Consider the following 57,671-nt stretch of genomic DNA (forward strand, 5'->3'; position numbering starts at 1 on the left):
GCGGTTTTCGCCGAAATATAACCCGGAACCCGCCGGCGAAATCCATTCATCCGGGAGCATCAAACCTAAACTGACACTATTACAGCGCGATGCCAATTCGACTAAGTTGCGCTACACTCTAAACCAAACAAAGCCTCAAGGCTCTCCGGCACCTATAGACCATGAAATTCGGCATACAGCGTCTCCCCGTCACTCTACTGGTATTGTTACTGCTCCCTCACGGCAGCCGCTCCAGCGAATTGAACCTACCTGACATACTAAACCGGGTCAAACCCGGAATTGTGGCAATCGGAACATATATGCCAAGCCGCAATCCGCGCGGCGTCCTACTTGGAACTGGATTTGCCGTGGCAGACGGCAAAAAGGTAATCACAAATGCTCACGTTACCGCCAAGAAACTTGACGCAGGTCATTTGGAGCGGTTTGCCGTGTTTTACCGCGAAGAACAAAAAGAACAGATGCAAATAGCCGATCTCCGTGCGACCGACGAAGACCACGACCTAGCGCTATTGACGGTTGAAGGCCGCGCACTGCCGGCACTGGAAATTGGCGATTCGCAACGCGTCCGCGAGGGCGAGCAATACGCCTTCACCGGTTATCCGATTGGCATGGTTTTGGGTCTGTATCCGGTGACGCACCGTAGCATTATTGCGGCTATATCGCCCAATGCCATTCCGGCTGTTGCCAGCAATCAACTGAACGTCAACATGCTGAAACGCCTGCAGACCCCCTTCGACATTTTCCAACTGGATGCAACTGCCTATCCGGGCAATAGCGGCAGCCCGCTCTACGATCTAAAGTCCGGTAAAGTCGTCGGCATAATCAATAAAGTGTTTGTCCAGGGCAGTAAGGAAAATGCGATTTCAAACCCCAGCGGCATCACGTATGCGATTCCGTCCGAACACATTAAAACATTGTTAGAACAGGGCCCTGCCCGATAACTGTCCGGAACCGGCGAATGCTCAAACCATGATCAGAATATTTCGGCATTACATATCGACGGCTTACCTGTGGCTCCTGCTGGCCGAAGCCATAGTGTTCTACTCGGCCATGTATATCGGAGCTGCAGTCCGGTTTCTTTACACAGCGTCTTGGTACTCACAACCGGAATTGGCGTCATCTGCGGCAGTATTTTCAATCATCATGACGACCAGTTGTTCCGCATTGGGGCTGTACCGTAAAACGCTGGATAAAGAGGAATACAACATCCTGCAACGGATCAGCGTCAGTTTCGCCGTCGCGGTATTTATTCTGGCCTTCACCTACTACATCATCCCCGAGCTCATGCTGGCGCGCAGCGTGTTGATTTCGGCGATCTTATTCTCTTTTTCCGGCCTGCTGCTTACCCGTTACCTGTTCTACCGCTTCGTAAACTTGGAAAATTTAAAACGCCGAGTGCTGGTAGTCGGCTGCGGAGACAGAGCCGGAGAACTGAGCGTGGTGAATTCCAGCTACGTATACAAAGGCTTCGAAATCGTAGGCTACATCACGTTAGAGGACGAGCCGGTCGCGGTGCCCCATGCCATTGCATTGAACGACAAAATCAGGCTGACCGATATTGTTGACGCGGCAAATGTCGACGAAATCGTCATCGCCGTGGATGACAGGCGTAAAAAATTACCTGTCGAGGAATTACTGGACATCAAAATGTCCGGCGTACAGGTCATGGACTTGCAGACTTTCTACGAACGGGAACAACGTCTGGTGTTTCTCGCCGCCCTCAGCCCAAGTTGGCTAATGTTCTCCGACGGCTTCGTCAACAGCGGCATGAGGCCGATCGTCAAACGCAGTTTCGACATTATCGCCAGCTTGTTGCTGCTGGCCGTGAGTTGGTGGTTGATGCTGTTGACGACAGTAGCCATCTATATGGAAAGCGGTTTTGGTGCCCCGGTATTTTATCGGCAAAAACGCGTCGGCTACCGAGACGTTCCGTTCGACGTCATCAAGTTTCGCAGCATGCGGGTGGACGCCGAAAAAAACGGGGCACAATGGGCCAGCCAGAGCGACGACCGTGTAACCAAAGTCGGCAAGTTCATCCGAAAATACCGGATAGACGAATTACCGCAATTGTTGAACGTCCTCAAAGGGGATATGAGCTTTGTCGGCCCCCGACCGGAACGACCGGAATTTGTCAGGGGCTTCGAAGAAACCATTCCGTATTACAAGGAACGACACCGAGTTAAGCCTGGCATCACCGGCTGGGCTCAACTTTGTTACCCCTACGGCGCCAGCGAATACGACACCCGGCAAAAACTGCAATATGATTTGTACTACGTCAAGAACTACAGTCTGTTTTTGGACTTAACGATCATGTTGAGTACGGTTGAAGTGATTTTGTGGGGTAAGGGAGCAAGATAACACTAACAAGCTGCTGAAAGTCACCCCCGATACTTTGGGTTTCGGCGCCATTTTTCGATGCCCCGGGCGGCGGGAACTGGGTCGCCCCGGTTTTCTCGGAAGCTCCAGCCTTTGAGAGAATGGAGCCACTAAAGATAGAGCCGGCCCTAAAAAATTGAACATTCGGTTAAGTGAAAAGCTCTGCTACTTTTGAACGTCGGCAAAGAGAAAGAAACGGAGCAGAAGATGTCCAAAAAACCGAGAAGAAAACAAGTTTAAGGCCACGACCAACAGCAAGCATAACTTGCCGGTGTTCGATAACTTGCTGCAACAGAATTTTTCGGCCACAGCGCCCAATCAAAAGTGGGCGGGCGATATAACCTATTTATGGACCGAGGACGGCTGGTTATATCTGGCGGTCATCATTGACTTGTTTTCCCGCCAGGTCGCTGGTTGGGCAATGGCCGAACGGATGACCGCCAATCTGGTCTGTGATGCGTTGAACATGGCGATTTTCAGACGTAAACGGCCTAAGGGTGTCATCGTCCACACGGATCGAGGGAGTCAATATTGCTCAAACGCCTACCGGCAATTGCTGGAACAGCACCAATTGCTCGGCAGCATGAGCGCCAAAGGCAACTGCTACGATAATGCCTGTGCCGAGAGCTTCTTTCATTCACTCAAGGTCGAAGCCATTCACGGCGAGCGATTTGATAGTCATGAAGCGATGCGCCAAACGGTATATATCGAAACCGATTACAATCCGGTCAGGCTACATTCAACCAATGGCTTTTTAAGCCCAATGGAATTTGAAACCCAGTTTTATCAATCCCTCGCCTCTTGAACTGTCCATTTTTGATGGTGGGGATCAGTTCCCGGGTTAATCATTTCAATATGAAAGCTTTAACTTAACAGCATTAGGCTATCCTTACGGTGGTCACCCGATGTAAAGTCGGAATTTCGCTTTAAATTCCGGATTTTATGATCAAATAGACGGTGGCACTTCGGTTACTAAATAGAGCGTAAAAACGAGTTAATATTTATGAAAGATTCAGTTCTTAATGATCAGGTTGTCAACCCTTTAGATATTGAGTGGGATTATATTATTGTGGGCACCGGCGTTGGAGGAGCAACACTAGGCTATCGACTCGCTCAAGAAGGGAAAAAAATTCTGTTTTGTGAAAAAGGGCTGTCGTTATTTACTGCCTCTGGAGTTTTTTCAGGAGATTTTGCGGAACAGTTCTTTTTAAATCGGAAGTCTCCTTCCGGGGCAGATTATGATGTGTTAAAGAAATCAGGAAGGTGGGCATCCGAAGTTCGAGATGTTTCTTCAAAAAAGACGAAGAGTTTTGTTCCCTTTATGGGGTCAGGGAGCGGCGGATCTAGCTCACTATACGGCGCTGCAATGGAACGTTTCAGGCCAGAGGATTTTGAAGCTGGCCGTTGGCATGCAGGCGCTGAAGAATCTTCGATTCCTGAAAAATGGCCTATTACTTACGACGAACTCTATCCATACTACGCATTGGCTGAAGATTTATATAGAGTTAGGGGTGATAATATGCATTTTGAGCCCCCCCGGCTTTCTAATGCTAACAAGGAGTTGTATGATTTTCTACAGAAAAAAGGGATGCATCCATATAGATTGCCAGTTGCTTGCGAATTTACCTCCAGAAATTGTAGTACGTGCCAAGGATATCTCTGTTCCGAATCATGTAAAAATGACAGTTCAAGAATTTGTTTGGAACCAGCGCTCACTAGGTACGGAGCAAAATTACTAGATAAGTGTGAAATAAAAAAAATTTTTTCGTCTAAAACCAAAATAACGGAAGTTCTTGCAGAGTGGAATGGTAGACAAATTAGGATTAAAGCGAAGCATTTTGTTTTGGCAGCGGGCGCATTGGCAACCCCTATTATTTTACTCCGTTCAGCCACAGAAAAATATCCAAACGGTTTAGGAAATCGTTCGGGAATGGTAGGAAAAAATTTGATGCGCCACTTTGTTGATATGTATGTTTTTTATTCGGCAACTAAGCCTAAAAAATACGAAAATATAAAGGAAATTGCATTTAATGATTTTTATTGTTCGCAAAAAATTAAACTTGGGACTGTTCAATCATTTGGCTGGATGCCACCTGCCAGTATGCTAGTCGAGACAATTGAACAAGATATACGAAATAGTGGATTTACTTTTGCTGCCTATCTGTATAAAGGGATAAAGCCTATTTTGGTTCCGATTATAGAAGGAATGTTGTGTAACCGTTTAATTCTTGCCTCAACACTTGAAGATTTGCCGTATACAGATAACAGAGTGATACCGGATGAGAATTCGAGTGTCAAGTTTACCTACAAAATCAAAGATTACGACAAAAGACGTATAGAAAAATTCCGAATGGAGTTGAAGCGAGTTTTTAAACCTTTACGCCCTATGCTTATTAAGCAAGCGGAGAATAATGAAAGACTTGCGCATGTATGTGGTACTTGTCGAATGGGAGATGATCCATTAACAAGTGTGGTTGATAAGTTCAATCGCGTTCACGATTTTGATAATTTAACGATTATAGATAGCTCGTTTTTTCCTTCCAGTGGGGGAACAAATCCATCCCTCACTATCGCTGCGAACGCTTTGCGTGTCGCTGATCGTTTGTTGGGTCTGTGATTTTTTTTCATGTATGAGGTTTAAGCATATTAGGAGTTTTTCAAAATGAAAATGAATTTTCTTGAAAAAATGGCGATGAACAATCCAATTCGATTTTATATTCAGCGCTATGTAGAAGCGCCCTTGCTGAAGAAACTTGGAGCAAATGTCGAAGGGCTGGATGTACTGGAAGTGGGCTGCGCCCATGGTGTTGGAACGGAAATACTCTTAAATCAATGGAAAGCAAAGAAAGTGTTTGCCTTTGATTTGGATGAAAGCATGTTAAGTAAAGCAAGAACTAGGTTGGATGAGTTCGGTAGTGATAGATTAGAATTGTTTATTGGCGATGTTACAAACCTGAAACTTTGCGATGATAGTGTGGGCGGAGTGGTTAATTTTGCTGCTATTCATCACGTTCCAGATTGGCGGATTGCTTTGAGCGAGATTCATAGGGTCTTGAAGCCTAGCGGTCAGTTTATTTTTCAAGAAGTTACTGAGCAATGGATAACGCGACTACCCTACAGCGTATTGTTTAAGCATCCAAGGGAAAATCGGTTCTCGGGTAAAATGTTTATTACGGAACTAGAAAGACTAGGGTTTGAAATTGGAGGACGATGGGTTGAGAGGGCGGGAGGAGACTTTATTTTTGGTGTGGCGAAAAAACTTGAAAGTAAATGATAAATGAAGAAGAGTCGATTTGATTGCAACATGAGTCACCTTGTGTGTTCAGTATGTGGTTTTTCAACTGATGACCCTAGGCCACAGGATTTAGGGTCTGTAGGAGGAAATACCCAGCGGTACCTCCATACGCATTTTCCGTTATGGAAGTGCCCTAATTGTTTGAGCATCATAAGCATTCAGCCGGTAGATTTTGAAGATATATACCGAGATTATCCGCTAAACAAGCGGCAGTTGGATGTGTTTGCTAAAGGAACGCTAAAAAACCTTACTTCGCGTTTGTTGAGAGCGGGTGTAAATAAAGTAGACAGTATTCTTGACTTTGGATGCGGAAACGGGATTTACGTCGACTACCTAAAGCAACAGGGTTTTCAGCGGGTTGTGGGGTATGATCCTTATGTTAAAGCATTTGCAAAATTACCGACAGATCAAGCTCCGTTTGATGTCATTGTTAATAACGATACGTTGGAGCACTGTGATGATATATATAAATTGATCGAGTTGAATCTTGATCTTTTGAGATCCAAAGGACTTTTGTATATTGGCACTGCTGATTCTGAGCCTGTGGACATGGAGGATCTGGAGTCTCATGTTATGCGACTTCACCAGCCGTATCATCGTATTATTATTACCGAATCAGTACTGCATGAGATTGTCAATCATTACGATGTTACTTTAGTTGCTCATTACCGTCGTTCGTATCACGATACACTCAGGCCCTTTTCTAACTACCGTTTCCTTGATGAGCTCAATAAAGTCCTTGACCATAACCTCGATCGAGCGATGAGTGAGAGAGAGACTACCCGTGCGTTTTTACGGAACCCAAATTTGTGGTTTTTTGCGTTATTTGGTTATTGGTTTCCTTCCGCCGCCGAACCCGCGATTATTGTCAGAAAAAATTAGTCTTGGTGGTTGAATGAAAATAGAAGGTAACACTGTGCTGATAACTGGTGGAGCATCCGGTCTGGGTTTGGCTTTAGCTAAAGCTCTATTTAAATTGAATAATACGGTAATTATTGCCGGCCGTGATGAAAAAAAATTACGCCAAATGAAAGATACGCTTCCAGGAGTTCACTGCATACAGTGCGACATTTGCCAAGATAGTGAGCGAAAAAAACTTATAAATGAAATGAGGAGTCAGTTTCCTGAGTTGAACATTATTATAAACAACGCGGGAGTTGCGTTTTTTAGTGATTTAATGGATGAAAACTCCTATCAAAACGTAGTAAAAGAGATGGAGACGAATTTCCTTGCTCCACTCAGGTTAACGCAGTTATTCTCAGAACATTTAAAAAAACGGCCTTATTCAGCGATCGTAAATATTGGATCTGCGGCAGCTTTCTTGCCTTTGGCTGTAATGCCGGGATATAGCGCCTCGAAAGCTGCATTACATTCGTTTTCGCTATCGCTTAGCCATCAGCTAAGACATACGAAAATTCAAGTGATTGAGGTGTTGTTACCGCCGATAGATACGCACATGGTTATGGATTTTAAGATGAAAAAACTATCTCCGGATAAAGCGGCATCCGATATTATTAACGGCTTGAAGAGAGGGCGTTTGTTTATGTCGGTGGGGCAAGTAAATCTACTATTTTGGGCGTTTCGCTTTTTTCATGAGAAAATAGCAGTAGTTGTGAACCGAATGGCTGAAAACGCATTAAATAGGTAGAGAAGGTGGACAAGCTGAGAACGTGCTAAGCGCTTGGCAAAAGTTAACGTGAATCGCGCCGTTTTTTCGGAGGCTCCGGCCTTTGAGGTAATTCATTGGTCTAATAAAACTGGACACCGGAATAGAGAGCCGGCCCCAAAAAATTGAACATTCGGTTAAGGAACCTCTGATTAATTACCTGCGAGCGATATAATTCAACAAGAGCTTTGTTTTCGAGATGACGCCCATGGAACAGTATCAACAGCTCAGTTTTGCCGATGTCGAATACACCAATAAAGGCAAACTCACCCGGCGGGAAAAGTTTCTGAACCAACTCGAAGAATTGTTGCCCTGGTCAGTCATGCGAGCGGTGATTGAACCGCATTACGCATCCGGCCAAGGACGTGGTCGCAAGCCGTTTGCCTTGAATGCCATGCTGCATGTGCACGTGGCCCAGATTGTCTACAACTATTCGGATCCGGGCATGGAAGACGCGTTGTACGAAATTGAATCGCTACGGCGCTTTTGCGGTATTCGCCTGGAAGCGGTGCCCGATGAAAGTACCATTTTGCAGTTCCGCCATCTGTTGGAAGCCCACGGATTAACCGAACAGATTTTCGCAGCCATCAACCAAACGCTGGGGGAACGCGGCCTGTTTTTAAGAGCCGGCACCATCGTCGACGCCAGCCTGATTGCCGCGCCGACCTCGACCAAAAACCAAGACAAAGCGCGTGACCCGGAGATGCATTCGAGCAAGAAAGGCAACCAATGGTTTTTCGGCAGCAAATTTCACATTGGCGTCGATAGCGAAACCGGCTTGGTGCATACCCTCACAGTTACCTCTGGCAATGTCAGTGACGTGGCCGAAGCCGCCAAGCTGCTGCACGGCGAAGAACAATTCGTGCAGGGCGACGCCGGCTATCAAGGCTTGGACAAGCGCCCCGAGATGCCGACCGAAAATCCACCCGCGAGTGTCATTGCGATGCGCCCTGGCAAGCTGGCCAAGTTAACTCAGGACGATAGCGAAGAAGTCCGGCAATTGCGCGAGGCAGCCCGCGAACTGGCCAGCCGCCGGGCCAAAGTCGAGCACGTGTTTCGGGACATTAAAGTCCGATTTGGTTACGCCAAGAATCGCTATCGCGGTTTAGCCAAAAACGCCGCCCGATTAACCTTTTTGACCGCGATTGCGAATGTGTTGCGCGGTGATGCGTATGAACGTCGCTGCCTCATTGCGTCTGTAATTTGAACATGGGCCCAGAAAAGGGCTTGTTTTAGAGAGCAACCGGCTGTTTTGGCGAAAATACGCTCGATTATTGAAATTTTTGCCTCATCTTAGAAATTTCTGTTGCTCAAAACGGCTGTTTTTCAGAGGTTCCTTAAGTGAAAAGCCCTGCTACTTTTGAACATCCGCAAGGAGAAAGAAACGGAGCAGAAGATGTCCAAAAAACCGAGAAGAAAACATTCATCGGCCTTCAAGGCCAAAGTCGCTTCGGCGGCCCTGGCGGGCGATAAAACCCTGGCGCAGTTGACCCAGGAATTTGTGTAATGGTCAACAAAAACCGGACACCTGTTTAGGCAGCGTCTCTCGAAAATTCCCGCTCGAATTCGATCGGGGATTGATAGCCCAATGTTGAATGCGATCGACGGCCGTTGTAAAAAGCCAAATAGTCGATCACGCTCAGTTTTGCCGCCTCTTGGGGTAATCCCCCTAAAAAAAGCAGCACTTAAAAGTAGAATTTTCTCGTAACAGACGGAGGAAGTTTTACATGAAGACCTCACGATTTAGTGGCAGTCAGATTCTGGCGATTTTGAAGCAAGCGGAAGCGGGCACGCCAGTACCGGAGATCTGCCGCGAACACGGCATCAGTTCCGCGACGTTTTACAAATGGCGTTCCAAATAGGGCGGCATGGATGCGTCCTTGATGGCGCGCCTGAAAGAACTGGAAGACGAAAACCGGCGGCTGAAGAAAATGTACGCCGAGGAACGCTTGAAGGCCGAAATCATCAAGGAAGCCCTGGAAAAAAAGGTCTAACGCCATCTTGCCGCCGCGAGATGGCGCAACTCATGATTCAGGCCAAGCGGGCCAGTCTTCGGTTAGTGTGTTCGGCTTTAGGCATCAGCTCCAGCGGTTATCGCTATCAGTCAAAGCTCTCGACTGAAAACACCGAGATTGCCGGCTGGCTGCTACGCCTGACCGATACCCATCTCACCTGGGGATTTGGATTATGCTACTTGTATTTGCGCAACGTGAAAGACTTTCGCTGGAATCACAAACGGGTCTATCGGATTTATCGAGAGTTGGAACTCAACCTGCGCATCAAGCCCAAGAAGCGTTTAGTGCGGGAAACACCGCAGCCCTTGACCGTCCCGCAGCGGATCAACGCCGTTTGGTCGATGGATTTCATGCATGATCAACTGGCTGATGGGCGCGCGTTCCGCTTGCTCAATGTCATTGATGACTTTAATCGGGAAGGCTTAGGCATTGAAGTGGATTTCTCGTTACCGGCTTTGCGGGTCACCCGCACCTTGGATCGCATCATTGAATGGCGGGGCAAACCCGAGTCGATCCGCTGTGACAATGGACCGGAATATATCAGCGAAACGTTAAAAACGTGGGCTGAGCAACAGCGTATTCGGATTGACTATATCCAACCGGGCAACCCGCAACAGAATGCCTACGTTGAACGCTACAACCGAACGGTGCGCTACGAATGGCTGGCCCAGTACCTATTTGAATCGATCGGGCAGGTTCAGGATTTTGCCGAACGCTGGTTATGGACCTACAATCATGAACGGCCCAATATGGCCATCGGCGGAATGACGCCCAAACAAAAACTAGCGTTGGCCGCTTAACCTCTACTTTTAGACTCTGCTCAAAATGGGGGGATTACCTTTGCACGCTGCCTTTGAAGGCGCAGAGCACGAATGAAACCGACACAGTAAAGGTAAGCACGCGTTGCCGGGTAAAGGCTTGGTCGTGAGTCCGATGCGCGGTGATGAAATCGGGCGAGTGGAGAAGCTTTGAAAGATGGGCAAGAATGCTGGCATGGATACTGCTAAGTCGGCTTCATTGGTTTATCCTTGTTTTTCAAGATTTTACATACAAGATTATAACACGAGTTGCTTAACTTAACGGCATTGCACCTCGCCCTAGGTAGGCGTAGCCCACGCCGGTTTCGGCGTGAATACCAGTAAATTCAGCAGCCGTGTCAGGTTGTACGCGGCAAAGCAAAATAAGGCTTGGCCTGCCACTTTGGCTAAACCCATGTGGCGGGTTTTACGCAGGCCTCCGACCGTCTTGATCCAGCCGAAGGCCTCTTCGACGATTTTGCGGCGCTTGAGGCTTTGGGCATAGCCTTTGCCGCGAGCGGTGCGGCCATCGATGGCACTGCCGGTCTTTTTGCGGGCCACATGGGCTTTGATGTCTCGTGCTTTGAGCCCGCTGACGAACGCCGCTTGGTCGTAGCCTTTGTCGGCACCGACGCTGCCGCCTTTGGGCACGCGGCGTTTGATCATTTTTTGGGCGGCTTCGATTTCGGGGGTGCCGGTGGCTTGGGTGGTTTCGACATCGACAATCAGGCCGTTACGGTTCTCGGACAGGGCATGGGTGATGTAGCGCAGTTTGGCCTCGGTGTATTCGCCTTTCTTGTAGAGCCGCGCTTCCGGGTCTGTCGTGCTTTGGTGGGTGGCGTTGCTGCGCTTTTCGCCGCTGAAGTCGACCTCAGGATTGCGGCCGGCGGGCTTGTCCGGACCGCTACCGTCTTTATTAACGAAGCTTTTGTGCGAGGCCCAGGCTTCGATTAGGCTGCCGTCGACACTGAAGTGTTCGTCGGACACCAGGTTTTGCCATTCCGCTATGGCCAGCACTCGGGTGAAAAATTCGCGGCTGAGGGATTCGGACAATAGGCGCTCGCGGTTGGCGCTGAATACCGTGCGTTCCCAGACAGTATCGTCAATACCCAGACCCACAAACCAGCGAAACAGCAGGTTGTAGTCCAGTTGTTCCATCAACTGTCGCTCACTGCGAACGGTATAGAGCACTTGCAACAGCAAGGCCCGCAACAGTTTTTCAGGGGCAATCGACGGGCGACCGGTGTGGGAGTAACGCTCGGCGAACACGGCATCCATTTAGGCCAAGATGCCATCGACCAATAGCCGTAAGCGGCGTAGCGGATGCTGTTTGGGTATGCGTTCTTCCAGGCTGACATAGCTGAACCAGCTGTGTTGGATGGCATCGTGTCCGCGCATTGGGGCATCTCCAAATTTAGGTAGCCTATTTTAACCGGTACCAGCCGTTATCGGTCTCGGATTGCTTGGCTTTGGGAGTTTTTCACCAGCCTGCTAACCGTTGAAACTCGAATTCATGACTGATTTCAACGCGAAAAAATCACGAGAACCGTGGGCAAGGAAAAAATATGCGCGAGTTTTTCACCAGCCTGTTAAGGACGGCAATGAAGTAGAAACCATCGATCAGATCGCCGCTTGATCAATGCCTGAACACCAGATTTCACAATAGCTCCCTGAAAATTTGCTAAAAATCGGGCAGCGTCTCAAATTTTTAGTTGAACCGCTGCTATAAGGGAGCTGATCGATATTGCAAGCCAAACTCAGGGAGTCCATTTGGGATCAATTAGAAAAATCCGATTGACAGTATAGCAAACTACTTAGTACAACCTCAGACCGCAATCAGGAGTAAATTAATGACGGAATTCAATTTCGAACAGGCTTTTTCCCGTAATATTGGCTGGATCACAAAAGATGAACAGGCAATACTTCGCAGCAAGAAAATTGCAATAGCTGGCTTGGGTGGAGTTGGAGGCAGCCATTTGCTCACGCTGACTAGGCTGGGCATAGGCAAGTTCCATATCGCCGATTTCGACAAATTTGAACTTGCCAACTTCAACCGCCAAGTGGGGGCTACCATCTCACACTTAAATCATCCTAAGACGGACATAATGGCTGCCATGGCGCTTGATATCAACCCTGAGTTGACTATCCAGAAATTTCCAGATGGAGTTACTTATAATAATCTTGCCAATTTCTTTAGTGGTGTAGATTTATACGTTGATTCTCTCGATTTTTTTGCTTTTGAGGCAAGAGAAATGGTATTTGCCTACTGTGCCGAACACAAAATTCCAGCCATTACCGCAGCGCCACTCGGCATGGGCGTCGCACTACTAAACTTTATGCCCAATAAAATGACATTTGAGCAATACTTCAAACTTAACGGGAAGTCCTCAATCGATAAAATACTTCATTTCTTGTTGGGGCTTTCTCCAGCTATGTTGCAGCGCAGATACCTGATAGACCAAAACTCGGTTGACTTATTAAATCATCGAGGCCCCTCTACGCCTATGGCATGTGAGTTATGCGCAGGTGTTGTGGCAACTCAAGCCTTGAAAATATTATTGGGTCGAGGAAAGGTTTTGGCCGCCCCGAAAGGGCTTCATTTCGACGCTTACAGCAATAGGTTGGTTACTACTTGGCGTCCAGGGGGTAATGGCAATCCATTTCAAAAACTAGGCATCTCAATAGCTAAGAAACAATTTATTAAAATGCGTCGGGAATAATATTTTCTCCGCCGCTTATTGGCAGATAACGATAATGGAAAAGAAAAAAATAGCGAAGATCTTGGAAGCCGCTATATTGGCTCCATCTGGGGATAATACTCAACCTTGGCAATTCAGTATAGCAGAAGATTATTCAGGTCTAGTTCTATACAATCTTCCGGAAAAAGATTATTCGTATTATAATTACCAACAAGTTGCATCCTATATTTCGCATGGTGCCGTGATAGAAAACATTGCTATTGCGGCTCGACATTTGGGCTTATCGGCGGACATTGGATTATTCCCAAACCCAAGCAACGCTAATCAGATTGCCAATATTAATTTATCCGGCCAAGCACAAGTCCCTGATCCCCTATACGAAGCCATATTTAACCGCTCAACGAACAGATTTAAATATCGATCAGCCAGATCTACGATTTTTGACTTAAATTTATTAAAGGAATCGATAGTAGCCATACCAGAGGCTTCTGGCCATTTTGCGACATCTTCAAATACTATCAAAAAACTGGCAAAAGTGCTCATGATAAACGATGCTTTGGCATTCGAATGCCAGGAAATTCACGAGTTTTTATTCAAACAAATACGCTGGAACCAAAAACAGATTAACGAAAACTGTGACGGTATGCCTTTGGATGCATTAGGTTTAAATTTGATCGAGAAGCTCATATTTCCTTTGATGCGCTTTTGGAAATTCGTTGTATTCGGCAATCGTTTAGGATTATCGAAAATGATTGGCCTAAAGTGCTGGTACAATTTGCACGATGTCGACCTAATAGGTATGGTTTGTGTCAAAAATGCTGACAGAGCAGGTTTTATTCATGCTGGCAGAGCCATGCAGAGGATTTGGTTAGAGGCTACCAGACAAAGCTTGAGCTTTCAGCCGATTGTTGGCTTACCTTTGCTTTTTTATCGCAGCAAACGAGAGGGGCTCAACATTTTTCCAGAGAGGCGCCAGAAGCAAATAGTGCACGCCGAAACCGAATTAAGAAACTTATTCGAAATTGATTCTTCTGAAGAATTAATTATTGGCTTTAGAATTGGGAGAGCCCTGAAAAGAGGAAGCAGGACGCCAAGGATTGAGCCGGCCCAAAAAATTGAACATTCGGTTAAGTGAAAAACCCTGCTACTTTTGAACGTCCGCAAGGAGAAAGAAACGGAGCAGAAGATGTCCAAAAAACCGAGAAGAAAACATTCAGCGGCCAAAGTCGCTTTGGCCGCTTTGGCGGGCGATAAAACTCTGGCCCAGTTGACCCAGGAATACGAGGTACATCAAAATCAAATTGTCGATTGGAAAAAACAACTGACAGAGCGGGCGGCCGAGGTTTTTGGGAAATCCGCTGAAATGGTCCAATAACCCCGGACACTTCTAAAGGCAGAATTTATACTGCTAGTGTCTAATTACATAAATAGATTTAGTTATTAGGTTAAACTAGGAGGCATGCCCAGAAAAGCCCCGGAAATCAAACTAAGCGATGCGGAAAAAGCGCATCTGGAAAAATTATCGCGCAGTCATAGCGCCGAAAGACGCATGGTCGAGCGCGCCACGATTTTGTTAGCCTGCGCAGAAGGTAAGCAAAACCAACAGATTGCCAGCGAGCTGGGTATGTCCACGGTTCGTGTTGGCAAATGGCGCAGTCGTTTTGCCCTACAAGGCTTATCGGGCTTGCATGATGAGCAGCGTCCCGGTAAGCCAGTGATACACGATGCGGCATTTAGAAACAAACTGTTGTCGCAACTGGATAAAACACCGCCCGAAGGTCTGGCACGCTGGGACTGCCCGACCTTGGCGGAACTATTGAATGTCAGTCAAGCGGCCGTATGGCGGGTCCTCAGAAAAGAAGGCATCCACCTGCATCGTGCGCGGAGTTGGTGTATTAGTACCGATCCTGAATTTACCGAGAAAGCGGCGGACATTGTCGGCCTCCACCTCAATCCACCGCTGAACGCCTTGGTATTGAGCGTCGATGAAAAACCCAGCATTCAGGCGCTTGAACGCAAGAGCGGTTATGTGCAAACGCGCGATAAGGCTTGGGTTAAGGCCTATAAGAGCACCTATAAGCGGCACGGGACTCTGAATTTATTTGCCGCCCTGAACGTGGCGACCGGCGAAATCAAAGGCCAAACCACACAGACTAAAACACGCGACGACTTTCGGCAGTTCATGGCGGCCATTATCGAAGACGAACCGCCGCATCGCGAGATTCATGTGATCTTGGATAACTACTGCACCCATAAGCGTAATGAGGATTGGCTGGCTAGCTGCGGTCGTCCTGTGTCTTTTCATTACACGCCCACTTCGGCAAGCTGGCTCAATCAAATCGAAATCTGGTTTGGCATCTTGTCACGCAAAGCGCTCAAGCAGGCTAGCTTTACAAGCACCGATGATCTCAAAAATACGATTGAGGCATTTATCAAGCGGCACAATGAGCGCGCTCAACCGTTCAAATGGCGAAAACGTGAAGTCAAAGGAGCACAGATTAAAAATACAATAACTAACTTACGAAATTAAACACTAGCAGAGGTGACCATGCATAACGACAAAAAACACAATCGACCCAAATATAGCCTTGAGTTCAAGCAAGATGCTACGAAGCTGGTTTTGGAAAAAGGCTACAGTCAGCAGCAAGCGGCCGATCATCTGGGCATATCGCAAAGCGCCCTAGGACGCTGGGTACGAGCGGAACGCAAGCCTTCGGCGAACGAATCTACGCTAAAAAAATCTTGCCTGAATCTGGGGGATCATGACGAATTGATCCGATTGCGCCAGGAAAACGAACAACTGCGGATGGAGCGCGAGATATTAAAAAAGGCCGCCGTCTTCTTTGCGAAAGAAGCCGAATACCCACAGGGCACAAGTAAAGTACGGATTTATTCAGGCGCAACAGAAGACGTATCCCGTGACCGTGCTGTGTCGAGTGATGCAGGTGAGCACCAGTGCTTATTATGCTTGGTGTAACAGTCCGACAGACGAAGACAAAAAACATCAAGATCAACAGCTTGCCGATAGCGTGCGGCAGCTTTTTACCGACAACAAGCAGTGCTTTGGTTCGCGTCGTGTAGCGGATCGATTGCAGAAACAAGGTTTTGCCGTCGGCCGCTTCAAAACGCGGCGGATCATGCGCGATTTAAAATTACAGGTCCGCTATCCCAAACGATTTAAAGTGACCACGGACAGTAAACACAATGAGGCCATATCCCCGAATCGGCTGGATCGGCAATTCAAGGTCGCTCAGCCAAATCAAGTGTGGACCACGGATATTACCTATGTCTGGACGTTACAGGGCTGGCTTTATGTCGCGGTCGTTATCGATCTGTTCTCCCGGCAAGTGGTGGGCTGGGCGATTGACGACCACATACCCACAGGGCACAAGTGCGGACCTCGCTCTGTGTCAACGCATTACAAATGGCCTCCTGGCGCCGCAAACCGCCGCCGGGTCTGCTGCATCATTCGGATCGTGGCAGCCAGTATGCCAGTCGGGAATATCGCCAGCATTTAGCAGTGATGAAGATGGAACAGAGCATGAGCCGAAAAGGCAATTGCTGGGATAATTCGCCGACAGAACGCTTTTTCCGTAGCTTGAAACATGAACAGCTCAACTACGAAAAATTCAAAACCCAGGAAGCGGCGAAACTGAGCGTGATCGACTATTTGGCTTTTTACAACGGTCGTCGATCGCACTCAACATTGGGCTATCAATCCCCGATCGAATTCGAGCGGGACTTTTCGAAAAACGCTGCCTAAACAGGTGTCCGGTTTTTGTTGACCATTACATACTTGTATTTGCGCAACGTGAAAGACTTTCGCTGGAATCACAAACGGGTCTATCGGATTTATCGAGAGTTGGAACTCAGCCTGCGCATCAAGCCCAAGAAGCGTTTAGTGCGGGAAACACCGCAGCCCTTGACCGTCCCGCAGCGGATCAACGCCGTTTGGTCGATGGATTTCATGCATGATCAACTGGCTGATGGGCGCGCGTTCCGCTTGCTCAATGTCATTGATGACTTTAATCGGGAAGGCTTAGGTATTGAAGTGGATTTCTCGTTACCGGCTTTGCGGGTCACCCGCACCTTGGATCGCATCATTGAATGGCGGGGCAAACCCGAGTCGATCCGCTGTGACAATGGGCCGGAATATATTAGCGAAACGTTAAAAACCTGGGCTGAGCAACACGGTGTGCGGATCGACTATATCCAGCCGGGCAACCCACAACAGAATGCCTACGTTGAACGCTACAACCGAACGGTGCGCTACGAATGGCTGGCCCAGTACCTATTTGAATCGATCGGGCAGGTTCAAGATTTTGCTGAACGCTGGTTGTGGACCTACAATCATGAACCGCCCAACATGGCCATCGGGGGCATTACGCCAAAACAAAAATTGGCGCTTGCCGCTTAACCTCTACTTTTAGACTCTGCTCAAAATGGGGGGATTACCCCGCCACCTGGTCTGCTGCATCACTCGGATCGTGGTAGTCAGTATGCGAGTCGAGAATATCGCCAACATCTGGCCAAGATGCGCATGGAGCAAAGCATGAGCCGAAAAGGCAATTGCTGGGACAATTCGCCGACGGAACGCTTTTTCCGTAGCTTGAAGCATGAACAGCTCAACTACGAAAAATTCAAAACCCAAGAGGCGGCAAAACTGAGCGTGATCGACTATTTGGCTTTTTACAACGGCCGTCGATCGCATTCAACATTGGGCTATCAATCCCCGATCGAATTCGAGCGGGAATTTTCGAGAGACGCTGCCTAAACAGGTGTCCGGTTTTTGTTGACCATTACATGCCTACGTGGAGCGCTACAACACGAACCGTGCGTTACGAATGGCTGGCTCAGTACCTATTTGAATCGATCGGGCAGGTTTAGGATTTTGCCGAGCGCTGGTTGTGGACCCGCAATCATGAACGGCCCAACATGGCCATCGGCGGAATGACGCCCAAACAAAAACTAGCGTTGGCCGCATAACCTCTGCTTTTAGGCTCTGCTTATAATAGGGGGATTGCCCATCAGCTTAACAGGCGGGGTTCCGAATAGGCTATATGGGTATTCGGATTTCGAGGCTGATTTGCGGCACGTTCAGTTTTAGAGGGCATAACCACGGATACATCAAAAAGAAAAGCGCTCTGATGAGCGCTTTTCAAAATCTAGCCGACCCTTAAGAAAGGACTAAATTGTTTTTCTGCGGGAAAAGCTGGCACCAACTAAGCCTAAGCCTAAAAGCGCCACCGTGCTTGGCTCTGGTACTGTTTTGATTGCTCCAATCGTCAAGTCAACATCTGTTGTTCCGCCGTCTACGTTGAAGATGGCTTCAATAGCGCTTAAATGCGTTAAATCAACATCGCCGTTACATGTTACGCTATTAACATAACCAGAAGGTGTGTTAAAATTACCGGTGCCGCATAAGCCGTTGCTTTGTGCATTATCAAATAACGAGAAGGCTATTTGTGTTGAATGTGCGCCAGCGTTAGAGGCAAGGTTATATATAGTAAATCTGCCGCTTGTGTCGTACAAACCAATGCTAAAGTTGAATCCCAAATCAGCAGCCAATACGTCAAAGACAAACGCATTGCCCAGATTGTATATGTTTCCTAGGTCGGTAGTTGTGCTGAGGCTGCTGCTGTTATCCTGACCGTCCCACTGAACAATACCGGTTCCTTTTACGCCGGAACCGTTGTTAAATGATAGAAAGCCATTGCCTACGGACATGGAGGTGGTGTTGTCCAGCAGTGAATTTGACAACATGTCTGCTTTCAGGTCTCTGTAGCTGCCTAAAATCGATGCGAAAGGCCCACTCTCGACAAAGTTAGTTGCGTTGTCGGCGGTAGCGCCTACGGTGGTGTCTGAAACAGTGGTGACTCCTGCAGGCTCTGAAAACAGATCGATATAACCACTAGCAGCGTGAGCTACAGAACTTGCAGAAAGCGCGATTGTTGCACTCAATATTTTTGTATGTAATTTCATAAAATAAACTCCAGTAAAGATAAGGCTCGGGTTCAACAAGAGATCTGCTGATTGCGAAGAAATAAAAGCAATATGCGGGCCATGATTTATAACATATTGATTATTAACATGTAACGTAAAATGCTCGAGTGGTTTTCATCTTGCTTGTGTAAAAAATGCTGACATCTCGTTGCATGACAAGGCGTTATTGTATAAAACTGAATCGCCCCGGTTTTCTCGGAGGCTCCAACCATTGAGAGAATGGAGCCATGCAAGATAGAGCCGGCCCCAAAAAATTTGATCCCCACCATCAAAAATGGACAGTTCAAGAAGCAAGGGATTGATAAAACTGGGTTTCAAATTCCATTGGGCTTAAAAAGCCATTGGTTGAATGTAGCCTAACCGGATTGTAATCGGTTTCGATATATTCAAATACCGTTTGGCGCATCGCTTCATGGCTATCAAATCGCTCGCCGTGAATGGCTTCGACCTTGAGTGAATGAAAGAAGCTCTCGGCACAGGCATTCTCGTAGCAGTTGCCTTTGGCGCTCATGCTGCCGAGCAATTGGTGCTGCTCCAGCAATTGCCGGTAGGCGTTTGAGCAATATAGACTCCCTCGATCCGTGTGAACGATGACACCCTTAGGCCGTTTGCGTCTGAAAATCGCCATGTTCAACGCATCACAGACCAGATTGGCGGCCATCCGTTCGGCCATTGCCCAACCAGCGACCTGGCGGGAAAACAAGTCTATGATGACCGCCAGATATGGTAATCCCCCCATTTTGAGCAGAGTCTAAAAGTAGAGGTTAAGCGGCTATCGCTAGTTTTTGTTTTGGCGTAATGCCCCCGATGGCCATGTTGGGCGATTCATGATTGTAGGTCCACAACCAGCGTTCAGCAAAATCTTGAACCTGTCCGATCGATTCAAATAGGTATTGGGCGAGCCATTCGTAACGCACCGTTCGGTTGTAGCGTTCAACGTAGGCATTCTGTTGCGGGTTGCCTGGTTGGATATAGTCAATCCGAATACGCTGTTGTTCAGCCCACGTTTTTAACGTTTCGCTGATATATTCCGGTCCATTGTCACAGCGGATCGACTCGGGTTTGCCCCGCCATTCAATGATGCGATCCAAGGTGCAGGTGACCCGCAAAGCCGGTAACGAGAAATCCACTTCAATGCCTAAGCCTTCCCGATTAAAGTCATCAATGACATTGAGCAAGCGGAACGCGCGCCCATCAGCCAGTTGATCATGCATGAAATCCATCGACCAAACGGCGTTGATCCGCTGCGGGACGGTCAAGGGCTGCGGTGTTTCCCGCACTAAACGCTTCTTGGGCTTGATGCGCAGGTTGAGTTCCAACTCTCGATAAATCCGATAGACCCGTTTGTGATTCCAGCGAAAGCCTTTTACGTTGCGCAAATACAAGTAGCATAATCCAAATCCCCAGGTGCGGTGGGTGTCGGTCAGACGTAGCAGCCAGTCGGCAATTTCGGCGTTTTCTGTCGAAAGCTTAGACTGATAGCGATAACCGCTCTGGCTGATACCTAAAGCCGAACACACCAAGCGAAGACTGGCGCGTTTGATCTGACTCATGGCGTACGCCATCTCGCGTCGGCAAGATGGCGTTAGGCCTTTTTTTCTAATGCTTCCTTGATGATTTCGGCCTTTAGGCGTTCTTCGGCGTACATTTTCTTCAGCCGACGGTTTTCGTCTTCCAACTCTTTTAGGCGAGCCATCAGGGACGCATCCATACCGCCGTACTTGGAGCGCCATTTGTAAAACGTGGCAGAGCTAACGCCGTGTTCACGGCAGATCTCCGGCACCGGCGTACCGGCTTCGGCTTGCTTCAAAATCGCCAGAATCTGGCTGTCACTGAATCTTGAGGTCTTCATGTAAAACTTCCTTCGTCTGTTACGAGAAAATTCTACTTTTAAGCGCTGCTTTTTTCAGGGGGGATTACCATAGCCGGCGTCGCCCTGCACGAATGGTTCTTCGCCGTGCAGCAGGTTGGCGGCTTCGGCCACGTCACTGACATTGCCAGAGGTAACTGTGAGGGTATGCACCAAGCCGGTTTCGCTATCGACGCCAATGTGAAATTTGCTGCCGAAAAACCATTGATTCCCCTTTTTGCTGGAATGCATTTCCGGGTCGCGCGCCTTGCTTTGGTTTTTGGTCGAGGTCGGCGCGGCAATCAGGCTGGCGTCGACGATGGTGCCGGCTCTTAAAAACAGCCCGCGTTCCCCCATCGTTTGGTTGATGGCTGCAAAAATCTGTTCGGTTAATCCGTGGGCTTCCAACAGATGGCGGAACTGCAAAATGGTACTTTCATCGGGCACCGCTTCCAGGCGAATCCCGCAAAAGCGCCGTAGCGATTCAATTTCGTACAGCGCGTCTTCCATGCCGGGATCGGAGTAGTTGTAGACAATCTGGGCCACGTGCACATGCAGCATGGCATTCAAGGCAAACGGCCTGCGACCACGTCCTTGGCCGGATGCGTAATGCGGTTCAATCACCGCTCGCATGACTGACCAGGGCAACAATTCTTCGAGTTGGTTCAGAAACTTCTCCCGCCGGGTGAGTTTGCCTTTATTGGCGTAAGCTGGTGAAATTGAATTGGCCTATGTGGACGAAGCGGGGTTTGCGCCACAACCACCGAATCGTTCAGCTTGGACAAAAAGCGGAGAAGTCCATGCCATTACTGCTAAGCGTGCACTACGCTTGAATGTGATCGGTGCCATGCTGTCATCCGGCCGATTAATACTGGCTAAACTGTGGCAAAGCGTAAATGGTCTATGGTTCTTTGGCTTTCTGATGGCGTTGATCGACCGCGTCAGCAAACCCTTGGTAGTGATTTTGGATAATGCATCCATTCATACTGCCAAGAAACTGAAACCTTATTGGGATTTGTTGGAAGAAAAAGGGATGCGATTTTATTTCCTGCCACCCTACAGTCCCGAGCTGAACCGGATTGAATTGCTGTGGCATAAAATGAAATATGAATGGCTGCCATTCAAGACATTTACGCCGGATGAACTTGAGCAAGCCATTGACGAAATTGGTCACGGGTTTGGCTCGCAATACACGTTAACTTTTTGCTAGGCGCTTATTCGACATCGGCAAAACTGAGCTGTTGATACTGTTCCATGGGCGTCATCTCGAAATCCGGGCTATTGCTGAATTATATCGCTCGCGGGAAATTAATCAGAGGTTCTTTAAGAGCAGTAAATGTTAGATTCTAACAATTTCAAAATTCTTTCAACATTAAATAAACAATCTTCACTAACTTTTGAATCATTTGTTTTTGACAGTGCTCGCGTAACAGCAGACATTACCTTGTCCAAACTAAGCTGGCTTGGCCGAATAACCTCGCCACAACCTTTTTTTTCTGCTAGATGCATCATTAGAAATTGATCCAGGTTACTTGGAATGCCAATAAGAGGTTTATTTTCCGTTATGCACTGATAAACCATCGGGCTTCCTCCGTTACAGATCACAACATCGGCTTTCTTCACGCATGCGTCCGCCGGCAAATATTTGCTTAGAAATACATTGCTATATTGAATTTCTTGCGGAAAATCGTTCACCGTCGAGCAAATCACAGTTACTTGCATTTCACTCATGATTTGCAGCAACGACGGTAAAATACTAGCATCGCCTGAGCTCCCGAGAGTAATAAAAATAATTGGATTTTCTACTGGCACACTATCCCACCAATCAGGCAAGGGCACTGGCGCAGACCATAATATAGGGCCGATAAATAAATGATTTGAAGGAAGAGGTTTCATCGGGACAAAACAATCAACATCCGCGTAAAGAGTGAAATCAGCATCGGTATACATCTCTCTTAAATCTTTTGCAAGCTTGGTATGTCCAAACTTTTTACATACTTTATTAAAAGCATTAGTGTGAAACTTAAATATATAAGGTCTGGCAATGTTGAATATTTTTTGAGAGAAATGGACGCCGATTATTCTAGTCAGAATCGTTTCAGGAACTGGATATTCGATATTTGCATAAGGACTCCAGTATGCATTAGTAATCGTAGCGTAGGGAATCGCCCTTAAGCGACAGCTGATCGCTAAAGTTAGCCTGAAGTCACCTATGATAAAATCCGGCTTAACTTCATCGATAATTTTCAGCTCCTCATCAACGTATCGTATTAATTCGTTGGTGTTATAAATTGGCATCCCTTTTTGCAGTCTTTGTTTGAATTCGCTGCAGCCAATGGAATACAACTTTATCCGTTTGAATTCGATCATACCTAGCATCTGATCAAATCGCGAATCCGCGGCAAGCACGACGCTATGTTCTTTGCAACGACTTAGTTCGTTCGCAATTTTAATGCAGCGCGCAACATGTGCTAGAGTGACCGCTTCTGAAAAAAAAAGGATACGTTTAGTGCTCATTTATTCTAAAATTACCTAAGTTTAGTTGATCTAAGCTTTAAATCCACACCTAAGTGTCAGGAGTACCAATGTACGCCAATATTTTAAGTCATTCAAACATGAAACTGAAAGTGATAACGCTCTTGATCTTTTCGTCAGCATTTTTTGCACCGCAAGGCTACGCAGCCAGCTTTGAATCAGACTTTCAAGTAGGGGGAATTTTTCCTTCGGACGATACAAATAAAGCGACTCTCCCATCTAATGGGCTAGGCGAAATTTATCAAGGGGTCGAGGATTTGACGCGATTTGAAAGTGAAGATGATTCGATCAAAGGTTTGCTTAGAAGCGGAGTGCGGCATTTTGGTGAAGGTGACACAGCACTCGGCCTAAGTGAACTCAAGCAGGCTTGGGAAAAGGCGCCTAACATGCCTTCAACCGGCGTCACACTTGGTATACATTATGTTAAGGCCCAAAAATATAGTGAAGCTTTGGAAGTGGCAAAAAAACAAAAAGAAATTTTCCCTAACAAACCGTATGGCTTCATTTTAGAAGGCGCTATATATCAAGCTCTTGGAGAAAAAGACCGATCTATTGATGCCTTGAGTCAAGCTCTCAAAATAAATCCAGGAGATCCTGATGCGTCCGTAGCGCTTGCTGATTATGCCACAAGGGATAAAAATATCGGTAAAGCCAGGGATCTTTATCTCACAGCGCTTAGGCATTATCCTGATAATCTCCGCACTTTATTGCTTCTGATAAGGCTCGATAATTCCTTAAAGAAAGATACACGGGAAGCCAAAGGACTCATTGAAAAAGCGGCCCAGAGAGCACCAAATACGCCATTTACCCATAAAACCTTAGCCTATGCATATTTTCTAATTAAACAATATCCAAATGCCGTAATCGAGGTAAACAAAGCGATGGCATTAGAACCGAGTGCTCCGACACAATTTCAGTTGGCGCAATACCTAGCGCATGACGGACAGCTTAAGGCCTCGAAGGACATCCTGAATGTCTTAATGAAGCAATACCCTGATAAAATAGCTCCAAAGGAATTGGCAGGGAGGTTGGCTATCTCGCAAAAACAGCCAGAGGAAGCAATTAAGCTTTTTAAGGAAGCATATGCCCTGCAACAAACTACAGATCTTGCCCTCCAATTAACCTCGGCGCAAATTGCCGCAGGCGATAAGCGATCGGCGTTCGGTACGCTGGAAAACCAAATCAACAAACACCCTGAAGATGTAATCCTACGCAGTCGATACGCCGAATTGCTTAGAAAAAATAACCAGAAACACGAAGCTATTCAACAATATAATGAGCTATCACGCCTTTCTCCCGATGATCCGTATATTAAAAACAATCTAGCATGGCTATATTTAGAACAGGGAGATCTTGGTGCGGCGGTAAAACAAGCTGAAGAGGCAAAAAATATTGCTCCGAATGAGCCTAGAATTTTGGATACTTATGGTGTGATGTTAATGAAAAATAAACAAGCTGATGCGGCTATCGAGATATTTCAAAAAATACTAAAAGAACAACCAGATAACACGACTGTGGGTATACATTTGGCCGAGGCGTTGGCGAGCGCCAATAGCGTCGAACAGGCCAGAATTCTTTTAAAAGAATTAATAAAGCCAGCCAATTCATTAGAAGATAATCAGTCGGCTAAAGAATTACTGAATAAACTTGATTCAGATTGGGGCGCCTCGAAACGGTAATCAAAAGTGGCCCCATTCGTTTGAACAGCGAAACCTGAATTTGAAGTGAAATCCCTACCATGGTTTAGGCAGCCAACTTGAGGATTGGCAAGCCATCGTTATACGCCTGATGTGGCGTTTTTCATTTCAAACTGGAATGCGGCCGTTCGTGGTTGTACCACTCGAAATAATCCAGAATTGAGGCGCGGGCTTGACCGACGGAATCGTAAGCGTGCAGGTAGACTCGCTCGTATTCAACGGATCGCCATAGCCTTTCTACAAAGACATTATCCCGCCAGGCGCCGCGACCGTCCATGCTGAGCTGGCAGCCCTGGCCTTTCACGGTATCGACAAACGCCTTGGCGGTGAACTGGCTGCCTTGGTCGGTGTTGACGATGTCGGGCCTGCCGTAGTGTTTGAAAGCGTGCTCCAACACATCCACCGCATGACAGGCTTCCAGAGTGATTGGCACCTTGGCGGGCCAGGGTAATCCCCCCTGAAAAAAGCAGCGCTTAAAAGTAGAATTTTCTCGTAACAGACGGAGGAAGTTTTACATGAAGACCTCACGATTTAGTGACAGCCAGATTCTGGCGATTTTGAAGCAAGCGGAAGCGGGCACGCCAGTACCGGAGATCTGCCGCGAACACGGCATCAGTTCCGCGACGTTTTACAAATGGCGTTCCAAATAGGGCGGCATGGATGCGTCCTTGATGGCGCGCCTGAAAGAACTGGAAGACGAAAACCGGCGGCTGAAGAAAATGTACGCCGAGGAACGCTTGAAGGCCGAAATCATCAAGGAAGCCCTGGAAAAAAAGGTCTAACGCCATCTTGCCGCCGCGAGATGGCGCAACTCATGATTCAGGCCAAGCGGGCCAGTCTTCGGTGTAATGGTCAACAAAAACCGGACACTTCTAAAGGCAGAATTTATACTGCTAGCAGAGGTGACCATGAGTAACGACAAAAAACACAATCGACCCAAATATAGCCTTGAGTTCAAGCAAGATGCTACGAAGCTGGTTTTGGAAAAAGCTACAGTCAGCAGCAAGCGGCCGATCATCTGGGCATATCGCAAAGCGCCCTAGGACGCTGGGTACGAGCGGAACGCAAGCCTTCGGCCAACGAATCGGCAACCAAAAAGTCTTGCCTGAATCTGGCGGATCATGACGAATTGGTCCGGTTACGAAAGGAAAACGAACAACTGAGGATGGAGCGCGAAATCTTAAAAAAGGCCGCCGTCTTCTTTGCGAAAGAAACCGAATAAGCGCTTAACAACAAATAGGCATGCAGTAAAATAGCAGGGTTTTAGATACGGTGGTGGCGACGGAATGCGGGTAAGGCCCATAGAATTGAGAGAAAGCGAACGAGAGCAACTACAGCTAATCATCAAGAAAGGGAGTGATTGGCGAGAACGGGAGCGTGCGGAAACCATTTTGATGTTATCCGAGGGTCAAACAGTCGTTGCTATTGCAGAGCATCAGGGGGTGAAGCCGGAAGCAGTCCGCGAGCGGCGACGAAAGTGGTGGAGAAACGGACTAAACAGCTTACCGGATCAACCGCGTAGTGGTGCGCCGAGCAAGTTGACTGACGCGCATCGAAGCCAACTCAAGGAATGGATCGATGCGGAACCTTTGAACTGCCGGGTATTGGTTAGTCGTCTAACGACGGAGTGCGGAGTAACGATTAGTGCTGGCACCTTGCGGAACGAGTTAAAACGCATGGGCTATGTGTGGAAACGCACTCGTTACAGTTTAAAAAAAAGCGCGATCCCGAGCGCTTCGAGCAGGCCCGACAAGACATCGCTGAACTGATTAAGCAAGCTCAAGCTGGTGAAATTGAATTGGCCTATGTGGACGAAGCGGGGTTTGCGCCACAACCACCGAATCGTTCAGCTTGGACAAAAAGCGGAGAAGTCCATGCCATTACTGCTAAGCGTGCACTACGCTTGAATGTGATCAGTGCCATGCTGTCATCCGGCCGATTAATACTGGCTAAACTGTGGCAAAGCGTAAATGGTCTATGGTTCTTTGGCTTTCTGATGGCGTTGATCGACCGCGTCAGCAAACCCTTGGTAGTGATTTTGGATAATGCATCCATTCATACTGCCAAGAAACTGAAACCTTATTGGGATTTGTTGGAAGAAAAAGGGATGCGATTTTATTTCCTGCCACCCTACAGTCCCGAGCTGAACCGGATTGAATTGCTGTGGCATAAAATGAAATATGAATGGCTGCCATTCAAGACATTTACGCCGGATGAACTTGAGCAAGCCATTGACGAAATTGGTCACGGGTTTGGCTCGCAATACACGTTAACTTTTTGCTAGGCGCTTATTAATCATATCTCTCATGGGGGAATAAATGAAAAACTTGATAGGATTGGTAATGATGTTGGCTTCTAATGTTGTATTAGCAACATCTCAAACGGTATTGGATGTTAATTTTGGTACATTAACATATACGGCATTGACTTCGGCCCAATTTACATCTGTATTGACTAACGGTGTCAGCGGCGGTGTGGGTGTATCAGGTGCAGTAGCAGGTAAAGAAAAGCGTATTGGTCCATCGGGTTTTATCACAAACTTAACAACGTCGACATTGGTAAACGGTAGTCCTGCGATGTCTGGATCGGTGCTGATGTGTGGTAGTAGTGGTATAAATTCTTTTAGTATAACTTTAACAAACTTACCAGCTCACAATAAACTAAGTTTGAAATTTATGTTGATTGCGAATGATATGTATTCTAGAGCTGCTCAAACAGCGGGAGCTGGGGCATTATTATATCCGCCGAATAATATGAGCATATCACTGGATGGAGCATTAAAGTTTTCGCAAAGATTTGCTACTAAAGGATTTCCTGATAAGCGCCTAGCAAAAAGTTAACGTGTATTGCGAGCCAAACCCGTGACCAATTTCGTCAATGGCTTGCTCAAGTTCATCCGGCGTAAATGTCTTGAATGGCAGCCATTCATATTTCATTTTATGCCACAGCAATTCAATCCGGTTCAGCTCGGGACTGTAGGGTGGCAGGAAATAAAATCGCATCCCTTTTTCTTCCAACAAATCCCAATAAGGTTTCAGTTTCTTGGCAGTATGAATGGATGCATTATCCAAAATCACTACCAAGGGTTTGCTGACGCGGTCGATCAACGCCATCAGAAAGCCAAAGAACCATAGACCATTTACGCTTTGCCACAGTTTAGCCAGTATTAATCGGCCGGATGACAGCATGGCACTGATCACATTCAAGCGTAGTGCACGCTTAGCAGTAATGGCATGGACTTCTCCGCTTTTTGTCCAAGCTGAACGATTCGGTGGTTGTGGCGCAAACCCCGCTTCGTCCACATAGGCCAATTCAATTTCACCAGCTTGAGCTTGCTTAATCAGTTCAGCGATGTCTTGTCGGGCCTGCTCGAAGCGCTCGGGATCGCGCTTTTTTTTAAACTGTAACGAGTGCGTTTCCACACATAGCCCATGCGTTTTAACTCGTTCCGCAAGGTGCCAGCACTAATCGTTACTCCGCACTCCGTCGTTAGACGACTAACCAATACCCGGCAGTTCAAAGGTTCCGCATCGATCCATTCCTTGAGTTGGCTTCGATGCGCGTCAGTCAACTTGCTCGGCGCACCACTACGCGGTTGATCCGGTAAGCTGTTTAGTCCGTTTCTCCACCACTTTCGTCGCCGCTCGCGGACTGCTTCCGGCTTCACCCCCTGATGCTCTGCAATAGCAACGACTGTTTGACCCTCGGATAACATCAAAATGGTTTCCGCACGCTCCCGTTCTCGCCAATCACTCCCTTTCTTGATGATTAGCTGTAGTTGCTCTCGTTCGCTTTCTCTCAATTCTATGGGCCTTACCCGCATTCCGTCGCCACCACCGTATCTAAAACCCTGCTATTTTACTGCATGCCTATTTGTTGTTAAGCGCTTACCCACAGGGCACAAGTAAAGTACGGATTTATTCAGGCGCAACAGAAGACGTATCCCGTGACCGTGCTGTGTCGAGTGATGCAGGTGAGCACCAGTGCTTATTATGCTTGGTGTAACAGTCCGACAGACGAAGACAAAAAACATCAAGATCAACAGCTTGCCGATAGCGTGCGGCAGCTTTTTACCGACAACAAGCAGTGCTTTGGTTCGCGTCGTGTAGCGGATCGATTGCAGAAACAAGGTTTTGCCGTCGGCCGCTTCAAAACGCGGCGGATCATGCGCGATTTAAAATTACAGGTCCGCTATCCCAAACGATTTAAAGTGACCACGGACAGTAAACACAATGAGGCCATATCCCCGAATCGGCTGGATCGGCAATTCAAGGTCGCTCAGCCAAATCAAGTGTGGACCACGGATATTACCTATGTCTGGACGTTACAGGGCTGGCTTTATGTCGCGGTCGTTATCGATCTGTTCTCCCGGCAAGTGGTGGGCTGGGCGATTGACGACCACATACCCACAGGGCACAAGTGCGGACCTCGCTCTGTGTCAACGCATTACAAATGGCCTCCTGGCGCCGCAAACCGCCGCCGGGTCTGCTGCATCATTCGGATCGTGGCAGCCAGTATGCCAGTCGGGAATATCGCCAGCATTTAGCAGTGATGAAGATGGAACAGAGCATGAGCCGAAAAGGCAATTGCTGGGATAATTCGCCGACAGAACGCTTTTTCCGTAGCTTGAAACATGAACAGCTCAACTACGAAAAATTCAAAACCCAGGAAGCGGCGAAACTGAGCGTGATCGACTATTTGGCTTTTTACAACGGTCGTCGATCGCACTCAACATTGGGCTATCAATCCCCGATCGAATTCGAGCGGGACTTTTCGAAAAACGCTGCCTAAACAGGTGTCCGGTTTTTGTTGACCATTACAGATGGTGCCGGCTCTTAAAAACAGGCCGCGTTCCCCCAGCGTTTGGTTGATGGCTGCGAAAATCTGTTCGGTTAATCCGTGGGCTTCCAACAGATGGCGGAACTGCAAAATGGTACTTTCATCGGGCACCGCTTCCAGGCGAATACCGCAAAAGCGCCGTAGCGATTCAATTTCGTACAACGCGTCTTCCATGCCCGGATCCGAATAGTTGTAGACAATCTGGGCCACGTGCACATGCAGCATGGCATTCAAGGCAAACGGCTTGCGACCACGTCCTTGGCCTGATGCGTAATGCGGTTCAATCACCGCTCGCATGACTGACCACGGCAATAAGTCTTCGAGTTGGTTTAGAAACTTTTCCCGCCGGGTGAGTTTGCCTTTATTGGCGTATTCGACATCGGCAAAACTGAGTTGTTGGTAGTGTTCCATGCGCGTTATCTCGAAAACAAAGCTCTTGTTGAATTATATCGCTCGCAGGTAATTAATCAGAGGTTCCTTAACCAAGGGTTAAATTTTTAGGGCCGGCTCTTGCTATACTGTCGACAGGCATTTTCCAAATTAGTTGAAGGTAGATTGCCACTAGCCTTTCGTGAAGGCAACCATATCCAACATATCAAAGGTTTAGCTAATGAATTCCGTGGCATTCCCAGTATCAACCCAAATGCTTTTTCACAATCGTCTGCGGTTTTTTATGACGGTTATCGGAATCGCTATCGCATTTTTCTTAGCTGCGGCTCAAATTGGTCTTTTGATTGGTTGGATAAATACGAACAGCGCAATCATTAACCACGCCGGCGTAGACATCTGGGTTATGCCCAAAGAAACCCGCGCACTGGATTTTGGAAACCCACTTCCGCGCAATAGAATTCAGCAAGTCAGTAGTGTTAAAGGGGTAAATTGGGCTGAAGGTTTGATAGTCACCTGGGTGACTTGGCAACATCCGCAAGGCAAGCGCATTACCGTCGAACTAATTGGTATTGACGAAGGACATGCGGGAATACCTTGGAATATGAAATCCGGTTCAGTTGATTCCATTCATTTACCAGACACAGTTATTGTAGACGAATTATCCTCTGACGCATTAGGCGTCAGCAATATTAATGACAAAGCGGAAATGGAAGAAAAAAGAGTAATTGTAGGCGGCATATCGAAAGACGTCCGGACTTTTACCGCCTCCCCTTTCGTCTTTACGTCTATCAAAAACGCTTTGCACTATGCGCGACTATATCGTGATGACGAAATATCCTATGTTTTGGCTCGAATCGATCCGGGCTCTGATCCATTTGATGTACGTGATCTCATAGCGAAAGAAGTGGCAAATGTCGAAGTTTTAACTACAAAGGAGTTCGCCGAGCGGTCAGTGAAATATTGGATGCTGGAAACCGGCGTGGGCATTACTGTAATCATTACAGCTCTTTTGGGTTTGCTGGTCGGAGCCGTCATTATGAGCCAAACGTTATTTGCCATAACCCAGGACCATATTGGCAATTATGCGACATTATTAGCACTGGGTTTTCATCAAAAAACCTTGCGTCAAATTGTTCTAACCCAGAGCTTAGTCTTGGGTGGATTGGGCATGATTATCGGCTCGGTGCTGTTCTTGATCGCCAGCAGCATTTCTGCACGTAGCCCAATTCCGTTAGAAACCACCGCACTAGCTTCCTCCAGCCTTGTGACTTTTTCAATATTTTGCTGTATAGCTGCTTCCTGGTTCTCGATCCGTGCCATCTTTAAATTGGACCCAGTATCGGTGTTTCACTGATGAAAAACGTTTTAGCTTGCCAGGGCATAACCAAAAGTTACGGCAGCGGAGATCTTGTCGAACAAGTATTGAAGCGTGTCGATCTCGAATTCACCCAAGGAGAAGCATCGGTATTGATAGGCCCGTCCGGCTCAGGCAAAACAACATTGCTATCGATACTGGGATGCCTGCTCGAACCGAGCGCCGGTCAATTGTTGGTCGATAATAACCCCGTCAATTTTTCCGACAAAAGCAGCTTGACCGAAGTTCGCCGACAAAAACTCGGGTTTATTTTTCAACAAGCTCAACTGTTACCGTTTTTAACGATCGGAGATAACCTATCCGTTGTCGGCCGCAATGCCGGCATGGAACCCTCCGATATCGACCAGCGCGTGAACAAACTACTGGATAGGCTGCAACTTCAACCTCTTCGGCACAAATATCCGACGCAACTGAGCGGCGGACAACGCCAACGCGTAGCCATCGCCCGCGCGTTATTGCACCGACCATCCATTGTACTGGCTGACGAACCTACAGCCGCACTTGACTGGAATACCGGTAAAACCGTAGTTGAACTATTGCTGGAACAAGCCCGAATCGAAAACGCAGTCCTAGTGGTTGTGACCCACGACACCAGAATGCTGCCTCTTTTCGATCGAATCCTGTCGATTGCAGACGGACTTGTAGTGGAACGAAAGCAAACTGCGGCAACGGAAAATACTTTCTATACTGAAACTAATTTGGACCATCCTCCCGGACTTTAAATATGCGACGCCCCGCCTCATTTTTTGTAGCTCTACTGGTGACTATTGGCAGTCCGCAACTTTTAGCCGAGCAATCCGGATCAGAACCGAGAAGGATACAAGGCATAGGCTACGTTGAACCTGCCAACGAAATTCGCCGAGTAGCATTCAAACACCCTGGAATCCTCGGCGAATATAAGGTCGAACTGGGTCAACGGGTCAAGGCCGGCGATACCCTAGCCGCTCAAAAAAACGCCGAAGAGCAGATCGCAGTGACCGTAGCGGAAGCCCAATTAGCCGCCGCCAAAGCCGATTTGGCAAAAGTGATGGCAGGCATCAATCCCTACGAAATAGAAGCCAAAAAAAGCGCGCAGAAGATATCTGCCCTGGACGCTGAATATGCACGCCGTAAACTCGAGCGCATCGACCGGCTGCAAAATAGCAAATTCGCTTCGGAAGACGAACGCGATCTGGCTGAAACCAGTGCCAAGCTTAAGCAAGCAGATAGTCTTCGCCTAATATCGGAAACCCGCTATCTGACAAACTACGTCCGCGACGTCGACAAACAAGCCGCCATGGCTCAAGTGGCAGTTGCCGAAGCCCGATTAAAAGCCGCTCAGCAAAGTCTCGCCGAAACCTTACTGATTGCCCCGATCGACGGCACCGTGCTGGAAAATATCTTACGCGTCGGCGAGTCGACATTTTCGACTAGCAGCCCGGAGCCGGTATTATTATTGGGCGACCTAAACAAGTTACGCGTGCGGGCTGAAGTGGACGAGAATTATGCATTAATGCTTCGCGCAGGCCAAAAGGCGACTTTGTTTGGCAGAGGATTAGGCGATAAAGAAATTCCCGCTCGCGTGTCCTTGGTGAAGCAAATTATGGGTAAAAAAACCGTGTTCGCAAAAACAGCAACCGAGCGCAAAGACATCGACGTTATTCAAGTTTTTATCGACCCAGAGTCGCCACTTCAAGCACCAGTCGGACTTGAAGTCAATGTAAAAATCGAATTAAATTAATAGAACTTAAATTCCGGATTTGTTGAGGAAACAGATTGGGTGACTTCTATTCTCGGTTTCCTACGATTTAACTTAAATCCTGTTTGATAAAAAACCTGACAACTCTTAAAAGCAAACCTCCTAGAAAAGTAGCCAACATCGCGTAAATCAGGTTTTTTACTGTGAGAAACCGCAGAATTAACGCAAAATAACTGTTTTCAAGGACGTCGCTTTGCACGTTCTCCAGGCTTTGCTCCGGAATATCCAACACCGCTTTACCCCCAGCGTTTGACGGCGTTTTATTAAACTCCCCCTGGAACATAGGATTTTCATTCGGCGCCCCCAGTCTATTGCTCACCATGATACTTGCGCCAAATTGTTGATTCAGTCCATTTATAGACCGAAATCCTTCCGAAAAAACACTATGACTAAAATCGTATTGAGCCATCTTTGTGTAAATTAAATTATCAATTTCTTTGATATCGTAGTAAGTCCATAGCAATTTACTATATGCAGAGTCACCTATCGCGTCCCTGACTGAGTCGAGCATCCCACTGTATGAAATTTTAAGGGAGCGTTCAAAATTAACGAAACCTTTCAAATCGCCAGCATCATCAATACTTCGAGGATAAACAGAGGGTTTTCCCGCATTTCTAGCCAGCAATTCACCAAGCGTCAAGTAAGGCTCTACTTGCGATGCGTCTTTTTTAGTTAGTGTATTTAAATTCTGACTTTCCGCTCCACTTAAAGAATTTTGTTTTTCTTTATTAGGATGTTGAGCATTCTCGGTCTCGATCGCAATCTCTTGCTGTCTATTAGCTTTGCTTTCTTCATGAGTCTGTTTTGAAGCCGGCACAGGGTGCTGAGTTGACGCTTCTAGGCTGTAAGAAATCGAAATAAACAATAAAAACCATATTTTCTTTGCACCAAAATTCTTAAAAATATTTTTAATTAATCGACAAAAAAAACCTTCACTCATTTTTAAAGAGCGAATAGAAGAGAACTCGTTACGCATTATTCGCTCTACTGAGAATCGAAAACCAACATACCAATAAAAACATAAAAGTTAGCCGCGGTTCGTCAAAAGGACTATCGACTACGCCCACCACCAAAAAACCGACCAACCCACTCGTTGCGGCTAAGCTAAACCTATCACCCAAAACTGCACTTTTAAAACTTTGAATCAAGATATAAGTGACAAAACAACTGAAAACAAGAAGCCCGAACCAGCCTAGATCGAAAAACATCTGGACCCAGATGTTTTTAATGTGCCAAGGCAAGTGATTATCGGTAGAAAAAAACCAATAATCGAATCCGTGCGAAAAACCGCCATTTTTAACTAAATCGTTTCCTTCCGCATCGACCAGACTGACATTTCTTACATCCAATACTGTTTGACTTATGCCGTTATAAAGACCTAACTTCGTCGCGCGCTTCGACAAAGTTCCAGTTAATTTTCCTTTCGGAGCACCAATACTCGTAACCTTGACAATTTTTTCGAATTTTTGCCACTTGCCTGTACCTGCTAAGTTAAAAGAGTCCCAAATACAATCAAACGAGTATAAAAGCGCTTTCTCGCAAATCGGAATTGTTAGCATTGCATTAGAGGACTCACTTCGAGCCTCGAAACTGAGTTTGTATTCAGTATCGGGCGCAACCGGTACCCTTTGCTCGACATATAGCGAGTCTCCACCGCCCAGCTTTAAATAATGCCCGTCACCCTCTGTGGCGAGAGAATACGTTGCCGGAATAGTATTCTCGGAATTTCGCCAAAAGTAGGTTCTTGGATAACTACCTAATCCCATTCCGAAAAGACTAGTCACAATTCCAGAATCCATCATATTTATGGCGTCCAACCAATGGGATGTCCTGATATAGTAATCTTGTTCGACTTGACTAAAACGTTTCTGGATGAAATCCCCCTTCAAAACAGGTACGGACAGTCCTAATAAAACGGTAATCGCCACAGCAACAGCCAAAATAAAACCCAATCGATAGCGGACATTGCTTCTTACGGAAGTATAAACCAATACACACAGTAAAAAGGCCTCAACCATAAAGGCAATATACGGCCCCCGGGAAAATGTAACCAATATAGTATATGCACTTAACGTCAATAATACCAAGGCGAAAACCGATCGAAACGCTTTCTGTTTACCGAAAAACTGAGTTGCGATGAACGGAACCACTAGTACCAAATACTCATCAATATGCCCGCCGCCGGTATGCATACTGGCAAAACTCGCTGTAATCCTAAAGTCGGTATCGTAGTTAAATAAACCTGAATACAAAAATCTTTCCCAAATTGCCACCAAACAGACAACTAACAGGCCCAACAGAATACCCGAACACAAATATTCTCGCGCTTTATTAATACGCTTTAAACTAAAAACCAAAACAGGAAAAAGAATCAATGCCCAAAAAAAGCCTCTGAAAACACGTAGGGCGTTATAGCGGCTATAGTAGTTAATAAACGAATTATCATCGACCGTGTCAAACGGATATAGTCCGGTCAACAAACTTATTAACAACGAAGATACTAGTAAGATCGTCAAAACCCACAATCCTCCGGGCACATCGCTATCCCTTAATACCCATCGATTTCTCAGCAGGCTGACCGCGAAAGTCGTGAGAACAATTAAATCGACTTCCGCGAAGAAGAAACGACCACTGAAAGGCGACAAATCGATCAAAGGCACAATCGTCGGTAATAAAACTAACCACGCTTGAGGCATAAGCCATACCGCTGTTGCGTAAGCCACTAAAAACGCAACAATCTGCAAGGTAAATGCCGGCAGACTTCCCGCTTTCCAAAACACGAAAAAAAGAACTGCCAAGGCGATCGACTTTCCTAAGGTATTAGATTGCCCGTAACTATAATCCGTATTCGAACGGGGAGTCGATAAAACGACTTGATTTTCTGCACCATCTGTAGCGTCTAAACTGCCAAAGCTTTGATACGCTATTTGAGCCTGAGTATTTCTCATATTCCCATTTTTTACCGATCCGGAAAAATTGCCATATTCAGCATACTTAAAGACATTTACAATGTAGAATCCAAAATAGGCAGAAAATCCGGCAATTAGCAAATTAGAAGGATCGGGATGTTTAACTGAAAAAAACAACTTCCCAAATTCAACTAAAAAAGCCAAAAATACGGAAGCAACTACGACATAACTTACGTTTAAACGCTTCTCTATAAATGCGTATCCCACTCCTAGCGGCAGATAAGTTACCACGACGTACATAACGCTGGTTAAGGCAACCGCTTCGGTAACATAATAATGATAGTAAAAGGGCAACCAGTTAATTTGAGCTATTTTGGCTAAGCCATTCTGATAGCCGGTAAAACTAGCGAGTGACCAACCGTTCACCGATAACACAACAACCAAATAGATAAAAAAGATAATTGGCAAAAACCGTAAAAACTCAATTCGTAGCGATTTTAAATTCAAATTCAATTTGCCGTTTGCTGCGTATGCACCGAAGCAAACTCCCGCGCCTCTGGCTATTATCGATACCCCCTGAAAAGTGCCGGTAATCAGCAATAACTGCAATACTTCCAACAAAGCCGAAACCGAGAATGCCAATAAAAACACATTTCCGATTCTACGGCAAAAAAACTTACTGACTATAAAGAAACCGAGCGGTACAGCGGCAAAAACCTCTAAACATGCCTTTAAAACAAAGACAACACCATCGCCATCCAAGATTCCAGAAAAAAATCCTATGGATTTTGCCGAAATACTTCTATGAAGCTCATCCGCAGAGGTAACAAAGTCGAACGGAAAAAAACTCAAGAACAGGTAAAAAACCGTGTAGAGCGTAATAAATGCCGACTGCGATTGGCGGCTATTATTCACAATCGATTTAAACAACTCGTCGACTTTACCACCGACAATTAGCCATAAACCCGACCCGATAAACAAGCCGAGGGTTTCGGCTAACAAGTCGTTTAGCGACACCGTCCGCGGCGGAAAAAATACCTGACAAAACTCGATAGCTAATGCAAGGACGAACCCAAGCAACACCGCAATCACAACAGCCAACAGTCGATAAGAAGCCGGACTGCTCTTACCAGCCAACGCATTTGCCAGCAAATAAGAGAACGGGATATAGAGCAAGATATTGGCTATCCAGTCAGCCCTGGAATACATCCCCAAGGCCAGCCAAGGTATATTGGCAAATACTCTGCAAGCTTGCTCAAAAGTGTAGCCATTAAAATCAAACGGTATCAGACTGCCGTAAACTATAAAAAAAACATAATATAACAACAAAGTCATAGAAATTGATTTACCATCACGTCGACAAATCGTTTCAATTCATTTTCTGGCAAATTATCGATACCCGCAGCGGCTTTACGCCCTCCCCCGCCAAATTGAGCACACACTAGGTCTGCTCCCCATTTGTTTACTAAAGGGGCCCGCAAACTAACCTGGTACCCACCGACGCCATTGAGTGTCAGCACAGCATGCGCCCTATCCGGATATTGATTAGTCAAAGCATTTGCCCACACGCCACTCACCCTACGAGCCCATTTTTCGCTAGGCAACACATAAACGGCAACTTTACTGGTTACATATTCCACATCGGCGCCATTGGCTAAGTTTAAATCGCTAAAATAACCGTCGCATAGTTGCCGGTACAATTCGAACTTTTCATAAATAAAAGTCAGCGGCGAGCAGTAGTTTTTCAGCTCTTGGTATAACAAATCTGGCGCCATGTGCAGATCGGAAATATCGTTGCCGTAGCCGTTGTAATTGACACAGCCCCCCAACTGCTCCAGATCATGCAATTCCCGCGCCGATATGTTCAACTGCTTGGCCAATTCGCAAGCGGCGCCGCGCAAATTGTCGCCAAATGCCCCGGCAATCGCCCATGCTGTATAACGCGAGCCCAAATAACGATCCATCAATAAACTGGTGCAAACGTTAGCGTCGGTATCGATCCAAGCTGTCAAATACGGATTGCCGGGTATTTCTCCGGAATAATGGTGATCCATGTAAAAAATCCTGACGCCCTCGGCCAGCAGTTCCAACAGCGGAGCGCGATTCCGGTCCAGGGATACATCCAACACCACCACGTCGTCGCCCCGGGTGGCCACAACTCGGTTTAAAAGTCCAATGTCGCGCTTGACACCGGTCACTAGCCTCGACTCGAGCGGATATGCCAAACGCAACTGAATTAGGCTACAGATACCATCCGCATCGCCGTTAAACACATCGATGTTCATAGCTCACCGCCTTCCGGCAACGGATGGATCACCCCCTTTGCCGCCAAAAAATCCATCACCTTGTCCACACATTCTTCTAAGGTATCTCTGCCGGTTTCCACGATTAAATCCGGATTTTGCGGAACTTCGTAAGGCGACGATATTCCGGTAAACCATTTAATCTCTCCCAGCCTGGCTTTTTGGTAAAAGCCCTTGGTGTCGCGCCGCTCGCAGACAGCCAGATCACATCGGCAATATATTTCGATAAAATCAGCCGCGGCGACCAAATTACGTGCCTGCAAGCGTTCCGCCCGAAACGGCGATATAAACGCCGTCAACGTTATGACTCCGGACTCCAGCATCAATTTGGCAACTTCGGCGATGCGCCGAATATTTTCCCTACGATCCTGGTCGCTGAATCCAAGGTCCGCGCACAGACCCTGTCGGACGTTGTCGCCATCCAAAACAAAAGTACGACACCCCATCAAGTACAAACGCTCCTCAACGGCGTGTGCCAACGTCGACTTACCAGCTCCTGACAAGCCGGTAAACCACAAAATTGCCGACCGATGCCCATTCAGCGCCTCCCTGTTCTGCCGGCTAATCGCTGCCCGATGCCAGACCACTTGTTTGTTCTCATATTCCATATCTATTTGCGTCCTCCTGCGACGCGTTGATTAATCCGTTCCAGTTGATCTGAAGCTGCGAACGCCCGGGAGCATGCTTAACAAAATTTGAATTCTCCAGACTACCCTCCAGCGGCAGACTCGGGCAACCCCACGCAATTAGCGCCCCGGCAATCCCGGCTTCTCCATCCTACCGATTTTAGGGTATCATTTTCTGCCTTTTCGGCTAGCCCGGCGCTCCATGAAGATCGGCCCTTATCAACTCCCCAACAATGTCCTGTTAGCCCCGATGGCGGGCATAACCGATAAACCTTTCCGGCAACTGTGCAGCGAGTTCGGTGCCGGTCTGGTCGTGTCGGAGATGTTGATTTCGAACAATACCCTGCAAAATCATCCCCGGACCTTAAAAAAAGCCGACCGTGCAGGGGAAGCCGGCTTACGCTCTGTGCAAATTTTAGGCGCCGATCCTGCGCAGATGGCCGCCGCCGCGAGGCTTAACCAGCAACGCGGTGCGCAAATCATCGATATCAACATGGGCTGCCCCGCCAAAAAAGTCTGCTCGACCGCCGCCGGTTCGGCGCTACTCAGAGACGAAGATCTGGTGGCCCGAATTCTGGACGCAGTGGTCGCCGCAGTTGAGATTCCGGTCACTTTGAAAATTCGAACCGGCTGGGATCCGCAGAATCGCAATGCATTGCGGATTGCCCGAATCGCCGAGCAAAGCGGCATTCAAGCTCTAACCATACACGGCCGCAGCAGAGCCTGTAAATTCGAAGGCCATGCCGAATACGACACTATTAAAAGCGTAAAACAAGTAAGCAAAATTCCAATCATCGCCAACGGCGACATTGATAGCGCGGCGAAAGCCAAACAAGTCCTGGATTACACCGGAGCCGACGCCATCATGATCGGCCGCGCTGCCCAAGGCCGCCCCTGGATTTTCCATGAAATCACGGCAAGCCTGCAGGGTACATCCGCGATACCGCCTAGTTTGACCGAAATCAAAACCCTCATAGTCCGGCACTTGGAGAATTTATACAGTTTCTACGGCGAAGACAGTGGTGTTAGAATCGCTCGCAAACACATTGGCTGGTATTTCGATCGTCTCGGCACTTTGCCGGCCGCTCAAAAAGCGGCGATCAACCAGGCTCAGGACACCAAACTGCAACTTAAACTGGTCGACGCATCTTTTAATTTAATTTCATCAAGAGCGGCCTAGATGGTAACACCACCCCCTTCCAAAGATAACGGCTGCGACCGCACCCTTTCAGACCATGTCCGAGATTGCGTCGAAGAGTACTTCAAGCACCTTAACGGTCACGACTCCTCCGGCCTCTACAATCTGGTTTTGGCGGAAGTCGAGAAACCGCTGCTGGAAACCACTCTGAAATACTGCGATTTCAACCAAAGCAAAGCCGCGGTCATCTTAGGCCTTAGCCGCAGCACCCTACGAAAAAAGCTGGAACATTACGGCATTAGTTAACATTTTCTTCCCCCCTTTTTGAGGTTTGCATGAACAAAAAAGTGACCCGTGCGTTGGTCAGCGTCTCCGACAAAACCGGCATCTTGGAATTTTGCCGCGGCCTGAACGGCCTGGGAGTCGAATTACTATCCACCGGCGGCACTGCGAAATTGTTGGCCGAGCACAACATTGCCGTCCGGGAAGTCTCGGACTACACAGGCTTTCCGGAGATGATGGACGGCCGTGTCAAAACGCTTCACCCCAAAGTACACGGTGGCATATTGGGCCGACGTGGAATTGACGACACCGTTATGACAGAAAGCGGCATCCAGCCGATCGACATGGTGATCGTGAATCTTTATCCGTTCGAACAAACCGTTGCCAAACCCGATTGCGATCTGAATACTGCAATTGAAAATATCGACATTGGCGGCCCGACCATGATCCGCGCCGCGGCCAAGAATCACGAGGATGTCGCAGTTGTGGTTGACCCGGCCGATTACTCGACCATTCTCGAAGAACTGCAAACCGGTAACGTCACCTTAAGTCACGAGCGCCGCTTCAAACTGGCACTGAAAAGCTTTGAACATACTGCACGCTACGACACGGCGATCTCGGTTTATTTAGGAAAAGTAATCGACAGCGGCTTTCCGGATACGCTCAACCTGCAATTTCAGCGCTTGCAAACCATGCGCTACGGTGAAAACCCGCATCAAAACGCCGCTTTTTACCGGGAAAAAACACCTTCTGCCGGCAGCATCGCCGCCGCCAGACAGTTACAAGGTAAGGAACTGTCCTACAACAACATTGCCGACGCCGATGCGGCGTTAGAATGCGTTAAAGCCTTTTCCGACCAGCCGGCCTGCGTGATTGTTAAACACGCCAATCCCTGTGGCGTTGCGATTGGTAAAGATATTTTCGAGGCTTATAACCTAGCCTATGCAACCGACCCCACCTCCGCGTTCGGCGGCATCATCGCCTTCAATCGCGAACTGGACCCATCCACCGCTTCGGAACTAATCGGCCGCCAGTTCGTGGAAGTGATTATCGCCCCGGCAATTGCTGCCGACGCCAGGGCGGCTCTGGCCAAGAAGCCCAATATCCGCGTTTTGGAGTGCGGATATTGGAGTGAAATTGATGATGGCCAATTCGATTTCAAACGGGTCGGCGGCGGCCTGCTGGTTCAAGACAGAGATACCGGCAACATCACTGCCGCGGACTTAAAAATCGTCAGTAAGCGCGCGCCGACCGAACAAGAGTTGGCCGACTTGTTGTTCGTCTGGAAAGTAGCCAAATTCGTCAAATCCAATGCCATCGTTTACGGCAAACACGGCCGAACCATCGGCGTAGGCGCCGGCCAAATGAGCCGGGTCTATTCCGCCAAGATCGCCGGCATCAAAGCCGCAGACGAAGGACTGGAAGTCGCCGGTTCGGTGATGGCTTCCGACGCGTTTTTTCCGTTCCGAGACGGGATTGACGCCGCGGCGGCGGCCGGGATTACAGCTGTGATACACCCCGGTGGCTCGATGCGCGACGCCGAAGTAATCGCCGCGGCGGACGAGCACAATATTGCGATGGTATTGACCGGCATGCGCCATTTTCGGCATTGATAAGCTGCAGCCTCTCTGATTCATACCAATTTGGGCCGGCGACTCCGGCCCTGTTTTCCCAACTCATTTCCGGTAAGTCCTATGAAAATCCTGATCGTCGGTAGCGGCGGGCGCGAACACGCCCTGGCCTGGAAAGCCAAACAATCTCCCAAAGCCCCCCATGTGTTCGTAGCTCCCGGCAATGCCGGCACCGCGCTGGAACCCGGTATCGACAACGTCGACATTCAAGCCGACGACATTCCGGGATTGCTGAATTTCGCCCAGGCTCGCGGCATCGACTTGACAATCGTCGGCCCAGAGGTCCCATTGGTACTCGGTATCGTCGACCAATTCCAGGCCGCAGGGCTTGCCTGTTTCGGCCCTTCCGCCCAAGCAGCACAGCTGGAAGGGTCGAAATCGTTTTGCAAGGATTTTATGGCCCACCACGGTATACCGACTGCAGCCTACCAAACCTTTACCGACACCGAACAGGCCATCGCCTACATCCGCAGCCAGGGCGCCCCTATCGTCGTCAAAGCCGACGGCTTGGCTGCCGGAAAAGGGGTCATCGTTGCTCAAACCGAGGAACAAGCTATCGAGGCCGTGCAGGACATGCTATCCGGTAACAGTTTCGGCGAAGCCGGGCATCGGGTAGTGATTGAGGAGTTCTTAGCAGGCGAGGAGGCCAGCTTCATTGTCATCGCGGACGGCGAGCACGCACTAGCAATGGCGACGTCGCAAGACCACAAAGCGCGCGACAATGGCGACCTCGGACCGAATACGGGCGGAATGGGCGCTTATTCCCCGGCTCCGGTGGTGACTCCCGAAATCCATCAGCGGGTCATGAATGACATCATCATGCCTACATTACGCGGCATGCGCGCAGACGGGAATGAATATACCGGCTTCCTTTACGCGGGCTTGATGATCGGCAAAAACGGCACGGTAAAAGTTCTGGAATACAACTGCCGGTTTGGCGATCCGGAAACACAACCGATCATGATGCGATTGAAAAGCGATCTTGTGGAGTTGTGCCAGGCAGCATTGCAGAAAACGCTGGACAAAATCGATACCGAGTGGGACCAACGAGCGGCTTTAGGCGTCGTGTTGGCTGCCGGCGGGTATCCGGACACCTATACAAAAGGGGATGCTATCAACGGCTTACCGACTGATAGCACCGAAGATACAAAAGTGTTTCATGCTGGAACCAAGTTAATGGACGACAGACAGGTGGTTACGGCCGGCGGCAGAGTGTTATGCGCCTGCGCTTTGGGGGCCGACATTGCCGAGGCTCAACGCAAAGCTTATATCTTGACCCGCCAAATCGATTGGAAAAACGTATATTATCGGGACGATATCGGCTTTAAAGCCATTCCAACTTCAAATCCCTGATCGGTAACAAAAAACCGACCGACTATCCGGGACGACAACATAGGGCGGATAGTCGGCGATTCAAGCCTTAGGCGTCGCCGAAGCGCACCACCTCAAGTTTCACTTTGGCCAAGCCGGCCTCTACAAAACCGAGCTCTCTTGCCGCTTGCTTAGATACATCTAACAATCGCTTGTTACTGCGACTAGCGCGGCTGTTGATACGTAGCTGAACACTACGGTTATTGGATAAGTTTACAACTCGCACCACCGAGCCGAAAGGCAAGGAGGCATGAGCCGCAGTCATTGCATTTTTATCGTAAACCTCACCGTTCGCTGTCCGCTGACCATGCAATTTGTCGCTGTAGTACGACGCAATGCCACTTTGTTCAATGGAAAGCAAACCGTGTTTCTCTGTTTTCGCATAACTAACAGAGCTAACAGACGCCAGGCCAGTTGATAGCGTTAAAAAAGCTATCCATCTCGCTTTTCGCATCCTACCCTCCTTTCGTTAAGAATTGACAGGAGGTTCAGAGACTAACCCAAGAGCCCCAGCATGACAAGCCTTTTTCGTTAGTTAACAACATTTTTAGCTTGTCAAGCCATATTTTCTCCATCAAACAAAGACTATCAAGCCATTGATATCAAATAACTTTATAAAATGAAAAAGGCATCTTTACCGATCGCCACCCCGCCAATGTACAAGAACACCAGAATTGCACCGAAAAACGCCAACCACCGCTGCTGACCTTCCCGACGAATCGCAAGCATGCCCAAGCCGATAAAAATCGGCAATGCCAACAACTTGGCCACAATCCAACCAAAATTGCCGTGCAACCAGCCACCTTGAAACACCAAAACAATACCGCTAAGCAACAACAAGCTCGCTAATGCGTGCGGCGCGATCTTCAACACCGGGCGCTGCAATAACTCAGGCTTGAGTTGCGCTGCCAGCACCCTTGCGACAAAGCTGACCGCAACTAGAACTACGAACAGCAAATGTACGTGTTTAACCATTGTTGTATCCTCATGATAAAAAGTGAAGGCGAAGCCCGATGCGGTTTCGCTGTCTTATCTTACGAATGCTAACACGCGTTTCCGTTTAGGAGATACCGAAACAACCGTGTTGACGGCTCTGCGGCCAGTTCGACGTCCGAACTTCGAACCGACCAATCGCCGGCGCCTACGCCAGCATCACGTGAACACCCCCGATCAAAACCGGCGGAACAGTCCGCTATAGCACTGATACAGCAAAAAATTTCGCAACGAAAAAATATTGTTTTGACACAAAACAAATTTAAGTGTAAAAAATGCCCCGTCGACTAACAATAATACTAAATTCGACATACAACTCGAGTTGCCCCTGTATAGGGCTAATTATTACAACAACAAGATGAGGATTAGAAAATGGCTGAACAAGAAAAAGACAATACCTTTACCGTAGTTGCTGTTGTTACTGCGATTGCTATTGCTGGCGTCGTTATGTTGAAACAAGACGAAACCAAACACTTGAAATACAGCGGCGACACCAGTTCTGCTGCCGAAGCTCAAGTGCTGTCTAAGCACAAAGATTTCAACAATGACGTCCTGAGCCAAGCAAAATAATTAGTTTGCTTTAGTCTTCAAAACGCCAGTTGCTCTGCAGCTGGCGTTTTTTTGTGCCTGCTGTTTTTCCATCCTTCCCTGCTTTTTCATCCGCTACCGGTACGATAAAATCGGCGGTTTTACTTACTCCGAGCAAAACACTGATGGATGTCATCCAACAAATCGCGACAGAACTTTCCGTAAGACCCCAACAAGTTGCCGCCGCCGCTGCCTTATTGGACGAGGGAGCCACCGTACCCTTCATCGCCCGCTACCGTAAAGAATTGACCGGCGGCTTGGACGATACTCAATTGCGGAACTTGGAAGATCGCTTGGGATATCTGCGTGAACTCAACGATCGCCGCGAGTCGATTCTCGACAGCATCCGATCCCAAGGCAAACTGACGCCGGAACTGGAACAGTCGATCCGCGATGCCGACACCAAAACGCTGCTGGAAGACTTGTACCTGCCTTACAAACCCAAACGCCGCACTAAAGCACAAATTGCCCGCGAGGCAGGCCTGGAACCATTGGCTGACGCCCTGCTGCAAAACCGCGATTTGATTCCGGAGCAAGCCGCCGCCGCCTACCTTGATCCGGAAAAAGGCGTCGCGGACGTTGCAGCGGCCTTGGAGGGTGCACGGCAAATCATCATGGAACGCATCTCCGAAGATGCGGAATTGCTAACCGAACTACGCGAACGCATCTGGAATAAAGGCATCTTGCAGGCAAGCGTGGTATCGGGAAAAGAAACTGAGGCAGCCAAGTTTAAAGATTATTTCGACTACAGTGAAGCGATCAACAAAATCCCATCCCACAGAGCCTTGGCTTTGTTCCGCGGCAGAAACGAAGATCTATTGACGCTGACGCTGAAACCAGCCGAACAAGATCAAGACGAGCACCAGCTTTGCACCCAGTTCGTTTGCCGCCACCTACAAGTCAATGACCCCCAAAAACCTGCCGATGCCTGGCTGGCCGAAACCGCCCGCTTCGCATGGAAAGTCAAACTATTTACCCGCATCGACATGGATTTGAAAATGCGCCTGCGGGAAGCGGCTGAGTTTGAGGCCATAAAAGTCTTTGCCGCCAACCTACGCGATTTGTTGCTGGCGGCGCCGGCCGGCCCAAAAACAACCATGGGGTTAGACCCGGGTATTCGCACCGGAGTAAAAGTTGCCGTCGTCGACCCGACAGGTAAATTGCTGACCACGGACACCGTATATCCCCATCAACCCAAAAACCAGTGGGATCAATCAATAGCAACGCTAGCCAGGCACATAACGCAATATAAGGTACAACTGGTTAGCATCGGCAACGGGACCGCTTCGCGAGAAACCGATCAACTGGTCGCCGACTTAATGAAACGCCACCCGGAATTGCATTTCCAGAAAATTGTCGTCTCCGAAGCCGGCGCGTCGGTATATTCCGCATCGGAACTGGCAGCCAAGGAGTTTCCTGACCTCGACGTCTCGCTACGCGGCGCAGTATCAATTGCGCGCCGGTTACAAGATCCGTTGGCGGAACTGGTTAAAATCGACCCCAAATCCATCGGCGTCGGTCAATACCAGCACGATGTCAACCAATCGCAACTGGCCCGCATGCTTGATACCGTGGTTGAAGACTGCGTAAACGCTGTCGGCGTTGACGTAAATACTGCGTCCGCCGCACTGTTAAAACAAGTCTCCGGATTAAACAGCGGCATTAGCGAGAACATCGTTGCGTTTCGCGACGCTAACGGTCCGTTCGCGAATCGTGGCCAATTAAAAAAGGTGCCGCGCCTGGGTGACAAAGCTTTCGAGCAGGCGGCCGGTTTTTTACGCATCATGACCGGCGACAATCCATTAGACGCGTCGGCTGTACATCCGGAAGCCTACCCTGTAGTCAATGCAATTTTAGACGACACGGGTAAATCGATCCGCGACCTGATCGGCCAGAGCCACTTTCTGCGCAGCCTGAATCCGGCAAACTACACTAGCGCCGAATTCGGCCTACCGACAGTCAGCGACATTTTACAGGAGCTGGAAAAACCCGGCCGCGACCCGCGCCCGGAATTCAAAAGCGCCCAATTCAAAGAGGGCGTGGAAAAAATCACCGACCTCTTACCCGGCATGAGCCTGGAGGGCGTGGTCACCAATGTCGCGGCTTTCGGCGCGTTTGTCGATATTGGCGTCCATCAGGACGGGCTGGTACACATTTCCCATTTGGCTGACGAATTCGTCAAGGATCCGCGCAGTGTCGTCAAAGCCGGCGATACGGTAAAGGTACGGGTACTGGAGGTGGACGTCGCCCGCCAGCGTATCTCGTTGAGCATGAAAAAAGACGTCGACAGCAGCGACTTCGTGCGTAGCGAAAAGGCAACCCCAAACAACCACAAGCCTAAGCCGCAACCCGCACTACAGAATTCAATGAGTTCGGCGTTTGCAAAAGCCTTGAAAAAGTAATCCAATCAAGCTCTGCTATACTTGCGGCCGAGACGCGGCAGGCCTATAAGCCGAAACTCCGGCCGCGATGCAAAATGGGATTTTTACAGGACACGCTATGAATCAAGTTACCCGCAACGCAGCAGTATTGCTGTTATCAGCCACCGCGTGCTTTAGCTTAACGGTACAAGCCGACGAATCGGAAAGTTACGGCCAGACCGTCGGCCGCAAACTGAGTACCGGTCTCGCCAACATCGCGGCTTCGTCCTTGGAAATCCCCAAAAACATCATCATTATCAATAATCAAAGCAACGTGATTTACGGCTTTGTCGGCGGCACATTAAAAGGTCTGCTGAATATGGGCGGTCGTATCGGAGTCGGCGTGCTGGATCTGGTCTCGGCGCCAGTTCCAACCCAACCGATAGTCTATCCGCTTTACGTCTGGGACAATTTCGACGCCGAAACCACCTATGGCAAAGCCTTTCGTCCCAGCCGGTAGTTCGATTCGGCATAGCGGCCTTTGGAATATAAGCCCAAGGCCGCCGCTTCTGCTAGGCAACCATCTTCAATTCGCTCAAGCCGTTGGCTTTTTTCACCAACTCTATTTGAGTCTTAATGCGTTTTTTAACGGCATCGACATGGGAAATCACGCCGACCGTCTTACCTTGATTCGTTAACCCTTCCAGCGCACTCATCGCCAGATACAGGGCCTCGGCATCCAGATTGCCGAAACCCTCGTCTAAAAATAACGAGTCGATCGCCCGACCATTATTGGCAATTTCCGCTAACGCCAAAGCCAAAGCCAAACTCACCACAAAACTTTCACCCCCGGATAAGGTTTTCGGCAATCGGCGCAGATTCCTCTGTTTGGTATCCTCGATCTCAAGGGCCAAACCGTGATCGTTTACGGAGCTGCGCACGTAATAACGACCACTGAGTTTCTCTAAAATTTGATTGGCCTTGGACATCAACTTATCGACCAACAGCTGTTGAATCCGCTTGCGCAGCCCCCCCTGTTCATCGGAGATCAGTTTCAGATCCGCTTCGGCTTGACTGTACAACGCCAATTGCTCGCTTAGCCGCCCCTGCAACCCTTGAAGTTTCTCCCGGTAGCCCTGTTGTTTGTCTAGCTTGTTTTCCAAACTATGGACTTCCTGCTCAGCGATTTCGAGCTGCCGAGTCAACTGCTTCAACGAATACAATATGCTTTCTTCGTCAGTATTCGCCATCATCGTCAATACCGCAGCTTCCCGTTGCAACTCTTCGCCCGTTTTAGCCAAGGCTTCCACAATTGACACTCTTAGGCCGGCTTGGTCCGCCAGCGCCGCTTCGATTTGCTGGCGGCTATCGATAAGCATCAATGCCGCCCGCAAATCGTCGATATCGGCGAAGTCACTACCCGCCAACTTACCAGCAACCAAACGGGACATGGCTTCGAATTCGATTTGCTGAGCCGACAATGCGCTTTCGCAGTCGACGATCAGCTTTTGCTTTTCGACTAAGGCCAAATGCAAGCCCACGGATTCCTCGTTTAGTAATCGGCTCGCATAATCCGAGAGTGTGTTTTGATAGTCGATGATGTTCGCCTGAGTTCCCCGCAACTTTTCCTGTAGCGCGGACACCTCCTCTATCAAGCCTTTTTGCCGCATTTCTCTAATCTGGTAATCCTGGCGACGGGCATTTAACTTATCGAATAACAGGTTTTCCTTACCTTTACCGGGCAATTTCTCGCCCAATTTTTCGAGTTGCTTTTCCAACTGCTCAGTTAACGCTTTCTCTTCGGCTTTAAGGCCGGCAAAACGCTGCTCCACCTCCACAAACTCGGACGGCCGATTATTCCAGGCCTCATCCAACTGACTGACAGATGCGGCAAGTTTTTCCAGAGCAGACTTTTTGTTATCGATTTCCGCCAACCATTTCGCCACATTCCGCTGCAATTGGGCGTGTTCGTTAACCAAATTTTTGATTTTCTCCAGTTCCTCCGTCTCGTTGGCAAGCAAGCGCTTCTGCAAGGAAACATTATCGATCGTCAAATCCTGGCTAACCACATTCAATCGATTAACCAGCAGTTGCCAATCCGAACGCATTTGCTGCAACCGCTGGTCGCGGGCGGATATTTGCACTCCCCGCTTTTCCGCTGCTGCCAGTTGCGCCGCCAACGTGTCGATCGTGGTTTTTAGCGCTTGCATCTTTCCGCGCTGGTCGACCAAGGCCTTTTTGGCATTACTCTGTAGCGGTGGCTTCATCAGGTAAGGATGGTGCAGCGAACCGCACAAATAACAAGGCTGCCCCTCTACCAGCTTGCTACGTTCCGCGGCAAATCGTTTCAATAAGGCTTCGTTGGCTACCGCCTGCTCTAAAGCCTTGCCGATATTGTCCTCCCGGCTTAGTTCATCCCGTAATTCTTCCAGCCGCGCCTGCAGCCCAGCGGCATCAGGTAAATCAGCAGGTTTGCTACCAGCCGAAAACCAATGAAAAAACCCCTTCTTGTTGAATTTGGCGTTGACTTCGGCAATAGATAGCAATTCTCGAAAATCGTTGACTCTACCCTGCTGCTCGACCGCTAGGTCTTTCAGCTCATCGAAACTTTTACCTTGCGCCAACTCCGCCATCACGTCACGGGCGTCGCTGATCTTGGCTTCTAATTCAGAGATATCGGCTCTAGTGGCGTTTAGCGCTGACTTGTTCTTTTGCAAAGCCGCTGTGGTCGTCTTGGTCCAGTTCGATTGGCTTTTCTGTTTACCGGACAATTCCGCCAGTTCCACCCGCAGGTTTCGTAACCGGGGAATGTCCGGAAAATCGCTCAGCAATGCTGCATCGCGGCTTTGCTCTTGCAGCCAGGTATCGACTTCGGCCAACGCAGCTCTCTTTTCGGCCAGTTGCAGCTCTATCGCCTGGACAAGCTCGGACTCGCTGGGCAACAGCAATTTCAGTTCGCTGATTTTCAATTTCAACGTGTCGATCGCTTGTTTTTGCGTCTCCAAGGATTTATCGACTAACTCCTCAGGCGTGCTGCTTTCCGCCTCAGCCCCCAGCTGCCTCCGCAACATCTCAAGTTCCTGCCGATATGCTGCGAGACTGGCTTGACTTTGCTCGAGCTGAACTTGTTTTGCATCCAATGCAATAAGTTCTTCGCGATACTGGGCGGCATCCTGCAACCCACCAATTTCCTGCAGCGCAGTTTGCAATTGCTGTATTTGATCTTCGATCTGACGTAGTTGGCTTTCCAGTTGTATCTGCCGATTTTGCAGAACCCGAACGTTTTTCGCGTCACGCATCTGTTGTTCAAGCAGCGCTTGTTGCGCCTTCAATTCATCTGCCTGCTGCTTGAAATCCTGCAAATCCTGCTCGGCGGCTTCCAAAGCCTCGGGGGCCAATAGCGGGATCAATTCGATATCCTGCTGCAGTTGAGCCAAACCGGCACGAGCGGCTTGGTAATTGGATTCGGCTTGCTCCCGGTAATCCCGGTAAATATCGGAGCCGCTGATTTTTTCCAAAATATCCATACGCTCGCTATCGAGCGCATTCAAAAACGCGGCGAAATCGCCTTGCGGCAATACCATGGACTTGCTGAACTTATGAAAATCCATACCGGTTAACTCGGCAATCCGAGTTCTGACCGAGTTCGGCGTGTCGGCCAAAAGCTCTTGCTGTTCGCCGTCTAACCGGGCCAAGGCCATGTGAGGCTGTAACACGCTATCGCCTGTACGTTCCACGCGCCAGCTGGAACGAAACTTAACATCGCCGAGAGCAAATTCGACTTGCGCCACACTATCGTTGGTCTGCTTGGTCATCACGTGCTCCGCCGGCTTATCCAAGCGAAAAGTCTCGCCGTACAGCCCCAGCGTGATCACATCGAGGATACTGGTTTTGCCCGAGCCGTTCGGTCCGGTGATCGCAAACACGCCGCTGTCGGCGATAGGACCTTGGTCGAAATCGATACGACCCTCGCCTTCCAGGGAATTGATGTTTTTGAAGTTGATGTTGAGTATCCGCATAATCCCAGATTTCTATAATGACCTTTACTCGACAGGAACCTCATCGCACACGATGACTCAATCGAGAACAATACTCATGGTATTGTACACCGCTTATCGGACAATCAGCCCCCCTTAGAACTGGAACTCAAACTCGATATAATTTCTCTGAGTTTTTGAAACTCCTTGAGGTCGTGACCATTCGCGACACCCAGTGCCTCAGCCTCCTGTAGAGTTTGCTCCGCCTTATCAAGATCATTGAGCACAATATACAAATGGGCTTTTTCCGCACGTAGATACATCCAGGTTGGATACAATGAAATGGCCTGATTCAAGCCATCCCAGGCTTTTTCTTGGTTACCCATAAAAAAGTTTACCTTGGCTTGAATCAGATACATCATCGGCACATGAGAAAATCCTCGCTGGTTAATTGCCCCATCAATCCATTGCAATAGGTTGGGCCCCATTCCCTGGCACATTTGATGTTGATCAATTAGACAATTGGATGCCGACCGGATTGACGTCATGGTCCGCAGAGAAAATGTCTTATCGGACAACCGCCTTATTATCTCGTCGTTAACTAGTCGCATTAAAGACTCGATGTAGCCTCTATTCAGCACCAATGGATCATCGTAACGACTTGGCAAACCAACATTCTCACTCAGCTTAGGAAGGTCAGAAGAGTGAATAAAGCTATTCAGTTCAATGAACATATCGATTAACGTCGAGATCTCAAATAAATCGAGTTGAGATGATTTTGTTAAGTAACTATAACTTTCTGGATTAGCACCTATTCTTAATTCTAGGTTTTTTGCATATGCGCTATTCGCGCGCATCGATTCCGGATGATTTCTGACTTCAAAATAGGTAAAACTATTTGTGTTTGACCACACTGCAGCTCGCGTATAGGTTGCGAACGCCAAACTAATGGCGATAGAAATATAAAAACCGTTTATTAACTGCTTACTAACCCGAGACTCAACAAGCTTATAAGCGGTTAAGACAAAACCTATCACTACACCAATACTCGGAATATAGTTGCGATGCTCATAGATCAACTCTAACGGAAAAACACTGGACTCCATCAAATGACCAACAAAAAACCACAACACGGAAAAACTAATAAAAGCATTTCCCTTTCTTACAGTATTTTTTATCGCAATCCCAATTAGAAAAAAAACGCCAATCACTGCTAATAAAGTATTTTTAGGCGAAAGCAGCCCTCTACTAACCAAAAAATCATCATGCGCCAAGCTCAACTCAGAATTATCAGGATAAAACAATAATCTGAGGTAATAAAATAGAACTCTAGCCTCAGTCAGCAGACGCTCAGTTAAAGTGAAATTTCGAATTGTGTAGCCCTGTAACAGATACTGCGGAAATATTGAATAATAACCAATTACTGTTAAGACCGGAATAACTACGGTAATAGCATAGTAGGCAAATAGTCGCCCCCGCATGCTGCTACAATTTACGGATGGCAAAAAAGTAACTTCGCTCACAAAAATAAGAAGCGGCAATAAAAGCGCATTCTCTTTACACATTCCCCCTATGATTACCCCACCCAGAGTACCAGCCCAGATAAGGAAGTAGCTCCCCGGCTTATCCAAATGCATCCTACCCTTCAAAAACACTAGAAAGCCCAACAACATAAAAAAACAAGCCAAGCTGTTCATGCGTTGCACTACGTATAGCACCGATGTCAACTGCAAAGGATGCAATGCCCAAATTAACGCACTCCAGAATGCTAAAGCTTGGGCAGGCGCCGTTTTATCATGAGCGCAAATTAAAGATCGAACACAAAAGAATAATAAAATAGCATTAACAGCATGAATTAATACATTAGTTATCCTGAACGAAATGGGATTAAATTGCTGATCGGATAAATAATAATTAAGTGCAAAGCTCAAGCTCGCCAAAGACCTCTTCAATGGCCCACTGCTATTATTTGCATTCCAAGCGGCGCTTAACTCACTATAACTAAGGCTATGCATTTGTATGCTGTTATTGTCTAAGATATTCGGAAAATCATCCGCCAGAAACGGGCCATTCTTACCTGGCAGATAAACTACGAAAACCGAGATCATTAAAACTAATGATATTAGAATGGACAAAACAGTGTTTTTCCGACCACGCTGGAACAAAGCTTTCATTTAAAATCAGCGATTATAATTTACAACAAATTCAAAAATAAAAAAGGGGGCAGAGCCCCCTTCACAAATCAAATCGAATACAATCAATTACGATTTAGGTTGATACTTAGCCGGAACAGTACCGCTAAAACTGGTCGAGGTCGGAGTCTGTGTCGTATACCACTTCATACCCACGCCAACGACACAATCGCCCTTATAAATTACCGTTGCATTTGAGCTAACAGAACTACCAATAGCTTTATAGGAAATTGTGACAGTTGCCGCGGTAGCGCTACTAGCCGAAAACTCGACAGCACTGACATACTTGCCAGTGATACTGGCTTTAGGAAGCAATCCCACGCTACCGTTTGTTAATCCGCTTGTCAAACTTTGCTCACTACACGCCACGCCGCCCGCGGTCAACGCCGGAGAGGCGAGGCTTGGACCTTCTGATACTTTGGATTTAACCGTATAGTCTTGATACGCCGGAATCGCGATTGCAGCCAAAATACCGATGATCGCGACCACGATCATTAATTCGATCAAGGTAAAACCTTGTTGTGCTTTTTGTAATTGTTTATTCATAAGAACGTCCTTCAAAGTTAACGGGGTTAAAACTCGGATTAAACAATACAAGTTGCGTGCCAAGTGACTGATGGCGCAATCTGCAGCCGCGATTCAAGCTTTTGAACCACCCCGCCGCCTATCTCTAAATTTGTCAGCTTCCACGGACAAACCGTTTTTGGCCGAAACTGACATTTTTTGTCAACCACTCCGGTTTAAACTGGATTAATAGCCTTTACCGACAAACCAAAGTTCCAACATCATCAGCACCCAAATCAATTCGCCGTAGTACGCGGCGTGAACGCTTTGATGCATCTTGATCGCATGCTCCAGAAATTCCGGCCGAAAAAAATCCCTGCGCCCCAAATCGCGAACGGTTTGGTAAGCCATTTGTTTCAACGGCTCGTGGTCGTTCAACCAAATGCCGAACGGCAAGCCAAAGCCGTGTTTGGATTTATTGATGATGGCTTCCGGCAGAAAATCGGCCATCGCTTGTTTATAAAACCAACGCAGTTTTTGACCGCGCAACTTATCAGCCGACGGAATGCGGCAGGATAAATCGACGATGCGTGGATCGAGCAGCGGATAGCAGACTTCGACACCGGCCATTTCGCACATCCGGTTGACCTTAACCAGATCGTTGTCGTGCAAAGTGGATTTCCAATCCATGTACAGCATTCGATTCAGAGTGCTGGCATTTGCCGGCCGCCAATAGTTTTCGCGCAAGGATTGCATCGGCGCGGAGATATCGACCTCGGTTAGGAAATCCGCTTGAAAAATATCCGCCGCCGCGTGGCGATGTAAAAAATTGTAATCCTGCAAACGATCAGGCATCGCGGCCTTGGCTTGTTCGATATATCTTTTGGCTTTAAATGGAATCTTTTGCCTGGCGATCGCGTCCGGCAAACCATCCAGCACATACTCCATTCCGCTGGTTAAGAATTGCGGCAGGCGATGATAGCCTTCGAACAACATCTGCTTGGCATAGCGTTCATTGCCGGCGAAGATTTCGTCGCCGCCATCGCCGGCCAATAGCCGGTTAACGCCGTTGTCTTTTGCCAGTTTTGCGCAGTAGTAGGCCGCAAGCGCGGACGAGTTACCGAACGGCTCGTCGTAATAGGCAGCAATTACCGGAACCGCAGCAACCGTATCTTCCGGCGTAACGTAATAAGTATGGGAACGTGTTTTAAACGCAGCAACCGCAATATTGGCGTATTCGATTTCGTCATACCCGGCGACTTGAAATCCCATGGAAAAAGTCTTGGCCTTGCCGGGAAATACTCGCGCTAGTGCACCGGCGACGCTGGAGCTGTCCAGCCCGCCACTCAGGAATGCGCCGGTATTTTCGTCGTCTGCCACTCTATCGCGGACAGCTTCGACCAGATATTGTTGCAACTCACGGCCGGACTGGCGTAAATCGCAGTCGTTTTCGAAAAAGTCGGGCTGCCAATACCGATCAATCGCGACTTTACCGCCATGAAAACTGAGGCATTGCCCGCCTTCCAGTTTCATGACCTGTCGATAAATGGTGTTTGGGCTGGGACAATAGTTGAAATAGAGGTAGTCGAAAACCGACTGGGGCGAAATGGCATTGCTCACCTGCGGGTGACGCACCACAAAATCCGCGCTGGAACCAAACACCAATGCATCGTTGGTCCTCGCGTAATAAATGTGGCTAATCCCAATCGGATCGGTCATTAAAAACGTCGTTTGTTGCCGCTCATCAATCAGCAATAAGTTGACGATGCCGGGCTGACGCCGTAGCGCCTCGATTCCGCGCTGTAGATATGCCTCCAATAAACTCGACAACGCATCGGTGGGATATGCCGCTTGCAGCGCCACCAACAACACCCCGCTCGCTTGCTTGTAATTAGCCGAGTCAGTCGCTACCGCATAACCGCGGCCGGCGCACTGAACAACCGGCAACTCACCCGCTGTTTGTGCCAGCGTTGCAACCGCCGATTCCGTGTCGGAAACCGGCCCCATCCATCCCGCAAATTTTGTCATAGCTGCCGTTGAAAATTAGGGTTTTACATGGCTGATCACATACCGAAATTTGCCGGAACGCTCTTTGGGAATGTAATCGGTGTATTCAATATTGACGGTAACCGCTTGGCCGAGACGCTTCTTAAATTCCGCGACGATCTTTTGCTCGGCTTCGTCCCGATAGCTGGCGGATTTCACAATTTGTACCGTGGTTTTTTCCAAACTTTCTTGGGTAATCTTAAAAGCCTCGACACCTTCCAGATCACGAAGTACATAAATCAGGGCCAAACCGTGTAACACAGTCCCGTCGAGCGCAACTACAAAGTCGGTCGTGCGTCCCTGGAGTTCTTCCAGCAACGGCAAACCGCGTCCACATCCGCACATCTTCTCGGACAATATGCCCATGTCGCCGGTGCGATAACGAATGAAAGGAAAGTCGCGGGTTGCCAGATGGGTAACGACAATTTCCCCCAATTCTCCATTGGGCAGTGGCTTTCCGTCTTTGTCCACGATCTCGACGATGATGTCTTCCGCCGTAATGTGCATGCCGCCGTGCGGACATTGGTGGGCGATGAAGCCGGCATCGCGGCCGCCGTATCCGTTTGCCACCGGGCAGCCGAATACGCTTTCGATTTTTTCCCGCTGATGATCGTACAGGCGCTCCGAAGTAACAAAGGCCACTTTGACGCCCAAATCATCCAACCTCACCCCGGTTTGTTCGGCGCGACCGGCGATATGCGCCAACGCCGAGGGGTAACCGAATAGCATTTTGGGCCTGATCTGTTGCAACTGACGGATAAAACCATCGACTTTTTCCGCGGACATTTCGAATGCGGGGATTAAATGCGTCCGCAACAACTTGTCCCGTAACAGACGAATCTTATCTTGGGCGCCTAACTCGATTGGCGAACCCCAGATCACAGCCTCGGGATCGCCAATATCCACACCCCACCAGCGCGTTGCGCGCCATTTGGCGGCGACATCGTGGCTGACACGGCGCCTGCCGATATAGAAAATCAACGGCTCTCCACTGGAGCCGCCAGTATTAAACCGCGCCAATCCCTCTGCGTCATCCGCGGACATTTCAGGCAAATGCTGCCGTATTTCCGCTTTAGTCAACAGCGGCAACCGGGATAACTCGGATAACTCTATCTGAGCGACATCGAGACCCAACTCGGCAAACAATTGTCGGTAATACGGGACATGGGCCTGCACATCGCTCAAGAATAAACGCAGCGTTTTCAGCTGAGCCTGCCTAATTTGCTGCGGAGACCACCATTGGCTGCGTTCCATATCGCGCCGAACCCTGACCGTCGAGTGTTTTTTCAGGACCTCGTGAAGCGGAAATATCAGCGAAGAGCACAACGAGGTATAAAAACTCATACGTTCACCAAATTATTGAATTCAGACAATAATATTTCGACGCGACCGTCCCAGCTATTTTGTCGCGCATATTCGATAATCGCCTCCCGATTCCAATTCGCAGCTAATGCCACATCGACCGCATCCTGCAACG

51 protein-coding genes and 14 pseudogenes (1 of these 65 only partly in view) are annotated in these 57,671 nt (G+C 48.2%); 41 read left to right on the top strand and 24 right to left on the bottom strand.

What is annotated here, in order from left to right:
• Window positions 1-161 precede the first annotated feature (161 nt).
• The 8 genes and pseudogenes from ACH518_RS17665 (at window position 162) to ACH518_RS17700 (ending at window position 8,544) form a co-directional block, all read left to right on the top strand.
• Entirely contained in the window at window positions 162-941 is a 780-nt protein-coding gene (locus ACH518_RS17665; protein WP_140910638.1) for a S1 family peptidase, read from the top strand.
• 28 nt (window positions 942-969) lie between these two features.
• The gene (locus tag ACH518_RS17670) at window positions 970-2,358 is read left to right on the top strand and encodes a TIGR03013 family XrtA/PEP-CTERM system glycosyltransferase (protein ID WP_445371033.1); all 1,389 of its coding nucleotides are present in this window, start codon (window positions 970-972) and stop codon (window positions 2,356-2,358) included.
• Between the two features lie 250 nt (window positions 2,359-2,608).
• Window positions 2,609-3,181 (top strand): annotated as a pseudogene (locus ACH518_RS17675) (IS3 family transposase); the annotation flags it as partial.
• A 198-nt stretch (window positions 3,182-3,379) separates the two neighbouring features.
• Window positions 3,380-4,993 carry a GMC oxidoreductase gene (locus ACH518_RS17680; protein WP_445371034.1) on the top strand — a complete coding sequence of 538 codons (1,614 nt, stop codon included), beginning with the start codon at window positions 3,380-3,382 and terminating at the stop codon, window positions 4,991-4,993.
• Window positions 4,994-5,038: 45 nt separating this feature from the next.
• Window positions 5,039-5,650 (top strand): class I SAM-dependent methyltransferase, encoded by a 612-nt coding sequence (locus tag ACH518_RS17685; RefSeq protein ID WP_445371035.1) that lies wholly within the window; start codon window positions 5,039-5,041, stop codon window positions 5,648-5,650.
• 162 nt (window positions 5,651-5,812) lie between these two features.
• Window positions 5,813-6,553, top strand: coding sequence for a class I SAM-dependent methyltransferase (locus ACH518_RS17690; protein WP_445371036.1), 741 nt, complete (start codon window positions 5,813-5,815; stop codon window positions 6,551-6,553).
• Between the two features lie 13 nt (window positions 6,554-6,566).
• Window positions 6,567-7,319 (top strand): SDR family oxidoreductase, encoded by a 753-nt coding sequence (locus ACH518_RS17695; protein ID WP_445371037.1) that lies wholly within the window; start codon window positions 6,567-6,569, stop codon window positions 7,317-7,319.
• A 226-nt stretch (window positions 7,320-7,545) separates the two neighbouring features.
• Window positions 7,546-8,544: an IS5 family transposase gene (locus tag ACH518_RS17700; RefSeq protein ID WP_445371038.1), complete on the top strand. Its 999-nt coding sequence runs from the start codon at window positions 7,546-7,548 to the stop codon at window positions 8,542-8,544.
• 325 nt (window positions 8,545-8,869) lie between these two features.
• Here ACH518_RS17700 and ACH518_RS17705 read toward each other — a convergent pair whose 3' ends face one another.
• Window positions 8,870-9,022, bottom strand: coding sequence for an IS3 family transposase (locus tag ACH518_RS17705; RefSeq protein WP_445371039.1), 153 nt, complete (start codon window positions 9,020-9,022; stop codon window positions 8,870-8,872).
• Between the two features lie 42 nt (window positions 9,023-9,064).
• On the opposite strand from ACH518_RS17705, the pseudogene ACH518_RS17710 reads away from it, so the two are divergent.
• Window positions 9,065-10,152: pseudogene (locus tag ACH518_RS17710) on the top strand (IS3 family transposase).
• 297 nt (window positions 10,153-10,449) lie between these two features.
• Here the strand turns inward: ACH518_RS17710 and ACH518_RS17715 are convergent.
• Window positions 10,450-11,547 (bottom strand): annotated as a pseudogene (locus ACH518_RS17715) (IS5 family transposase).
• Between the two features lie 115 nt (window positions 11,548-11,662).
• Here ACH518_RS17715 and ACH518_RS17720 point away from each other — a divergent pair.
• From ACH518_RS17720 to ACH518_RS17775, 12 genes and pseudogenes are all read left to right on the top strand, one after another.
• Window positions 11,663-11,785, top strand: coding sequence for a hypothetical protein (locus tag ACH518_RS17720; protein WP_445371040.1), 123 nt, complete (start codon window positions 11,663-11,665; stop codon window positions 11,783-11,785).
• A 214-nt stretch (window positions 11,786-11,999) separates the two neighbouring features.
• Entirely contained in the window at window positions 12,000-12,869 is an 870-nt protein-coding gene (locus ACH518_RS17725; protein ID WP_445371041.1) for a ThiF family adenylyltransferase, read from the top strand.
• A 34-nt stretch (window positions 12,870-12,903) separates the two neighbouring features.
• Entirely contained in the window at window positions 12,904-13,983 is a 1,080-nt protein-coding gene (locus ACH518_RS17730; RefSeq protein WP_445371042.1) for a hypothetical protein, read from the top strand.
• Between the two features lie 51 nt (window positions 13,984-14,034).
• Window positions 14,035-14,199 (top strand): annotated as a pseudogene (locus ACH518_RS17735) (IS3 family transposase); the annotation flags it as partial.
• A 108-nt stretch (window positions 14,200-14,307) separates the two neighbouring features.
• Window positions 14,308-15,378: an IS630 family transposase gene (locus tag ACH518_RS17740; RefSeq protein WP_445371043.1), complete on the top strand. Its 1,071-nt coding sequence runs from the start codon at window positions 14,308-14,310 to the stop codon at window positions 15,376-15,378.
• A gap of 18 nt (window positions 15,379-15,396) precedes the next feature.
• Window positions 15,397-15,825: a transposase gene (locus tag ACH518_RS17745; RefSeq protein WP_445371044.1), complete on the top strand. Its 429-nt coding sequence runs from the start codon at window positions 15,397-15,399 to the stop codon at window positions 15,823-15,825.
• A pseudogene (locus ACH518_RS17750) lies at window positions 15,740-16,207 on the top strand (IS3 family transposase); the annotation flags it as partial. The gene ACH518_RS17745 and the pseudogene ACH518_RS17750, both read left to right, overlap by 86 nt.
• A 65-nt stretch (window positions 16,208-16,272) precedes the next feature.
• A pseudogene (locus tag ACH518_RS17755) lies at window positions 16,273-16,350 on the top strand (hypothetical protein); the annotation flags it as partial.
• 21 nt (window positions 16,351-16,371) lie between these two features.
• The gene (locus ACH518_RS17760) at window positions 16,372-16,611 is read left to right on the top strand and encodes an integrase core domain-containing protein (RefSeq protein WP_445372959.1); all 240 of its coding nucleotides are present in this window, start codon (window positions 16,372-16,374) and stop codon (window positions 16,609-16,611) included.
• Between the two features lie 24 nt (window positions 16,612-16,635).
• Window positions 16,636-17,265, top strand: a pseudogene (locus tag ACH518_RS17765) (IS3 family transposase); the annotation flags it as partial.
• Between the two features lie 39 nt (window positions 17,266-17,304).
• Window positions 17,305-17,622: pseudogene (locus ACH518_RS17770) on the top strand (integrase core domain-containing protein); the annotation flags it as partial.
• Between the two features lie 28 nt (window positions 17,623-17,650).
• Window positions 17,651-17,834: pseudogene (locus tag ACH518_RS17775) on the top strand (integrase core domain-containing protein); the annotation flags it as partial.
• 201 nt (window positions 17,835-18,035) lie between these two features.
• Here the strand turns inward: ACH518_RS17775 and ACH518_RS17780 are convergent.
• The 4 genes and pseudogenes from ACH518_RS17780 to ACH518_RS17795 all read right to left on the bottom strand — a co-directional run bounded on the left by ACH518_RS17780 (window position 18,036) and on the right by ACH518_RS17795 (window position 21,420).
• Complete coding sequence (locus tag ACH518_RS17780; protein ID WP_445371045.1) at window positions 18,036-18,830, bottom strand: PEP-CTERM sorting domain-containing protein; 795 nt, start codon at window positions 18,828-18,830, stop codon at window positions 18,036-18,038.
• A 304-nt stretch (window positions 18,831-19,134) separates the two neighbouring features.
• A pseudogene (locus ACH518_RS17785) lies at window positions 19,135-19,584 on the bottom strand (IS3 family transposase); the annotation flags it as partial.
• A gap of 31 nt (window positions 19,585-19,615) precedes the next feature.
• A protein-coding gene (locus ACH518_RS17790; RefSeq protein ID WP_445371046.1) for an IS3 family transposase occupies window positions 19,616-20,703 on the bottom strand; the annotation gives its coding sequence in 2 pieces (ribosomal slippage) (window positions 19,616-20,442 and window positions 20,442-20,703; 1,089 coding nt in all).
• A gap of 54 nt (window positions 20,704-20,757) precedes the next feature.
• The gene (locus ACH518_RS17795; RefSeq protein ID WP_445373015.1) at window positions 20,758-21,420 is read right to left on the bottom strand and encodes an IS5 family transposase; all 663 of its coding nucleotides are present in this window, start codon (window positions 21,418-21,420) and stop codon (window positions 20,758-20,760) included.
• 4 nt (window positions 21,421-21,424) lie between these two features.
• On the opposite strand from ACH518_RS17795, the gene ACH518_RS17800 reads away from it, so the two are divergent.
• Window positions 21,425-21,910: an IS630 family transposase gene (locus ACH518_RS17800; RefSeq protein WP_445371047.1), complete on the top strand. Its 486-nt coding sequence runs from the start codon at window positions 21,425-21,427 to the stop codon at window positions 21,908-21,910.
• Between the two features lie 113 nt (window positions 21,911-22,023).
• Here ACH518_RS17800 and ACH518_RS17805 read toward each other — a convergent pair whose 3' ends face one another.
• Complete coding sequence (locus ACH518_RS17805; RefSeq protein WP_445371048.1) at window positions 22,024-23,217, bottom strand: glycosyltransferase; 1,194 nt, start codon at window positions 23,215-23,217, stop codon at window positions 22,024-22,026.
• Between the two features lie 68 nt (window positions 23,218-23,285).
• Between ACH518_RS17805 and ACH518_RS17810 the strand changes: the two genes are divergently transcribed.
• Window positions 23,286-24,914, top strand: coding sequence for a tetratricopeptide repeat protein (locus ACH518_RS17810; protein WP_445371049.1), 1,629 nt, complete (start codon window positions 23,286-23,288; stop codon window positions 24,912-24,914).
• 121 nt (window positions 24,915-25,035) lie between these two features.
• Here ACH518_RS17810 and ACH518_RS17815 read toward each other — a convergent pair.
• Window positions 25,036-25,383: pseudogene (locus tag ACH518_RS17815) on the bottom strand (transposase); the annotation flags it as partial.
• Between the two features lie 64 nt (window positions 25,384-25,447).
• On the opposite strand from ACH518_RS17815, the pseudogene ACH518_RS17820 reads away from it, so the two are divergent.
• The 6 genes and pseudogenes from ACH518_RS17820 to ACH518_RS17845 form a co-directional block, all read left to right on the top strand.
• Window positions 25,448-25,776, top strand: a pseudogene (locus ACH518_RS17820) (transposase); the annotation flags it as partial.
• Window positions 25,777-25,840: 64 nt separating this feature from the next.
• Entirely contained in the window at window positions 25,841-25,975 is a 135-nt protein-coding gene (locus ACH518_RS17825) for a hypothetical protein (RefSeq protein ID WP_445371050.1), read from the top strand.
• Window positions 25,936-26,136, top strand: a pseudogene (locus ACH518_RS17830) (IS3 family transposase); the annotation flags it as partial. The gene ACH518_RS17825 and the pseudogene ACH518_RS17830, both read left to right, overlap by 40 nt.
• An 82-nt stretch (window positions 26,137-26,218) precedes the next feature.
• Complete coding sequence (locus ACH518_RS17835; protein ID WP_445370167.1) at window positions 26,219-26,701, top strand: helix-turn-helix domain-containing protein; 483 nt, start codon at window positions 26,219-26,221, stop codon at window positions 26,699-26,701.
• On the top strand, window positions 26,620-27,216 hold the full coding sequence (locus ACH518_RS17840; protein ID WP_445371051.1) for an IS630 family transposase: 597 nt from the start codon (window positions 26,620-26,622) through the stop codon (window positions 27,214-27,216). Before ACH518_RS17835 ends, ACH518_RS17840 begins: the two co-directional genes overlap by 82 nt.
• Before the next feature lie 34 nt (window positions 27,217-27,250).
• On the top strand, window positions 27,251-27,772 hold the full coding sequence (locus ACH518_RS17845) for a hypothetical protein (protein WP_445371052.1): 522 nt from the start codon (window positions 27,251-27,253) through the stop codon (window positions 27,770-27,772).
• Here ACH518_RS17845 and ACH518_RS17850 read toward each other — a convergent pair.
• Together ACH518_RS17850 and ACH518_RS17855 are read right to left on the bottom strand one after the other, a co-directional pair.
• Complete coding sequence (locus ACH518_RS17850) at window positions 27,758-28,354, bottom strand: IS630 family transposase (RefSeq protein ID WP_445371051.1); 597 nt, start codon at window positions 28,352-28,354, stop codon at window positions 27,758-27,760. The two genes, ACH518_RS17845 and ACH518_RS17850, sit on opposite strands and share 15 nt — an antisense overlap.
• A complete protein-coding gene (locus ACH518_RS17855) occupies window positions 28,273-28,755 on the bottom strand; it encodes a helix-turn-helix domain-containing protein (RefSeq protein ID WP_445370167.1) in 483 nt (160 codons plus the stop codon). Before ACH518_RS17855 ends, ACH518_RS17850 begins: the two co-directional genes overlap by 82 nt.
• A gap of 84 nt (window positions 28,756-28,839) precedes the next feature.
• On the opposite strand from ACH518_RS17855, the pseudogene ACH518_RS17860 reads away from it, so the two are divergent.
• A pseudogene (locus ACH518_RS17860) lies at window positions 28,840-29,478 on the top strand (IS3 family transposase); the annotation flags it as partial.
• On the top strand, window positions 29,385-29,723 hold the full coding sequence (locus ACH518_RS17865) for a transposase (protein ID WP_445371053.1): 339 nt from the start codon (window positions 29,385-29,387) through the stop codon (window positions 29,721-29,723). The pseudogene ACH518_RS17860 and the gene ACH518_RS17865, both read left to right, overlap by 94 nt.
• On the opposite strand, the gene ACH518_RS17870 is transcribed toward ACH518_RS17865, so the two are convergent.
• Entirely contained in the window at window positions 29,661-30,182 is a 522-nt protein-coding gene (locus tag ACH518_RS17870; RefSeq protein WP_445371054.1) for a transposase, read from the bottom strand. The genes ACH518_RS17865 and ACH518_RS17870 overlap by 63 nt on opposite strands.
• Before the next feature lie 199 nt (window positions 30,183-30,381).
• Between ACH518_RS17870 and ACH518_RS17875 the strand changes: the two genes are divergently transcribed.
• From ACH518_RS17875 to ACH518_RS17885, 3 genes are read left to right on the top strand one after another with little or no spacing between them, the layout of a single operon-like run.
• A complete protein-coding gene (locus tag ACH518_RS17875) occupies window positions 30,382-31,515 on the top strand; it encodes an ABC transporter permease (protein ID WP_445371055.1) in 1,134 nt (377 codons plus the stop codon).
• Complete coding sequence (locus ACH518_RS17880; protein ID WP_445371056.1) at window positions 31,515-32,258, top strand: ABC transporter ATP-binding protein; 744 nt, start codon at window positions 31,515-31,517, stop codon at window positions 32,256-32,258. Before ACH518_RS17875 ends, ACH518_RS17880 begins: the two co-directional genes overlap by 1 nt.
• 2 nt (window positions 32,259-32,260) lie before the next feature.
• Window positions 32,261-33,256: an HlyD family secretion protein gene (locus ACH518_RS17885; RefSeq protein ID WP_445371057.1), complete on the top strand. Its 996-nt coding sequence runs from the start codon at window positions 32,261-32,263 to the stop codon at window positions 33,254-33,256.
• 67 nt (window positions 33,257-33,323) lie between these two features.
• Here the strand turns inward: ACH518_RS17885 and ACH518_RS17890 are convergent, their stop codons facing one another.
• From ACH518_RS17890 to cysC, 4 genes are read right to left on the bottom strand one after another with little or no spacing between them, the layout of a single operon-like run.
• A complete protein-coding gene (locus ACH518_RS17890; RefSeq protein WP_445371058.1) occupies window positions 33,324-34,250 on the bottom strand; it encodes a hypothetical protein in 927 nt (308 codons plus the stop codon).
• Window positions 34,243-37,518 (bottom strand): VanZ family protein, encoded by a 3,276-nt coding sequence (locus ACH518_RS17895; protein WP_445371059.1) that lies wholly within the window; start codon window positions 37,516-37,518, stop codon window positions 34,243-34,245. The genes ACH518_RS17890 and ACH518_RS17895 overlap by 8 nt, the downstream gene beginning before the upstream one ends.
• The gene (locus ACH518_RS17900) at window positions 37,515-38,468 is read right to left on the bottom strand and encodes a DHH family phosphoesterase (protein ID WP_445371060.1); all 954 of its coding nucleotides are present in this window, start codon (window positions 38,466-38,468) and stop codon (window positions 37,515-37,517) included. Before ACH518_RS17900 ends, ACH518_RS17895 begins: the two co-directional genes overlap by 4 nt.
• On the bottom strand, window positions 38,465-39,094 hold the full coding sequence (gene cysC, locus ACH518_RS17905; protein ID WP_445371061.1) for an adenylyl-sulfate kinase: 630 nt from the start codon (window positions 39,092-39,094) through the stop codon (window positions 38,465-38,467). The genes ACH518_RS17900 and cysC overlap by 4 nt, the downstream gene beginning before the upstream one ends.
• 220 nt (window positions 39,095-39,314) lie before the next feature.
• On the opposite strand from cysC, the gene dusB reads away from it, so the two are divergent.
• The 4 genes from dusB (at window position 39,315) to purD (ending at window position 43,516) form a co-directional block, all read left to right on the top strand.
• Entirely contained in the window at window positions 39,315-40,292 is a 978-nt protein-coding gene (gene dusB, locus ACH518_RS17910; RefSeq protein WP_140910623.1) for a tRNA dihydrouridine synthase DusB, read from the top strand.
• A complete protein-coding gene (locus tag ACH518_RS17915; RefSeq protein ID WP_140910622.1) occupies window positions 40,293-40,556 on the top strand; it encodes a helix-turn-helix domain-containing protein in 264 nt (87 codons plus the stop codon).
• A gap of 29 nt (window positions 40,557-40,585) precedes the next feature.
• Window positions 40,586-42,145: a bifunctional phosphoribosylaminoimidazolecarboxamide formyltransferase/IMP cyclohydrolase gene (gene purH / locus ACH518_RS17920; protein ID WP_445371062.1), complete on the top strand. Its 1,560-nt coding sequence runs from the start codon at window positions 40,586-40,588 to the stop codon at window positions 42,143-42,145.
• Window positions 42,146-42,226: 81 nt separating this feature from the next.
• On the top strand, window positions 42,227-43,516 hold the full coding sequence (gene purD / locus ACH518_RS17925; protein ID WP_445371063.1) for a phosphoribosylamine--glycine ligase: 1,290 nt from the start codon (window positions 42,227-42,229) through the stop codon (window positions 43,514-43,516).
• Between the two features lie 67 nt (window positions 43,517-43,583).
• Here the strand turns inward: purD and ACH518_RS17930 are convergent, their stop codons facing one another.
• On the bottom strand, window positions 43,584-43,988 hold the full coding sequence (locus ACH518_RS17930) for a septal ring lytic transglycosylase RlpA family protein (RefSeq protein WP_140910619.1): 405 nt from the start codon (window positions 43,986-43,988) through the stop codon (window positions 43,584-43,586).
• 158 nt (window positions 43,989-44,146) lie between these two features.
• Window positions 44,147-44,509 carry a SirB2 family protein gene (locus tag ACH518_RS17935; RefSeq protein WP_445371064.1) on the bottom strand — a complete coding sequence of 121 codons (363 nt, stop codon included), beginning with the start codon at window positions 44,507-44,509 and terminating at the stop codon, window positions 44,147-44,149.
• A 390-nt stretch (window positions 44,510-44,899) separates the two neighbouring features.
• Here ACH518_RS17935 and ACH518_RS17940 point away from each other — a divergent pair, with 390 nt between their 5' ends.
• Window positions 44,900-45,097, top strand: a complete 198-nt coding sequence (locus tag ACH518_RS17940) for a hypothetical protein (RefSeq protein ID WP_140910617.1) — start codon at window positions 44,900-44,902, stop codon at window positions 45,095-45,097.
• Window positions 45,098-45,107: 10 nt separating this feature from the next.
• Here ACH518_RS17940 and ACH518_RS17945 read toward each other — a convergent pair whose 3' ends face one another.
• Window positions 45,108-45,251 carry a hypothetical protein gene (locus tag ACH518_RS17945; protein WP_278211373.1) on the bottom strand — a complete coding sequence of 48 codons (144 nt, stop codon included), beginning with the start codon at window positions 45,249-45,251 and terminating at the stop codon, window positions 45,108-45,110.
• On the opposite strand from ACH518_RS17945, the gene ACH518_RS17950 reads away from it, so the two are divergent.
• Window positions 45,241-47,517: a Tex family protein gene (locus ACH518_RS17950; RefSeq protein WP_445371065.1), complete on the top strand. Its 2,277-nt coding sequence runs from the start codon at window positions 45,241-45,243 to the stop codon at window positions 47,515-47,517. The two genes, ACH518_RS17945 and ACH518_RS17950, sit on opposite strands and share 11 nt — an antisense overlap.
• A gap of 97 nt (window positions 47,518-47,614) precedes the next feature.
• The gene (locus ACH518_RS17955) at window positions 47,615-47,995 is read left to right on the top strand and encodes an exosortase system-associated protein, TIGR04073 family (protein ID WP_445371066.1); all 381 of its coding nucleotides are present in this window, start codon (window positions 47,615-47,617) and stop codon (window positions 47,993-47,995) included.
• 52 nt (window positions 47,996-48,047) lie between these two features.
• Here the strand turns inward: ACH518_RS17955 and ACH518_RS17960 are convergent, their stop codons facing one another.
• The 6 genes from ACH518_RS17960 to ACH518_RS17985 form a co-directional block, all read right to left on the bottom strand.
• Window positions 48,048-51,494 (bottom strand): AAA family ATPase, encoded by a 3,447-nt coding sequence (locus ACH518_RS17960; protein WP_445371067.1) that lies wholly within the window; start codon window positions 51,492-51,494, stop codon window positions 48,048-48,050.
• Between the two features lie 104 nt (window positions 51,495-51,598).
• Entirely contained in the window at window positions 51,599-53,626 is a 2,028-nt protein-coding gene (locus ACH518_RS17965; RefSeq protein ID WP_445371068.1) for a tetratricopeptide repeat protein, read from the bottom strand.
• An 87-nt stretch (window positions 53,627-53,713) separates the two neighbouring features.
• Complete coding sequence (locus ACH518_RS17970) at window positions 53,714-54,190, bottom strand: pilin (RefSeq protein WP_140910612.1); 477 nt, start codon at window positions 54,188-54,190, stop codon at window positions 53,714-53,716.
• A 204-nt stretch (window positions 54,191-54,394) separates the two neighbouring features.
• Window positions 54,395-56,176 carry an asparagine synthetase B family protein gene (locus tag ACH518_RS17975; protein WP_445371069.1) on the bottom strand — a complete coding sequence of 594 codons (1,782 nt, stop codon included), beginning with the start codon at window positions 56,174-56,176 and terminating at the stop codon, window positions 54,395-54,397.
• 15 nt (window positions 56,177-56,191) lie between these two features.
• Complete coding sequence (locus ACH518_RS17980; RefSeq protein WP_445371070.1) at window positions 56,192-57,538, bottom strand: phenylacetate--CoA ligase family protein; 1,347 nt, start codon at window positions 57,536-57,538, stop codon at window positions 56,192-56,194.
• Window positions 57,535-57,671: the end of a glycosyltransferase gene (locus tag ACH518_RS17985; protein WP_445371071.1), read on the bottom strand. The gene runs 979 nt beyond the window's last position; only the last 137 of its 1,116 coding nucleotides appear in the window; its start codon lies off the right edge, out of view — the gene reads right to left on this strand; it ends in the stop codon at window positions 57,535-57,537. The genes ACH518_RS17980 and ACH518_RS17985 overlap by 4 nt, the downstream gene beginning before the upstream one ends.

The organism is Methylomonas sp. HW2-6 (assembly GCF_052474525.1).

What these genes read in the sequence shown, in the direction of transcription:
- ACH518_RS17665 (WP_140910638.1), top strand. Translation starts at nt 162, where the DNA reads ATGAAATTCGGCATACAGCGTCTCCCCGTCACTCTACTGGTATTGTTA.
- ACH518_RS17670 (WP_445371033.1), top strand. Translation starts at nt 970, where the DNA reads ATGATCAGAATATTTCGGCATTACATATCGACGGCTTACCTGTGGCTC.
- ACH518_RS17680 (WP_445371034.1), top strand. Translation starts at nt 3,380, where the DNA reads ATGAAAGATTCAGTTCTTAATGATCAGGTTGTCAACCCTTTAGATATT.
- ACH518_RS17685 (WP_445371035.1), top strand. Translation starts at nt 5,039, where the DNA reads ATGAAAATGAATTTTCTTGAAAAAATGGCGATGAACAATCCAATTCGA.
- ACH518_RS17695 (WP_445371037.1), top strand. Translation starts at nt 6,567, where the DNA reads ATGAAAATAGAAGGTAACACTGTGCTGATAACTGGTGGAGCATCCGGT.
- ACH518_RS17700 (WP_445371038.1), top strand. Translation starts at nt 7,546, where the DNA reads ATGGAACAGTATCAACAGCTCAGTTTTGCCGATGTCGAATACACCAAT.
- ACH518_RS17720 (WP_445371040.1), top strand. Translation starts at nt 11,663, where the DNA reads ATGACTGATTTCAACGCGAAAAAATCACGAGAACCGTGGGCAAGGAAA.
- ACH518_RS17725 (WP_445371041.1), top strand. Translation starts at nt 12,000, where the DNA reads ATGACGGAATTCAATTTCGAACAGGCTTTTTCCCGTAATATTGGCTGG.
- ACH518_RS17730 (WP_445371042.1), top strand. Translation starts at nt 12,904, where the DNA reads ATGGAAAAGAAAAAAATAGCGAAGATCTTGGAAGCCGCTATATTGGCT.
- ACH518_RS17740 (WP_445371043.1), top strand. Translation starts at nt 14,308, where the DNA reads ATGCCCAGAAAAGCCCCGGAAATCAAACTAAGCGATGCGGAAAAAGCG.
- ACH518_RS17745 (WP_445371044.1), top strand. Translation starts at nt 15,397, where the DNA reads ATGCATAACGACAAAAAACACAATCGACCCAAATATAGCCTTGAGTTC.
- ACH518_RS17760 (WP_445372959.1), top strand. Translation starts at nt 16,372, where the DNA reads ATGAAGATGGAACAGAGCATGAGCCGAAAAGGCAATTGCTGGGATAAT.
- ACH518_RS17780 (WP_445371045.1), bottom strand. Translation starts at nt 18,830, where the DNA reads ATGAAATTACATACAAAAATATTGAGTGCAACAATCGCGCTTTCTGCA.
- ACH518_RS17805 (WP_445371048.1), bottom strand. Translation starts at nt 23,217, where the DNA reads ATGAGCACTAAACGTATCCTTTTTTTTTCAGAAGCGGTCACTCTAGCA.
- ACH518_RS17810 (WP_445371049.1), top strand. Translation starts at nt 23,286, where the DNA reads ATGTACGCCAATATTTTAAGTCATTCAAACATGAAACTGAAAGTGATA.
- ACH518_RS17825 (WP_445371050.1), top strand. Translation starts at nt 25,841, where the DNA reads ATGAGTAACGACAAAAAACACAATCGACCCAAATATAGCCTTGAGTTC.
- ACH518_RS17835 (WP_445370167.1), top strand. Translation starts at nt 26,219, where the DNA reads ATGCGGGTAAGGCCCATAGAATTGAGAGAAAGCGAACGAGAGCAACTA.
- ACH518_RS17845 (WP_445371052.1), top strand. Translation starts at nt 27,251, where the DNA reads ATGAAAAACTTGATAGGATTGGTAATGATGTTGGCTTCTAATGTTGTA.
- ACH518_RS17855 (WP_445370167.1), bottom strand. Translation starts at nt 28,755, where the DNA reads ATGCGGGTAAGGCCCATAGAATTGAGAGAAAGCGAACGAGAGCAACTA.
- ACH518_RS17865 (WP_445371053.1), top strand. Translation starts at nt 29,385, where the DNA reads ATGGCCTCCTGGCGCCGCAAACCGCCGCCGGGTCTGCTGCATCATTCG.
- ACH518_RS17870 (WP_445371054.1), bottom strand. Translation starts at nt 30,182, where the DNA reads ATGGAACACTACCAACAACTCAGTTTTGCCGATGTCGAATACGCCAAT.
- ACH518_RS17875 (WP_445371055.1), top strand. Translation starts at nt 30,382, where the DNA reads ATGAATTCCGTGGCATTCCCAGTATCAACCCAAATGCTTTTTCACAAT.
- ACH518_RS17880 (WP_445371056.1), top strand. Translation starts at nt 31,515, where the DNA reads ATGAAAAACGTTTTAGCTTGCCAGGGCATAACCAAAAGTTACGGCAGC.
- ACH518_RS17885 (WP_445371057.1), top strand. Translation starts at nt 32,261, where the DNA reads ATGCGACGCCCCGCCTCATTTTTTGTAGCTCTACTGGTGACTATTGGC.
- ACH518_RS17890 (WP_445371058.1), bottom strand. Translation starts at nt 34,250, where the DNA reads ATGCGTAACGAGTTCTCTTCTATTCGCTCTTTAAAAATGAGTGAAGGT.
- ACH518_RS17895 (WP_445371059.1), bottom strand. Translation starts at nt 37,518, where the DNA reads ATGACTTTGTTGTTATATTATGTTTTTTTTATAGTTTACGGCAGTCTG.
- ACH518_RS17900 (WP_445371060.1), bottom strand. Translation starts at nt 38,468, where the DNA reads ATGAACATCGATGTGTTTAACGGCGATGCGGATGGTATCTGTAGCCTA.
- cysC (WP_445371061.1), bottom strand. Translation starts at nt 39,094, where the DNA reads ATGGAATATGAGAACAAACAAGTGGTCTGGCATCGGGCAGCGATTAGC.
- dusB (WP_140910623.1), top strand. Translation starts at nt 39,315, where the DNA reads ATGAAGATCGGCCCTTATCAACTCCCCAACAATGTCCTGTTAGCCCCG.
- ACH518_RS17915 (WP_140910622.1), top strand. Translation starts at nt 40,293, where the DNA reads ATGGTAACACCACCCCCTTCCAAAGATAACGGCTGCGACCGCACCCTT.
- purH (WP_445371062.1), top strand. Translation starts at nt 40,586, where the DNA reads ATGAACAAAAAAGTGACCCGTGCGTTGGTCAGCGTCTCCGACAAAACC.
- purD (WP_445371063.1), top strand. Translation starts at nt 42,227, where the DNA reads ATGAAAATCCTGATCGTCGGTAGCGGCGGGCGCGAACACGCCCTGGCC.
- ACH518_RS17930 (WP_140910619.1), bottom strand. Translation starts at nt 43,988, where the DNA reads ATGCGAAAAGCGAGATGGATAGCTTTTTTAACGCTATCAACTGGCCTG.
- ACH518_RS17935 (WP_445371064.1), bottom strand. Translation starts at nt 44,509, where the DNA reads ATGGTTAAACACGTACATTTGCTGTTCGTAGTTCTAGTTGCGGTCAGC.
- ACH518_RS17940 (WP_140910617.1), top strand. Translation starts at nt 44,900, where the DNA reads ATGGCTGAACAAGAAAAAGACAATACCTTTACCGTAGTTGCTGTTGTT.
- ACH518_RS17950 (WP_445371065.1), top strand. Translation starts at nt 45,241, where the DNA reads ATGGATGTCATCCAACAAATCGCGACAGAACTTTCCGTAAGACCCCAA.
- ACH518_RS17945 (WP_278211373.1), bottom strand. Translation starts at nt 45,251, where the DNA reads ATGACATCCATCAGTGTTTTGCTCGGAGTAAGTAAAACCGCCGATTTT.
- ACH518_RS17955 (WP_445371066.1), top strand. Translation starts at nt 47,615, where the DNA reads ATGAATCAAGTTACCCGCAACGCAGCAGTATTGCTGTTATCAGCCACC.
- ACH518_RS17960 (WP_445371067.1), bottom strand. Translation starts at nt 51,494, where the DNA reads ATGCGGATACTCAACATCAACTTCAAAAACATCAATTCCCTGGAAGGC.
- ACH518_RS17965 (WP_445371068.1), bottom strand. Translation starts at nt 53,626, where the DNA reads ATGAAAGCTTTGTTCCAGCGTGGTCGGAAAAACACTGTTTTGTCCATT.
- ACH518_RS17970 (WP_140910612.1), bottom strand. Translation starts at nt 54,190, where the DNA reads ATGAATAAACAATTACAAAAAGCACAACAAGGTTTTACCTTGATCGAA.
- ACH518_RS17975 (WP_445371069.1), bottom strand. Translation starts at nt 56,176, where the DNA reads ATGACAAAATTTGCGGGATGGATGGGGCCGGTTTCCGACACGGAATCG.
- ACH518_RS17980 (WP_445371070.1), bottom strand. Translation starts at nt 57,538, where the DNA reads ATGAGTTTTTATACCTCGTTGTGCTCTTCGCTGATATTTCCGCTTCAC.